Below are 57,671 nucleotides of genomic sequence, written 5' to 3' on the forward strand. Positions count from 1 at the left end.
AGGCGCGGGCGGCATCGAGGCGACCGATCGCGGCCTGGTCGGGACCACCCGGACCCCAGTTGCGGTGACTGGCAGTCGAACCGGTCAGCTCGTGATTGCGGACGAGGGCCACACGCGTGCCCTCCAGGGCGAAACAGCCCATGCCGTCGAACTGTCCGGGCACCACCAGGCCGTCGTCCATGACGTCGCCCCCCTGGGAGATGACGCGATAGGAAAAGCCCTCCGGCAGGTCCAGCATGCCGTTCGGATCGACCTTCAGGGGACCGTAGCCGGCCACCTCGTTGATGTAGGTCTCCGTCCCTCCGGACCGGGCGGCCACATTGCGAGCCAGGCCGCCGAAGGCGGTGGCAGCCGCGGCGGCGGACAGCAGGGTGCGGCGATCGAGACGCATGGGACGAGGCTCCGGACGGGGTTTCTCGATAACTCCCGGGGCAAACCGCGTCATCATGGTTCTGTGACCGCCGTGCGACAAACGATCCGGGGCGCCGGTCGGAAACCGGCGCCCCGTTCATCATCGTGTCTCCAGCCGACCGAGGTCGGCCGCGGATCAGCGCGCGTAGTTGTGCGCGATGGCCCAGTCGTACCAGCTGGGAACAACGGTGCCCGTCAGCAGGATGCCGATGCCGCCCGTCAGGGTGGTCAGGACGGCGAACCACCAAGCCCAGCGGTGGATGGATTCCATCGTGGCGTTGAAGCCCATGGTCCAGCGCCAGAACAGCGCGCCGCGTTCGGCACCCGTGCCGCGGTCGGTGATCTGTTCGACCTCGCGCTCGGACCCGTAGCGGCTGGTGGCCAGGATGGTCGCACCGTGCATGGCGAACAGCAGGGTGGAGCCATACAGGAACACGATCGAGAGGCAGTGGAACGGGTTGTAGAACAGGTTGCCGTAGGTGATCGAGAACGCCCCGGTCCAGTCGAGATGGGGAAAAATGCCGAACGGCACGGCTTCCGACCAGCTGCCCATCATGATCGGGCGGATGAAACCCAGGACCAGATACAGCCAGATCGCCGAGGCGAAGGCCCAGGTGGTGTGGGTGCCGAGGCCCAGCGCCTTGGCCCGCAGGTAGGAGCGGATGCACCAGCTGATCACCGAGACGGTGAGGAAGAAGCCGGCGATCAGCCACCAGCCGCCCTGGTTGAGCGGCGGCAGGATGTTCAACCCCTGCTCGGGCGGCGGCGGATAAAGCCCCAGCCAGGGCAGTTGCCGGACGAATTCGGCCGGGTTCCAGCCGACGCTGGCGAACATGTTGAGACCGATGATCTCGAACGCCAGGAAGCCGGTCAGCAGGGAGATGACCCCGGTCCAGCCCAGGTGCATCGGGCCGATCTGGGCATTGCCGATCCTTCCGATCAGGTGGACGAAGAAGGGCTGGCCGACGCGCCAGTCGTCCCCATCGTTGCCCGGCACGCCCGCTTCGGGGTGACCGTGGACCTGAACCTGGGTGAAGATGTTCTGATAGGCGGACATTGGTTCCCCCCTCCCCTATTGCCAGATCGGCAGGTTGCGCCAGCCGTCCCACCACTCGGGCCAGCCCGCCGACCAGACCGGTCCGCTGATGATGATGCAGACCGCGCTCCAGAACCCGGCCGAAAGCGCCAGGAACAGACCGACGCGGTGGATGCCCAGGGTGCCGACCGAATAGCCGATGAAGTCGCGGAAGAAGGTGTCCTCGTGCTCGGGCTGGCGCACCGGCTTGCCCGGGCCAGGGTTGGTCGCGGCCAGAACCAGCGAGCCGTGCAGCGCCAGCGCCATCGTCGTCGTGAAGAAGAAGCTCACGGCGATCATGTGGGCAGGATTGTAGTGGAAATTCAGATACTGGTAGCCGGTGTTCGACACCCAATCCAGATGGCTGAAGATGCCGTAGGGGAAGCCGGTGCTCCACGATCCCAGGAGCCAGGGACGGATCACGTTCAGCGTCACATAGGCCAGGATGGCCACGCCGAAGGCAGCCGGAACATGCAGGCCGATGCCCAGCTTGCGGCAGATTTCGACCTCTCGAAGCGCCCAGGAACAGAAGGCTCCGACGGCGCAAATGGTGACCAGCTGCCAGATTCCGCCCTCGCGGAGGGGGGCCAGCGACAGGCCATATTTGATATCGGGTGGATTGATGGTGATCAGCCACGGGTTCCAGGTGTCGCCCAGCGACGCCCCGTAGAAGATCAGCGCGGTGCCCAGAGCGGCGAAGAAGGCCGTCGTGACTCCGAAGAAGCCGACGTAGAATGGCCCGACCCAGAAATCGAACATGTCGCCGCCGATCAGGGTACCGCCCCTGATTCTATATTTTCGTTCAAAACTCAGTAAGGCCATGACCGTCTCCGTCCGTCTTCTCGCCCCGCGAGATGGACATCTGTTGCGATAGCGGTCGCGTCGGACGGAACCGGATCGCTCCGTTTCCGCCCGCGCGCCGCATCAGCGGATTGCCCGTCAGGGTGCGGCGGCAGAAGCCGCAGCGGGTGTGGCCTGAGCGCCGTCAATCCAGTTGTACCGAGGCGAGCTGAGCAGGATGAAGTGGATCAGCAGAGCCAGGGTGAACAGGAAAACGGCGAGCGCGACCAGCGCCCGACGGGGATCGAAAAGGAGCCAAATTCTCCACATAACTGTAGTCCTCCATAGCCAGCGAGTGGCTTTGTTGGCGACGGCAAGGAATTAATCCCTGCCGACTGGGTTGGGTGGAGACCTAGGCTGCGAACCAGGGCCGCCAGTACCAGACCAGAACATGCGCCACGATCGCGATGACCGTGAAAGCAATGAAGCTGGTCATGAAGAGGCCGTGGAATTCCTTGGCCGCTTCTGGCGTGAGTCCGGTGAGGGACCCAACTGGTCTTTCATCAGGTAGATGAGACATCTCTCCTCCTTTCGTTGGAGCGGGTCTTCGTCCACGAGGAGATCTCGTGGTCGTTTCCGAAATCCGGACAAGCCGGACGTCGGAACTTTGGGTCCGGGCGGATCGGGCGGCGCATCAGGCGGCCCTCCCGTCCAGGACAATGGCGTTGGCGACATGGAGGCGGTCCAGCGTGACCCGGTCCTCTCCGGCCTGACGGGCGGCGCGTTCGGCCGTGTCCCTCAGGCGCTTGGCCGCGGAAATTCTGACGATGATCGGATGGGAGGCGACGAGCTTCTCGAGTTCGTCGGCGGCCGCCTCTTCCCAGTGCAGTTCGGCATGCGGACGGGCCAGGGTCGGCTCGACCTTGTCCATCTGGGACGCCAGGGGAAGGATGTTGAACAGGGCGTCGAACAGGGCGTTGCAGACCTCCTGGACCAGGTAGGTGCAGCCGCCGTAGCCCATGAAGGGCGTGCCGGTATGCCGGCGGATCGCAGCGCCCGGGAAGGAGGCGGGCACCCAGACGCCGGACGGGCCGAACCCGCCGCCGCCCTGAGAGGCCTCGGCCAGATAAATGCGTTCGTTGATGCTGCCGAACAGGACCAGAGGCTTGGTCTCGCGGACCAGGCGGCTGATCTCGGCATTGTCGGTCTTGGTCCCGGCGCAGCGGGCGATGGCGAACTGGCAGGGCAGGCCGAGATCGTCCTCGAGGAATTTGCGGACGCCGCGCGTGTATGTCTCGTTGGCGACGATGGCGAAGCTGGCGGTGGCGAAGAAGTCCTGGGTGACCGAGCGCCACAGGTCCCACAGCGGCTTGATCGTCGTGTGCTTCTCGCGCTCGATGAAGGGCTCGGGATCGACACCGGTCATCTGGCCGAGCTGGCGCAGGAACAGGGTCGTGGACTCGAGGCCGATCGGGGCCTGGAGATAAGGTTTCTCGAGTGCCTCGCACAGCCCCCGTCCGAACTCGCGATACAGGCAGACGTTGACCTCCGCGTCGGCCAGATTGCGTACGTCGGCGAGGTGGCTGCCCAGCGGGAATGTCATGTTAACCTGACATCCGATGCCCTCGATGAGACGGCGGATCTCGGCGAGGTCGGACGGCATGTTGAACACGCCGTACATCGGACCGATCAGGTTCACGCGCGGCCGGTCGCCCTCGGCGAGCGGGCGCGGGCGCGGCATCTTCTTGGGTCCGAACTGGGTCCACAGCCAGGTCAGGGCGCGGTCGGCCGACTGCCACTGATCCTCGTCGATCGTGCGCGGCAGGAAGCGCTGGATGTTGGTGCCCTCGGGCGTCACGCCGCCGCCGATCATCTCGGCGATCGAGCCGGTGACGACGACGGAGGGCAGATCCTTGTCGAGGGTCTGCCAGGCCCGCTTCATCGCGCCTTCGGTGCCGTGGCGGCCCAGCTCGTCCTCGCCCAGACCGGTGACGACGATGGGCAGTTCGTGCGGCGGCAGGCCGTCGGTGTAGTGCAGGACGGAGGTGACCGGCAGGTTCTCGCAGCCGACCGGGCCGTCGATGATGACCTGCAGACCCTTGATGGCGGTGAAGGCGTAGACCGCGCCCCAGTAGCCCCCCGCCCGGTCGTGATCGAGGATCAGCGTCATGTGCCGACGTGCTCCTCGGCCTTGGCGGCGGCCGCCTGAAGCTTGGCGTAGCGGGCCTTGAACTCGGGGCGGGCCACCGGGGTCTCGGACCAGATGCCGGCGGTGTCGCCCTTGCCGACGCCCTCGAAGAAGGAGGTCATCCTGTCGAACCGGGCCTTGTTGCCGATCGCGGCATTGATGACCTGGGCCAGCGACCCGGCGCCTGCCGGGCCCATGAGCGGCCGCGCCGAGATCAGGTTGGTGAAGTACAGCGCCGGGATCGACAGCGACTTGGCGTGCTGGACCACCGGCGTCGTGCCGATGGCGAGGTCGGGCCGGATCGCATCGACCGCCGACAGATCCTGTTCCAGCGAGGCGCGGTAGTTGACGGTGACGCCCCGGGATTCCAGCCAGTCGCGGTCGGGGTCAGACCATTTCGTCTGCGGGCAGGCGGTGCCAACGTATTCGACCTCGGCACCACTCTCGATCAACAGGCGCGCGACCAGAAGCTCGGAGCCCTCATAACCCGAGACCGTGATCCGTCCCTTGATCGGCGAACCGGCCAGGGCACCCCCGATGGCACCCAGCATGGCGTTCTTGATGCCGTCGATCTGGCCCTGGGGCACGTCGCAGGCCTCGCCGATGGCCTGGAGCCAGGCGGCAGTGCCGTCGCGACCGACCGGCGCCGAGCCGACGACCTTCCGACCTGCCGCTTCGAACTCGCGGACGCTGGCGGTGTAGAAGGGGTGAATGGCGGCGACGACGGCGCAGTCCAGGGCAGCATAGAGTTCGCGCCATTCCCGGGTCGGGACCACGGGTCCGGCGGCCAGACCCATCGGCTCCAGCATCCGGCCGATGATCATGGGGTCGGCGGGGAACATCTCGCCCAGCAGGGTGACGGTCGGCTTGTCGGTTCGTTCGCGCGGCGCGGCGACAGGACCGGCCTCGGCCTCCTTGCGCGCATAGTTGAGCATGGCACCGGCCAGGACGTCCTTGGCCTCGGCGTGGGTCGGGATGCCGAAGCCCGGCACGTCGATGCCGACGATGCGGACGCCATTGATCTCTTTCGGCAGCAACTGCAGCGGGACGCCCGACGCCGTCGGGACGCACAGATTGGTCACGACGATGGAATCGTAGAGTTCCGGGTCCGCCATCTGGAACACCGCGTCGCGGATATCCTCGAACAGCTTGCCGGTGACCAGGCTCTCGGAGTTGAACGGCACATAGCCGACCGAGCGGCGGGCACCGTAAAAATGGCTGGTGAAGGTCAGGCCGTAGACGCAGCAGGCGGAGCCGGAGAGGATCGTCGCGGTCCGCCGCATGCGCAGGCCGACGCGAAGGCTTCCGAAGGCCGGGCACATGGATTGCGGCTGGTCGTGGGGGCCGACCGGATAGTCTTTGGCATAGCGGGCCAGGACTTCGGACTTGCCCGCCCTGGACGCAGCCGCCGTCAGCTCGGCCTTGCCGCCATGGCAGCCGCCATCGCGCGAGACGGGCTCTGCGGCGTGGTCGTTGGCGATGGGGGCGGGACCGTCGGCCATGGCGATCAGACGGCCTCGTCGTAGATGACTTCGAGCGAGGCCCGCGGCACGAAATCGACGCCGCGCATGTCGCTCTGGGTCGCAGGGATCAGGCTGACCGCGCCGCCCGTCTGTTCGGGGCTGAACAGACCCAGCAGGCCGTCCTGCGTCAGCGGTTTGGGATGCTGCGGCAGCGACCCGGCGACCGCCTGGGCCAGGCCGGCGAACAGGCTGCCCCATTCGCTGTCGGGGGTGCCGATGATCTGATAGTTCGCGGACTTCCGGCGGATGTCCTCGTTGGCAGGGATCGAGGCCAGGACCGGGATGCCCACGGCGTCGGCGAAAGCGGCGGCTTCACCGGTGCCGTCGTCCTTGTTGATGATCATGCCGGCCACGCCGACATTGCCGCCGAGGCGACGGAAGTATTCCACCGCCGAACAGACGTTGTTGGCGACATAGAGCGACTGCAGGTCGTTGGACCCGACGACGATGACCTTCTGGCACATGTCGCGGGCGATCGGCAGGCCGAAGCCGCCGCAGACCACGTCGCCGAGGAAGTCGAGCAGGACGTAGTCGAAGCCCCAGTCGTGGAAGCCCAGCTTCTCCAGCAGTTCGAAGCCGTGGATGATGCCGCGTCCGCCGCAGCCGCGACCGACTTCCGGCCCGCCCAGCTCCATGGCGAAGACCCCGTCGCGCTGGAAGCAGACATCCTCGATCCTGACCTCTTCCCCGGTCAGCTTCTTGGCGGCCGAGGTCTGGATGATGGTCGGGCAGGACTTGCCACCGAACAGCAGGGAGGTGGTGTCGGACTTGGGATCGCAGCCGATCAGCAGCACCCGCTTGCCCTGCTGGGCCATCATGTAGCTGAGGTTCGACAGGGCGAAGGACTTGCCCGAACCGCCCTTGCCGTAGATGGCGATGATCTGGGTTTCCTTGGTGACCTCGCCCGTGTGGACGGGATCCGGCTCCTGCTTCGCCTCTTCGCGGAGCGCCTTGTGGGAAATCAGGGTGATGGTCATGCGCAATTCCTCCAGTCGAGGATCATCTTCAGGCAGTCGGGTTCGCCGAACGCGACGGGATAGGCATCGTTCGCTTCGGTGGCCGCCATGCGGTGGGTAATCAGGCCATCCAGGCTGAGCGCGCCCGAAGTGATGAGGTCGGTGACGCCTGTGACGTCTTCCGGCCTGAACTCGGCAGCGATGCGGAACCGGGCTTCCTTCATGAAGGCCATGGGGAAGGCAAAGGACAGCCGCGCTTCATAGAAACCGGCCAGCACGATCTCGCCGCTGCGCGCCAGCCGCGCGACCAGGTAGTCCATCAGGTCCTCGGCCCCCGAGGCGTCGTAGATGCTGCGATAATCGCGGCGGTCATCAGCGTCGGGATGGATGGCCACGCCGTTGCGTCGAGACACATTTGTTTCCCAGACCGTCGGCCTGGCGTGGCCCATGGCCTCGGAGATGCGGAGCAGCAGACGGCCCAGGGTGCCGTAGCCGACGATGAGGTCGGGGGCCGTGCCGCCGACGATGGCGTGATAGGCGGTGGCCGCCAGAGACAGCAGGACGCCCCGGTCACCGAGGCCGTCGGGCAGGGTAACCGTGCGCGCCTGGGGCGTGATGAGCGTTTTGGCCGCGCCGCCAAACAGGCCGCGCGCGTCGATGAAATGGGACGATCCGGGGACGAAGACGCGCTGTCCAATGCGGGCCCGCGCGTTTTCTCCGGCATCGACGATCTGGCCGACAGACTCGTATCCGGGGACCAGAGGGTAACCGAGGCCGGGAAAATGGGGCATGCGCCCGTCCCACAGAAGGCGTTCGGTTCCGGTCGAGATTCCGCTCCAGTCCACATCGACGACGACGTCGTCGGGACCGGCAGGCTTCAGGTCGAGGCGGCGGAGCGCCAGCTGACGGGGCTCCTCCAGTACGACGGCCAAGGTGTTCATCGGATCGCCTTCGGGATGCGCACCCCCATAGGCACCCTTCCCGAGTGTCAGCTTAGATTGACAGTTTATGTTGTCAAATCCTGATTACACTTTTGAGCGTCAGGCGCGGGCGACAATCAGCCCTGCGATCATGGGCATGGCCGTGGAAACCCGACGGGCCGTCGAGAATCCGGCCTTGCGGCACATGCCGATCACTTCACGTACGGGACGGGGGCGGCCCGATCCCATGGCCAGCAGATACATGCCGAAATAGGCGTCCCCGACCCGCTCGGCCCCCGGCTCGGCGGCAAAGGGCTCGCCGATCAGCAGGGTCGCACCGGGGTCCAGCGCCTTGCGGACGGCACGCAGGATGTCGAGTGCGGGTCCATCGTCATGATCGTGCAGAATGCGGATCAGGCTGATGACATCGGCTCCCCGCGGCAGGGGATCGTCAAAGAAACTGCCGCCGGTGGCCTCCAGCGCGAGGCCGTCGGCGGCGAAGGCGGCGCGGGCGCGGGCGGCGACAGGCGGCAGGTCGAACAGCGACAGGGACAGTCGGGGCGCGCGGGCGGCGACGGCGCGCAGGAAGGTCCCATGCCCGCCTCCGACATCCATCAGGCGGCGGTGACGCGAGACGTCGTATGCGTCCAGCACCTGGGCCGAGACCATGGCCTGGGACGCCGACATCAGCTGCGAATAGGCAGCGGCCGCCTCGGGGTCCGGCGTTTCGCCGTCCGCATAGGGCCAGTAGCCGGCAAGCGCCCCCCCGCCACCGCCCCGCCGTAGCAGGGCCAGGGGATCGGCAAGATCGGCATAGAGAAGGGCGTGATGTTCGATCATGGCCGCGACGCCGGGGGCACCCAGCAGAGCTGCGCCTTCCACGCCGAGCGCATAGCGATCGGGACCCGCTGGCTCGGCCAGCTTCAGGGCCACGGCGGCGCGGACCAGCCGGCGCGTGGCGGCCTTGTCCAGCGCGACGAGCGCCGACAGATCGCCGACCGACGCGGGGCCTTTCGCCAGTCGCTCAAGCAGGCCGGAGCGGACGCAGGCCTGGGCGATCTGCGAATAGATGAAGCCCGCCGACAGATCGAACAGGGCCTGGGCGCGCCGGCGCGCCACGGGCCGGGTCAGCGGAAACCGCGACGCCCAGCGCTGGAATCCGGGATCGCCGATCAGGCCGTTTCGCCATGCACGCCAGCGGTCGCGGAAGGTCTCGGTCATTGATGCATCAATCCTCCCCCATCGGAGGAGGGGGACTGCGAAGCGGTGGAGGGGGCCAACCGCGCACGCCGGAGTCTGGTTCGGGCCCCTCCGCCATGTCGCGAGGCCGCGACATGCCTTGAGGATCACATCGTATACGATGTGACCGCAAGCCCCCGCCGGAGGAGGATTTCGCTTGTGTCAATCAAAGTGGACACCTTTAGTGTCGGGTCAACAGGACACGGGAATGCCGGGCGAGCGGGTCGTCATCATCGGGGCGGGAATCGGAGGCTTGAGCGCCGCCGTCGATCTGTGCGCGCGCGGCATGGACGTGACCGTGGTCGAGCGATGCGCCACGGCCGGTGGCAAGCTGTCGGAAATCCACACCGACGGCGTCGGTATCGATTCGGGACCGACGGTCTTCACCATGCGCTGGGTGTTCGACGCCCTGTTCGCGGCGGCGGGCGCTTCGCTGGACGATCACCTGAGCGTGCGCCGGTCCGGGACCCTGGCGCGGCACAGCTGGCCCGACGGCTCGACCTTCGACCTGTTCGCGGACCTGGAGCGCTCCGTGGAGGCCGTGGGCCATCTGGCGGGCGCGGCGGAGGCGAAGCGGTTCCGGGCCTTCTCGAAGCGGGCGGCCCTGATCTATCGCGTGCTGGAAGACCCCTTCATCAGAAAGGCCAAGCCCAGCATCCTGGGTCTGACGCTGGATATCGGCCTGCACCGGCCGGCCGATCAGTGGAGCATCATGCCGTATCGCTCCATGTGGTCGGAGCTCGGCAGCTATTTCAGGGACCCGCGCCTGCGACAGCTGTTCGGCCGCTATGCGACCTATTGCGGAGCGTCGCCGTTCAAGTCGCCCGCCACCCTGATGCTGATCGCCCATGTGGAACAGCAGGGCGTCTGGCTGGTGGACGGCGGAATGCAGCGGATCCCGGAGGCTCTGGCCGGGCTTGTCGGAAAACTGGGCGGGACGATCCGGTATGGAGAGACCTGCGCGCGGATCGTGCGTGACGGCGATCGGGCGGCGGCGATCGAGCTGGCGTCCGGCGAACGGATCGCGGCCGATGCCGTCATCGTCAATGCCGATCCGGCGGCGGTGGCGGCGGGCTGTTTCGGCGCCGATGTCTCCCTGGCCGTAAACCCGACGCCGCCGCGGACCCGGTCGCTGTCGGCCATGACCTTTTCCTTCACGGCCGAGGACGTGGCGGCGCCCCTCGTGCGACACAACCTGTTCTTCTCGCCCGACTATGTCGCCGAGTTCGACGCGCTCCATTCCGGGCGGATGCCCGAGATCCCGACCGTCTATGTCTGTGCCCAGGACCGGGCCGACGGCGACGGACCACCCCGGACGAACGGCCCCGAACGCCTGTTCGCCATCGTCAACGCGCCGCCCGACGGCGACGTCCACACCTATTCTTCCGAGGAAATCGAGACATGTCGCTCGCGCACCTTCCGCTCGATGGAGCGCTGCGGGGTCAGGCTGGACCCCCGCCCCGGGACGATGGCGGTCATGACGCCCGACGCCTTCGAGAAGCGCTTTCCGGCGACGGGTGGCGCGCTCTACGGGAGGGCGGGGCACGGCTGGGACGGAGCCTTTCGACGGCCCGGAGCCCGTACGCGGATGCCGGGACTCTATCTCTGCGGCGGTGCGACGCACCCTGGGGCCGGCGTGCCGATGGCGGCCCTGTCGGGACGCTCTGCGGCCTCGGCCGTCATGGCGGACCGCGTTTCGACGCCGGCGTAAATCCGGGCGGCTATGCCTGGTGGTACGTCGATGCGATGAGCGCCGACGGGCGCCATGGCCTGACCATCATCGCCTTTGTCGGCAGCGTGTTCTCGCCCTGGTATGCCTGGTCGGGGCGCGGTCGGCCTGAAAATCACTGCGCCCTGAATGTCGCCTTCTATGGCCCGGACTGCCAGCGCTGGACGATGACGGAGCGGCCCGCCGGCCAGGTGGAGCGCGAGGCGCGCCACATCCGGATCGGCCCCAGCAGCCTGTCGTGGGATGGCGACGATCTGGTCATCCGCATCGACGAACTCACCGCCCCCGTGCCGCCGATGCCGATGATCCCCAGGCCCCTGCGCGGCACGGTGCGGGTCACGCCCCATGCGATCAACGGCACGGCCTTTCCGCTTGATGCAGCGGGCAAGCACGTCTGGCGGCCCATCGCACCGCGCGCCCACGTCGCGGTGACGATGGACGAGCCGGGTCTGACCTGGACCGGCGAAGGCTACCTGGACACCAATGGCGGGACCGAACCGCTGGAGGATGCGTTCGAGGTCTGGGACTGGTCGCGCGCCCACCTGAAGACCGACAGCGCGGTGCTGTACGACCTGAAGCGCAAGGACGGATCGGCCCTGTCGCTGGCGCTGAAGTTCGACCGGCACGGCGTGCCCGAGACGGTCGAGCCACCGCCACACGCGGCCCTGCCGCCGACCGTCTGGCGAATGCCGCGCCACACCCGCGCCGATGCCGACCAGCCGGTATCGGTGGAGCGGACCTGGGAGGACACGCCCTTCTATTCACGCTCGACGATCCGCACCCATCTGCTGGGCGAAGCCTGCGAGGGCGTGCACGAAAGTCTGTCGCTGGGGCGGCTCAGGTCACCCCTGGTCCGGGCCATGCTGCCCTTCCGCATGCCGCGCTCGCTCCGCCGCCCGGGCCCGGTCTCTGGCCTGTGACCGGCGGAGCGACGTCAGCTCCCAGATCGCCCAGGCCAGCACCACCCCGTGGCCGAGCACCAGCTCGATGAAGAAGAAGCGTTCGCCGCTCATGCCGTCTCTCCCGACACCAGGCCATGGGCCGTGGCGACATCGTCGATGATCGCGGCCACCTGGTCGGGCCGTTCCTCATGCGCCAGATGGCCAAGGCCGGGCAGGGTCACGAGGGTGGCCCCCGGCAGGGATGCGCGGACCTCACCGGCCACCGAGGGCGGCACCGCCTGATCGCGCGAGCCGACGACCAGGGTCAGGTCAGCGCGGAGCTGTGGCAGGGCGCGCAGCATGTCGGAGATGTCCCAGCTTCCCATCATGCCAAGAGTCCCGGCGACATGGCCGGGCTTTCGCAACAGGCGGGCGTAGAGGTCGATGCCCCGGTCGTCGATCACCGAGCCCGTGCCCCGGATCAGGCGGGCGACGCGGTTCCGGTCCCGCGCGGCCGAGGCGAACAGATGCACCGCCAGCGGGTTGACGAACAGGCCCATGGCCAGGCCCCTGAACAGGGGGGCGACGGCCCCGGCGAAGGGTTGCAGCGCGCCGTTGATCGCGATGACCGGTGCCTCTCCGAACCGGCCGTCGAGCGACATCCTAAGAGCAATGGCCGCCCCGGCCGAATGGGCGACGACGATCGACGGCCGAACGTCCAGGGCTTCGATCAGGGCGGTCGTGCGCCGGGCCATGGCCCACAGGGACAGACCGTGGTCGGGCGGCATGGCCGTGAACCCCTGGCCGGGCAGATCCGGAGCGACCACGGTGAAGCGGTCGGTGAGCAGCGGCGTCAGATCCCGCCAGCTGTGGGTCGCGGCCCCGGCTCCGTGCAGCAGAAAGACCACCGGCCCCTGACCGGAGACCTGCACATGCCAGCGCAGGTCGCCGACGGTCACGAACCGGCTGGCCGCGCGATTGGGCCAGTCGCGGCCCTCGACATCCCAGTTCGGACGCTCGCTCACATCGTCACCTTACGGAGACGTCGCCCGACGGCGCCATCGCCGAGGTCCGCCCGCCCGAGGGTCGCTGAGGCCACGGTCAGTCCTCCAGAGACCGGACGACATCGCGGACCCGCCCGGCCTCGACATAGGGCAGGGCCGCGAAGGTCGCGCCCATCGCTTCGGCCAGTCTGGCCCCTTCGCCGCGCGGGCGGGCGGAAATGTCGATCAGCGCAGCCCGCAGACCGGCGGAGCGGATGCGGCGACAGGCGTTCAGAGCGTCCTGTTCGGCGCGGGTCCGGAAGGCCCCGCCATCGAGCGCAATATTGCCGCGCCCGTCGGTCATGAAGACCAGCAGCGGGGTGCGGCCCTTGGCCCTTTCGGCCACACCCAGCATGGCCGCCGTTTCCAGCCCGGCCGCCAGCGGCGTCGCCCCGCCTCCGGCCAGTTCAGCCAGCTGCCTGCGGGCGCGGGCCAGCGACCGGGTCGGTGGCAGCAGCAGGTCTGCCCCCTCTCCCCGGAAAGCGATCAGGGCCACCTGCGTCCGTCGCACATAGGCCTCGGCCAGCAGTAGCTCGACCGCGCCCTTGGTCTCGGCCAGTCTCTGCAGGGCAGCCGAGCCCGAGGCATCGACCACGAAGATCACCGTCGATTCCGAGCGCTGCTCGAAGCGGCGGATGCGGAAGTCGTCGCGGCGCACCCGGAGCGACCCGGCCGATCCGGTCTGCTTGCCGCGCAGCCGCTGCCAGGGCGCTGCGGCCTTCAGCGTTTCCACCAGATCCAGACCGGCCGATCCATCCGGCTGGCCGGGACGGGTGCCGATGCGACGACCCCGCCTGGCGGCAGGAAGACGCGCGCCCGAAGCGCCGGATCTGGCCGGCGCAGCGCGGGATACGGCACCGGTGGCCAGCCACAGATCCTCCAGGCTTTCGGGCAAGGCCGCGCGGGCCGCCTCCAGCACGATGTCGTCCAGAGCGCCCTGCCCCCGATCGGTGTCGTCCGGACCATCGTCCTCGCCCCCCGTCTCCGGGTCTTGCGGCGTGTCGGCATCGTCGGCTTCGGGTTGAGCCTCGGCCGTATCGGGTTCGGCCTCGGGCGGTGCAGGAATGCGGGTGGCGCGCGGGCTCAGGACCAGCCGGGCGGCGTTCGACAGGTCGTCCCGCTCGATGACATCGCGGCCCTCCAGCGCGGCGAGGGCCGCGGCGGTGCGCAAGGCCAGGCGAGGTGCCCGCAGCGACCAGACGCCCAGAGCCTCGGCGGCCGAGCAGATCGCATGGATGGCGTCTTCGCCGGGAGGGGCGACCTCGGCCAGGGCGGCGCGGGCCTCGGCAATGTCATCGGGGGTGGCACTGATCGGCAGGGCGTCGCGGTGGCCGACGGAGTCCAGTGCGATGCGGAAGGCCAGCCGCTCCATCAGGGCCTCGGGCGGGAGTTCGTCCTCGAGGCCCTCGTCCAGGGCCACCAGCACAAAACGGGTCGGCAGTCGCTCGGCCACCCCGTCGCGCTCGACACGGACGCCCCCGTCCTCGATCGCTGCGGCCAGCCGCGCGGCCGTGGCGGTCGCCATCCGCTCGGCCATGGGGGCGATGACCACCCCGCCATCCGCCTCGGCCAGCACGCCGCGCTGGAGCACGCGCTGGCCCGCTCCGAGCGCCGCCGCCAGGTCGAGCCCGCCCAGCAGACGGTCATCGCCGATTCCCGGCGGCATCCGCCGCCAGGGCGTGTCGACGGTGTGAAGGGCGCGAAATCCGCTGAGCCAGGCGTCCCGCGTCGGCCCCGGGCCGGCCCTGATCGCCACGCCCCCGAGACCGGGGTCCACCGCCAGCAGCGCAGCGGCCAGCATGGCGTCGGCCCACAGATCCTGGGCCGCCCCGGCCTGGGCGTCGGCCCCGGTCATGCCGCCAGCAGCTCGTCCATGGCGCGCTCGATCCGCACGGTGGAGGCCTGCTCGTCCAGCGGTCCGCGCCGCAACCGGTGACGCAGGGCCATCGGCGCGATCTGGCGCAGATCGGCTTCGGTGACGGCATCCCGCCCATCCAGCGCAGCCCTGGCCCGGGAGGCGCGCAGCAGGGTCAGTTCCCCTCGCAGACCGTCGGCCCCAACGGCCATGCACAGGCGCGAGCCCATCTCCAGAACCGCATCGGGCACCACGATGGCATCCAGCCGGTTCTGGGCGGCAGCGACCTTCCTGCGGATGGTGGCGTCCTTGCTCTTCCAGGCTTTGGAGAAACCTTCGGGATCGCGGTCGAAGGCGTCGCGGCGCTTCACGACCTCCACGCGCTCGGCCAGGGTGTCGGGCGTACGCACCTCGACCGACAGGCCGAACCGGTCCAGCAACTGGGGCCGCAGCTCGCCCTCCTCCGGGTTGCCGGAACCGACCAGAACGAACCGGGCCGGATGGCGGACGCTGAGGCCCTCGCGCTCGACCACATTCTCGCCCGACTGGGCGACGTCGAGCAGCAGGTCGACCAGATGGTCTTCCAGCAGGTTGATCTCGTCGATGTAGAGGAAACCGCGGTTGGCCCGGGCCAGCAGTCCGGGTTCGAACGCCTTCTCCCCCAGTGTCAGGGCGCGTTCCAGGTCCAGCGCGCCGACCACCCGGTCCTCCGTGGCACCCAGCGGCATGTCCACGACCGGCGAAGGCGTGGTTCCGACCCCGGCATGTTTGCACACGCCGTCGCAGGCCGGGCTGGGCCGGTCCGGCTCGCAGTTGAAGCGACAGCCGGCGATGACCGGAAGGGCAGGCAACAGCGCGGCCAAACCGCGCACCGCCGTCGTTTTTCCTGATCCCCGGTCGCCGAACACCATGACCCCGCCCAGGGTCCTGTCCACGGCCGCCAGCAGGAGGGCCTGTTTCATGTCCGACTGGCCGACGATGGCCGAGAAGGGGAAGACGACGCGCATCAGTGTCCAATCCGTTTGACAGTTACGGTTTCATGCATGACCGTTCGGGTCAACGCGTCGCGGTAGGGCGAGGGATGCGATGGGGGACGAAATGGCCAGTGCGTCCGGGTCCGCCAGAAGCTGGCGCTATCATCCGCAGCGCGACGCCCTGCTGGCCGAAGCCCATGCCCGGCCCTTCACCCCTCTGGTCGGACCGGCCCTCGTCACCCGGATCGCCACCCTGGCCGGTCAGGACGGAGAGGCGCGCGACCGCGAGCACATGACCGCCCTCTGCCGCCGCCTGGGTCAGTCCGAGCCCGGCCCCGGCGCCCGATGGTGCGCGCTGGATGCCGGCATGTGGCGGCTGCGCTGGGAGCGCCATACGGAGCTGTCGACCTGGACGTTTTTCCGCACGCCGACGGGGACGACGCCGTTCGCGGAGACGGCGATGGACCTCGCGCCCGAGGACTGGCTGGCGCAGATACCAGGCGACGTTCTGGTCGCGACGCGGCTGGAGGTCTGGCCCGCTGTCGACGAGAAGGCCACCGCCGCCCTGTTCGGCGTAGAGGCCGTCGGCGCCAGCCTGGCGGATGGCGCGGCGATCGCCCTGACCGATTTCCGGCCCGACGCCGGGGGCATGACCCGGTTCCTGATGCTGGCCCACGCGGGCGACGCGGCCCTGACCGGGCGGCTGGTGCAGGGGCTGCTGGAAATCGAGACCTATCGTCTGATGGCCCTGCTGGCCTTTCCGGTGGCCGGTCAGGCCAGCGGCGAACTGGCCGCGATCGAGCGCCGGGCGGCCGAACTGGCGCATCGACTGTCAGAGGATTCGGACCCGGAAGCCGACCGGCAGTTGCTGGATCAGTTGTCGGGCCTGGCCGGAGAGACCGAGGCCCTGATCGGGCGCACCGGCTTCCGGTTCGGCGCGGCGGCCGCCTATCACGGCATCGTCCGGGAACGGATCGAGATGCTGCGGGAGCATCATATCGAGGGCCTGTTGACGCTGGGCGAATTCATGCAGCGGCGGCTGGACCCGGCCATGCGGACCTGCGACGCGGTGGCCGAGCGCCAGCGCGCCACGATCGACCGGATCGCCCGCATGGCGCAGATGCTGAACACCCGCGTCGAGGTAGCGGCCGAGGCGACCAGCGCGGCCCTTCTGGCCTCCATGGACCGGCGGGCGGGAACCTCCCTGAAGCTGCAGCAGGCGGTCGAGGGATTCTCGACCGTGGCCATCGCCTACTATGCCATCGGCCTGCTGGGCTTTCCGCTGAAGGCGGTCGAGCATGTCTGGTCCCGGTTCGATGCAACGGTGGCCCAGGGCATCATCGCACCCATACTGGCGCTGGGCGTCTGGATCGGCCTGACGGCCTGGCGGCACAGGCTGGAGAAGGAGCATTGACCCTGCGGCGGTTCGGCGGTGCGATTCCGGAACGGGACCGTATGCGCCGCAGTTGACACCGGGTGGCGCGGGTCTAATCTCGCGCCAAATAAACCCAGGGAGCTGTATCTATGCGTCGTTTTGGTATCGTGAGCATGGTGGCCGCAAGTGCCTTGCTTGGACTGACTGCCTGCTCGGGCGGCGGTGAAGACAAGGCCGCCGCGCCCGCCGAACAGGCCGCCGCGCCCGCGACCGCTCCGGTCGAGGCTCCGGCCCCTGCGCCCGCCACGACGCCCGCAGCCGCGACGGCCCCTGCCGCCGCGCCCGGCGCGACCCTGCAGTTCGCCAGCTTCACCGGCGACGCCGCCGCGGGTCAGCGCACCTTCGCCCAATGCCGCACCTGCCACGCGATCGAAGCCGGCGTGAACCGCGTCGGTCCGTCGCTGCATGGCGTCGTCGGCCGTCACTCGGGCAGCATCGAGGGCTACAACTACTCCGTCGCCAACAAGAACAGCGGCAAGGTGTGGGATGAGCAGACCCTGTTCGAGTATCTGGAAAACCCGCGCGCCTACATTCCGGGCACGAAGATGAGCTTCGTCGGCCTGAAGAACCCGCAGGACCGCGCCAACGTCATCGCCTATCTGAAGACGCAGGCCTGATCGTTTCGATTGGTTGAAGACCAGAGGCCCCGGCGGAAACGCCGGGGCCTTTTTTGTTGTGCGGTCAGCGGGACAGGCGGCGACGCAGGTCCAGCAGGTGCAGCGGGAAGGACGCCGCCAGCGCCAGCGCGATCCACCCCCAGTCCGCCCCGACCAGGGCCGCGCGCGCGGCCAGCAGGATGCAGACGCCGGGTCCGAACACGAGCAGCATTCCGTAAGGCGTCATGCGTCTGGTCGCCAGCAGCACGGCGGCCTCGATCGCCATGATGGCGAGGATCAGATCGACGGCATGAGCGCTGGCAAAGAAGTCGCTCATCGGCCGGGCGCGACGCCGATCATGCCGGACGCAGGCCCAGCAGGTGACCCATGTCCTTGAAGAAGATGCGGGCGTGGGCGGCGGGTTTCGCCTTGACCAGCTCCTTGTTCATATAGGCTTGCCAGGTCAGTTCCTGGATATCGGGATCGTCGCACAGGCTGACGAAGCGCTCGCGCCGCTTGTCGGAGCGGTACCAGAAATGCTGCATGACGCCGAGCACCAGGAAGACCTTGCCGTGGGCCTTCATGAATCGCTTGCGGGCGCTCCCGAGGGCTGACGCCTTGCCGGTGGCCAGGGTCGCCTCGACGGCTTCCGCCGCCAGCCTGCCGCCCTCCATGGCGTAGTAGATGCCTTCGCCGGATGCCGGCGCGACGACGCCTGCCGCATCGCCGGCGAGCACGACATCCCTGCCGTTGTCCCAGCGTTTCATCGGCTTCAGCGGGATCGGCGCGCCCTCGGTACGCACGGTCTCGCAGTCGGTCAGGCCGGCGACCTTGCGCAGCGCGGTGACGGCCGTCCGCAGGGAGAAGCCCTTCTGCATCGAGCCCACGCCGATCGAGGCGGTGTCGCCGTGCGGGAAGATCCAGGCGTAGAAGTCCGGCGACAGCTTGCCCTGATACCAGACGTCGCAACGGCTGGCCTCGAAGTCGGCGGTGCCGGCGGCGGGGGCCTTGATGATCTCGTGATAGGCGAAGACGTAGCGTTGCCGGTCCGCCCCCTTCACGGCCTGGGCCGCGACGTTGGAGCGGGCGCCGTCGGCTCCGATGATGGTGCGGGCGCGGACCGTGATGGCCGGATCGTCCTTGGCGGCACCCGCCGGACGGTACAGGACGAGGGCCGATCCGTCGGCCTCGCGCTCGATGCGGTCGAAGGTGCCGGTGCGGCGCTGGGCCCCGGCGCTCTCGGCCCGGGCGCGCAGCCATTCGTCGAACGCCTCGCGGTTGACCATGCCGACGTAGCCGCCCTCGATCGGCATGTGCACGCGCCGGTCGGAGGGGGCGATCATCCGGGCCTCGTTGGCCCTGGCGCAGATCAGGCTGTCGGGGATGTCGAAGTCCCTGATCAGCCGGGGCGGGATGGCCCCGCCGCAGGGCTTGATGCGCCCCTGGCGATCCAGCAGCAGGACCGTGCGACCCTGTGAGGCCAGGTGGCGGGCGGCGGTCGATCCGGACGGTCCGCCGCCGACGACGACGCAATCGAAGGTCTCGGCGACGATACCGGGTTCAGGCCTGGACATGACGCGCTCCGATGGATGGGGTTTGAGGGGCTGCGGCCGGTGCGCCGATACGGGCGGCAATCACGGCCGAGACGATGAACAGGCTGGCCTCGACCGCGAAGACGAGGCCAAAGGCGGAGGCGTCCTGTGCGAACAGGCGACGGCCGATGTCGACAGCAACGGCGCCGAAGAAGCCGCCCGCGCCGAAGCCGACGGCCTGGGCCGCGCCCCAGACACCCATCCGAATGCCTTCGCGCCGACCCTTGCCCTCACCGGCCAGCGCCATCATCGAACCGATGGCGGCGACGGCGAAGACACCGTTGAACACGCCGAGGGCAAAGACGGTCGGCGCGATCGGCCAGCCCGGGCCGACCCGCGCGGCGATCGCCAAAGCTGCCAGGGCCAGGGCGGAGCCGCCGCAGCCGGCCAGGGTCCAGCCCCGCATCCAGCCCTGCCCTCGCCCGCCGACGAAGCCGCCCGCTGCCCCGACCAGGATCATGCCCAGAAGCACGCCGCCGTGCTGCATGCCCGACATCTGGGTCGACTGGCCCGGCGTCATGCCGAACACCAGTCCGGCGAAAGGCTCAAGAATCAGGTCCTGGGCGCTGTAGGCGATCATGGAGATCAGCACGAAGATCGTGAAGCGCCGGGCCTGACCGTCGGCCAGGGTCTCCTTCAGGGCGACCATGAAGTCGACCTTTGGCTCGGACGGTTCGGCAACCACCGCCGGCGTCTTCTCGACCCCGGCCACGGCGGCGAGCGTCAACAGAAAGGCGCCCAGCGAGACGACGCCCGATATCATCGCCAGGCGCTGCATGGAGAACGGATCCAGCATGCCACCCGCGATGCCCGCGGTGGCGGCAATGCCCATGACCATCATGATCCAGGTGATGGCGGCGGCGGCGGGCCGACGCGTCGGCGCGACACGGGTGGCGAGCAGAGCCAGCAGCGAGGTGCCCGCTGCACCGACGCCCGCCCCGATCAGGCTGAAGGCGAGAATGGCCAGCAGGATGCCCGGGACCGGCGAGGCGCTCATCAGGGCCGTGGCGTTGGCGGCCAGCAGCCCGCCCATGGCCAGGACGCCCATACCGCCGACGATCCAGGGCGTGCGGCGGGCTCCGCCGTCCGACCCGTGGCCCCAGCGCGGGCGCGACAGCTGCACCGCATAATGCCAGGCGACCAGAGCGGCAGGCAGGACGGCGGGCAGGGCCAGCTCGACCATCATGATGCGGTTCAGGGTCGAGGTGGTCAGGACGACGATCGAGCCCAGTGCGGTCTGGACCAGACCCAGCCGGACTATCCCGAGCCAACCCAGAGGCCTGTCGTTCATGCGCCCGCTCCGATGATGCCGCGCACGGCAAAGGCCGAGACCAGCATGCCGATGACGTAGAGGGTGGTGCCCGTGGCGTTGTACCAGGGGGTGAATTTCTTCGGGTCGCCAAGCAGCCGCGCCATCAGGACGAACTGGATCGCCAGCAGGACGCCGACGGCCAGGCCATGCCACGGGCGGTCCCAGGCGACCAGCAGCAGGGTCACGACGATGACCTGGGGCGCGGCCATGACGGCGCAGGCGATGCGGGCGGCGGACTCGACGCCCAGCTCTGCGGGCAGGGATTTCAGACCCAGCAGCCGGTCACCCTCGACCGCCTTGAAGTCGTTCAGGACCATGATGCCATAGGCCCCGAAGCTGTAGAGGGCGGCCAGGATGAGGACCGGAGCATGCGGCAGGGCCCCTGCCATGACGGCCGCGCCCGTGAACCAGGTCAGACCTTCATAGGACAGGGCCACCGCGAACGGCCCGGCCACGCCGTCCCGCTTCAGCCGCAGGGGCGGGGCGCTGTAGGCCCAGGCCAGGGCCAGACCCAGAAGGGTGGCGCCCAGCACCCAGGGTCCGGTCAGGGCCGCGACGACCACCGACAGGACCGTCCAGATGATGGCGATGTAAAGGCCCCAGCGCCCGGGAATGCGGCCCGACGGGATCGGGCGGTTCGGCTCGTTGATCGCATCGACATGGCGGTCGAACCAGTCGTTGACGGCCTGGCTGGTGGCGCAGACCAGGGGTCCGGTCAGGGCGATACCGGCGATCAGGAACAGCCAGCGCCCCTGGAACGGCATGCCCGAGGAGACGACGCCGCACATGAAGGCCCACATCGGCGGGAACCAGGTGACAGGCTTGAACAGCTCCAGCACGGCGGCCGGAGAGGGCACGGAAATCGAGGGCGCGTCGAGCGTGCTGGCCATTTCGCACCGTCGCACTGGACAGCCGAAAGTGTCAACTTGGATTGACAGTTTCGGGTGGTGCTGGAGTCAGGAAAAGTGACTCCTGCTTCTCCAGCGCATCGACCGCACCGGCAGTCTGGATCAGAGGTGCGACAGGATCGGTCGCCCGGACGGCCGGGCGCGCCGATGATCGCGGATCAGTCGTCCAGATCGCCCAGGCCGTAGCGACGAAGCTTGGAATACAGGCTCTGGCGGCTGAGGCCCAGGACATCGGCGGCCGAGGCGCGGTTGTCCGAGGTCAGGGTCAGCGCCGCCTCGATGCAAAGCTTTTCGATCAGGTCGGTCGAATCGCGCACGATGTCCTTCATCGGCACGCGGCCGATCAGGTGGGTCAGCTGCTCGACCGACTGCGACACCGCCCCGCCGATGGCGGGCGCGACGGGGGCCTCGGCCATGCGACGCGCCACGTTGCGGATGCTGAAGCCATAGGTCGGCTGGGTGTCGTCAGGCACCACCACGGCGGTGACCTCCACGTCCTCCTGATCGCCGAACTGGCTGCGGATGACAGTGGCGAAGTTGCGCAGGGCACCGTGGTCGCGCAACTGGGCCAGCATGATCTTCAGGTCGATCTGCGGGCGGCCCAGGAACCGGTCCAGCGGGAGGTTCGTAGCCTCCTCGCGGCTGGCCAGATGGGTCAGGTCCAGGAAGGCCGGGTTGGCCGTCAGGATGCGCAGGTCGGTGTCGGTGACGACGAAGGCGTCGGAGATGCGCGACAGCACGGCCGTCAGGGTCGCATTGGGATCGATTCCCTGGGCGATGGCATCGGGCGTCAGCCGCACCAGCAGCGACGAGGTCCGGTCGTGACGGAACATCGAAGCGGACAACAGGCAGGTCTCGCCATTGGCCAGCTTGACCTTGATCGCCTCACTGCCTGTGCTGCTTGTTGCGCCATCCAGCAGATCGGTGGCGGCGCTCACGCTCGCGGGGTCGAGCAGGGTGGCGAACCCCTGACCGACGACGCTGCCCTCTTCGCGGCCGGCGATCCGCGCCACGGCGGGATTGGCCTCCCTGACCTTGCGGGTCGGCGCATCGAGGATCAGCACGGCCTCGGCCGCGCTCTGGAACAGGAGCCGGTATCGGGCTTCGGCCTGACGCAGCCTCAGGTAGTCCCGCTCGACCGATTGCTGCACCTGAATCAGCCGCTGTTGCAACATGGCCGAGCCCTGCAAATCGCGCCCAAGCACGATCACGCGGCCTTCGGAACCTGCGCTGAAGGCGAAATAACGAATCGGCACTTCGCCGTCATCCGCAGGATGATTGACCTCGCGCCAGCGGGCGGGCTTGCCCGAAGCGACGTCGGCCAGCATCTCGGAAATCTTGTGGCGGCTCTCGTCGGTGACCGTGTCGATCCATGACCGGTTCATCCAGTCACCGATGCCATTTCGGGCCAGGTCGTTGGAAGATACGGATAAATCCCGGACGATCCCATCGCTGTCCAGCAACAGGGCGACATCGCTGGCGGCAGCCACCACCCCGGCGGTCGCCTCCGCCGTCAGTCCCTCAAGCGCCGTCTTCGGCTGCCGAAACGGTATGGTGACCGACGGGGACGAAAGCATGGTCATCCAGCGCCATTACGGGTCGGGTGGCGCTTGTTCAAGCGGCGGAGTGCTGCGGGGCGAATAGCCGCGCTGCTGCCAGAACGGCCTCTCGGGCATCGCCAGCGGTCTGATCGGCCCCGACCATTGCAACCCGGTCGGGATTTCCGGCGAAGGCGCGCCCCCCCACCATGACCCGGACCGACGCATTCCTGGACACGGCGCGAAGGCGCGAGATCAGGGGGGTCAGGGGCTCCAGCCAGCGTTCATTGGCCATGGAGAAGCCGATCAGGTCGAAGCGTTCCGTCTGGACGATGTCTTCCAGATCCAGTGCCGTCGCGTCGGGCATGCAGATGGTCCGCCAGCCGGCCTGACGGAAATACTCGACCACCATGATGAGGCCCAGCGAATGCTGGTCGCCCGGCGTCAGGGCGAACAGGGCCGTACGGCCGTCGCCGCCGCCGCCCTCGACGTGGACGCGATCGGCATATTCATAGACGAGCTGCTGCAGGCGACACAGACCCACGGTCACGTCGGCGAACGTGCAGATATCCTGTTCCCACCACTCGCCCAGCAATTTGGCGGCCGGCGACAACAGTTCGAAATAGATGCCTTCGACCGATACGCCGCGCCGGACCAGCATTTCGACCTGATCGACCAGCGCAGACAGGTCCAGCGTCATCGTCTGGTGCGCAAAGCTTTCAAGCTCGGCCGACACCACAACGCCCAGATTCATCGGAATGACTTCGCTGCGACCGTTCTGGTGCGCGGCCAGAAGACGGGGAATGATCTCGCCCTCGATCAGCTGGGCCAGGTCGATCGGCGACGGGACGCCCGACAGGCCGGACTCGGATCGACGGAACCGGACGACGTTGTCGCCATCACCCGACGATGTGGGAGATCGATCGCGTGCGCCCCCGGCGCGATTAACGTAGGCCATCGACCCTCCTCCCCGGAGCGTGATCTCTTACGTCAGGCGAGATCCCCATCCACCCGGCGAAGTGTTTCCTCATCCAACCGGCGACCTTTTGGGAGAAGGTTGTCGGGCCGTCTCGCGCTTTGGTCCGGATCCGTCGCCCGAGAGGCGATCTCGAAGGATCTTCGGCAATCCACGCACGCACGTCACTTCCACTTACAGGCGACATTGGGTCCATCATTCCGGCAGCGAGTCAACCCCGGAGGTCGGTCCGGAAGTGTCAATCTGGATTTACGTCCAATCTATTTGACACATGCGTGGCGACCGACCTAGGTTTCGATATCGCCTCTATCGGGGGGCGACCGGAGTCGGTCGATGTCATCGAGCGCGATCCATCATTCAGGCGGCCACAGCGATGCTTCCCAAGGGGGTGTTCGGGGTCTGCTCAGCCGGCGGTTCAGCGGTCTGATCGATCGCCTGGCCCCATGTCCTTGGACGGCTCATACAGGCCAGCACAGCGTCAGCGACGTGGGTGCGGGCATCAGCATGATGACCCGGCCGCTCTACACACCCGAGGAACGCCTCCGCCGGGACCAGACGGTCTGGACCCTGGTCCAGGGCATCCTGGCACCGGTCCAGTTCCTGGCGTTCGGCGTCAGCGTTTTCTTCGTCATCCGCTATCTGGCGACGGGTGAAGGCGCGATGGCCGCGACGATCTCGGTTCTGGTCAAGACGGCCCTGCTCTATACGATCATGGTCACCGGCGCGATCTGGGAGAAGGTCGTGTTCGGCCGTTACCTGTTCGCCCCGTCCTTCTTCTGGGAGGACGTCTTCTCCATGCTCGTGCTGGCCCTGCACACCGCCTATCTGGGCGCGGTCCTGCTGCATGTCGGCACCCCGCGCGAGCAGCTGATCCTGGCTCTGGCGGCCTATGCGACCTATGTCATCAACGCGGCCCAGTTCATCTGGAAACTGCGGATGGCGCGGCTGGAAGCGCCCGCGAAAAACACGATGGTCGCCGCATGAGCGAGGCCTTCGTCCTCGACCGGCCCGCGCCGACCGGCGGCTGCGCCGAGACGCCGGTTCTGCGCGAGCGGGGACAACGCGAAGTCTTCTGTGGACTAACCGGAATCGTCTGGCTGCACCGCAAGATGCAGGACGCCTTCTTTCTGGTCGTCGGTTCGCGGACCTGCGCTCATCTGATCCAGTCGGCGGCGGGCGTGATGATCTTCGCCGAGCCGCGCTTCGCCACCGCCATCATGGAGGAGAAGGATCTCGCGGGTCTGACGGACACCAATGACGAGCTGGACCGGGTCGTCGACCGCCTTCTGGCGCGCCGCCCCGACATCAAGCTGCTGTTCCTGGTCGGCTCCTGCCCGTCGGAGGTCATCAAGCTGGACCTGTCGCGCGCCGCCGGTCGCCTGTCCGAAAAACACAGCCCCGCCGTCCGCGTGCTCAACTATTCCGGCAGCGGCATCGAGACGACCTTCACCCAGGGCGAGGACGCCTGTCTGGCCGCCCTCGTGCCGCAGATGGCCGAGGCACCGGCCAATGCGCCGCAGAGTCTGCTGATCGTCGGGGCCCTGCCCGACGTGGTCGAGGACCAGTTCCGCCGCCTGTTCGCCGCCATGGGCATCGAGCGCGTCGATTCCCTGCCCGCCCGCAAGATCGCCGACCTGCCCGCCGTCGGGCCCAACACCCGCTTCCTGGTGGCCCAGCCCTTCCTGGGCGACACGGCCCGGGCGCTGGAGGATCGCGGCGCGGTCCGTCTGGACGCCCTGTTCCCGTTCGGGGCCGAGGGCACGACCGACTGGCTGCACGCCGCCGCCGTGGCCTTCGGGGTCGACGAACTGAAGTTTCGCGCTGTCGTCGCGCCTGGCCGCGAACGCGCCGCCCGCGCGCTGGAAAAGGTCCGGCCCGCGCTGGAGGGCAAGTCGATCTTCTTCTTCCCGGACTCGCAGCTGGAGGTGCCGCTGGCGCGGTTCCTGTCCCGCGAACTGGGCATGATCCCCCTGGAAGTCGGCACCCCCTATCTGCACCGCACGCATCTGGCCCGGGAACTGCCGCTGCTGCCGTCGGCGACCCGCCTCAGCGAAGGCCAGGACGTGGATCGCCAGCTGGACCGCTGCCGCGAGGCCCGCCCCGACCTGTCGGTCTGCGGCCTGGGTCTGGCCAACCCGCTGGAGATGGAAGGCCTGACGACCAAATGGTCCATCGAGCTGGTCTTCTCGCCGGTGCACGGCTTCGACCAGGCCGCCGATCTGGCCGAGCTGTTCGCCCGCCCGCTGAACCGCCGCGACCGTCTGTCGGACGCCATCGTCCCGGCCCGGGCGGCACGACGTGAGGCTGCGTCATGCAACTGACCGTCTGGACCTATGAAGGCCCACCCCACGTCGGCGCGATGCGGATCGCCACGGCGATGGAGGGGCTGCACTACGTCCTGCACGCGCCCCAGGGCGACACCTATGCCGACCTGCTGTTCACGATGATCGAGCGGCGCGGCGCGCGGCCGCCGGTCACCTACACCACCTTCCAGGCGCGCGACCTGGGCACCGACACGGCCGAACTGTTCAAGACCGCCGTCATTGACGCCCATGCCCGTTTCCAGCCCCAGGCCATGATCGTCGGGGCCTCCTGCACGGCCGAACTGATCCAGGACGATCCGGCCGGCATGGCCTTGGCCATCGGCCTGCCGATCCCGGTCATTCCGCTCGAACTGCCCAGCTATCAGAAGAAGGAAAACTGGGGGGCGGCCGAGACCTTCCGCCAACTGGTCCGTCACCTGACCCAGGTCGTCGAACGCAGCCCGATGCCGGGTCGCCGTCCGTCCTGCAACATCCTGGGCCCCACGGCCCTGGGGTTCCGCCACCGCGACGATGTGGTCGAGATCACCCGGCTGCTGCAGCGGATGGGCGTCGACATCCATGTGACCGCGCCGCTGGGGGCCACGCCCGCCGACATCGCCCGCCTGGGCGCGGCCGACTTCAACGTCGTCCTCTATCCCGAGATCGCCGGAGAAGCCGCCAGACAGCTCGAGAAGATGTGCGGCCAGCCCTCGGTCAGGACCGTGCCGCTGGGCTATGGCGCGACGATCGACTTCATCAACGAGGTCTGCGCCCTGACCGGGCTGGACCCCGCGCCCGTGCTGGACGGCGTCCCCTCGCGGATGCCCTGGTGGTCGCGTTCGGTCGATTCGACCTATCTGACCGGCAAGCGCGTCTTCGTGTTCGGCGACGCCACCCACGTCATCGCCGCCGCCCGCGTGGCGACCGAGGAACTCGGCTTCGAGGTCGTCGGCATGGGCTGCTACAATCGCGAATTTGCCCGCGAGGTCCGCGCCGCCGCCGCCGACCTGGGCCTGACCGCCCTGATCACCGACGACTATCTGGAGGTCGAGGACGCCATCGCCGCCCTGCAGCCCGAACTGGTGCTGGGCTCGCAGATGGAGCGTCACATCGCCAAGCGGCTGCGCATCCCCTGCGCCGTCATCTCGGCCCCCTTCCACGTCCAGGACCACCCGGCACGGTTCTCGCCCCAGATGGGGTTCGAGGGGGCAAACGTCCTGTTCGACACCTGGGTGCATCCGCTGGTCATGGGACTGGAAGAGCACCTGCTGCACATGTTCCGCGACGACTTCGAGTTTTCCGACGAAGCCGGTGCCTCCCACCTGGGCGGCCATTCCGCCGCTCCGCAAACCGGCGTGCAGACGCCGGCCCCTGCCCCGGTCGCGGCCGAGGGCCAATCCCTCGCATCGACAGAGGTCGCGGCCGTCGTGTCCGAGATCGTCTGGGCCCCCGATGCCGAGGCCGAACTGAGGAAGATCCCCTTTTTCGTGCGCGGCAAGGCCCGTCGCAACACGGAACGCTTCGCCGTCGAGCAGGGACTTGCGACGATCGGTGTCGAGACGTTGTACGATGCGAAATCACATTACAGCCGCTGATCGCGCACAGACGGGCCAGACCGCGCCACAGGTGCGAGTCGTCATCGTCACCCTCGATAACCACCTGGCCGGCGCCATCGCCCAGGCCGAACAGGAATTGCGCAAGACCGCGCCCGGCCTGACCGTCGCCCTGCACGCCGCCTCCGAATGGGGCAGCGACCCGCACGCGCTCGACGCCTGCCTGAAGGATATCGCCACCGGCGACATCGTCATCGCCTCCATGCTGTTCGTCGACGACCACGTCCAGATGGTCCTGCCGGCGCTGAAGGCACGCAACGAAGCCTGCGACGCCATGGTCTGCATGATGTCGGCGGCCGAGGTCGTGAAACTGACCAGGATGGGCCCGTACCGCATGGACGGCTCGACCAAGGGTCCGCTGGCGATGCTGAAGAAGCTGCGCGGAAACACCAAGGCGACCGGCGGCGTCCCGGGCGAGAAGCAGATGGCCATGCTGCGCCGCCTGCCCAAGATCCTGGCCTTCGTGCCCGGCACGGCCCAGGACGTCCGCGCCTATTTCCTGACCCTGCAATACTGGTTCGCCGGCTCGACCGAAAACATGGTGTCGATGGTCCGCTATCTGGTGGACCGTTACGCCGACGGCGAGCGCCGGTTCCTGCGCGGCAACATGAAGGCGGCGGCACCGGTCGAATATCCCGAGATCGGCGTCTATCACCCGCGCATGGGCGGCACCGCCGCGGCCCGGATGTCGGAAACGCCCGCCACCCTGCCCGCGGTCGAGGGCGGCAACGGCACGGTCGGCCTGATCGTCCTGCGCTCCTATGTGCTGGCCGGTGACGCGGCGCATTACGACGGCGTGATCGAGGCCTTCGAGGCGCGGGGCATGAAGGTCATTCCGGCCTTCGCCAACGGCCTGGATGCACGCCCGGCCATGGACAAGCTGTTCATGAAGGACGGCCGCCCGACGGTTGACGCCCTGATCAACCTGACCGGTTTCTCGCTGGTCGGCGGACCCGCCTACAACGACTCCTCGGCCGCCGCCGTGACGCTCGGCAGGTTCGACGTGCCCTATGTCTCGGCGCATCCGCTGGAGTTCCAGTCCTTCCAGCAGTGGAGCGCGGGCGACCAGGGCCTGCTGCCGCTGGAGGCCACGATGATGGTCTCCATCCCCGAACTGGACGGCGGCATCGCGCCGATGATGTTCGGCGGACGCACCGATGGATCGGATACGCCCTGCACGGGCTGCACCCGTCGCTGCACCTTCCCCGGCATGGATGCCAAGGCCATGGTCGCCTGCCCCGAGCGCGCCGGGACCCTGGCCGATCGCGTCGGCAAGATGATCCGCCTGCGCCGTTCGGAACGGGCCGGGCGAAAGATCGCCGCGGTCCTGTTCAACTTCCCGCCCAATGCCGGGGCCGCCGGAACGGCCGCCCAGATGTCGGTCTGGGCCAGCCTGCACAAGACCCTGATCCGCCTGGCGGCCGAGGGCTATACCGTCGAGGTGCCCGAGACGATCGATGCGCTGCGCGAGGCGCTGCTGGAGGGCAACGCCGCCCGTTACGGCACCGACGGCAACGTCCACGCCCGCATTCCGGCCAATGAGCATGTGGCGCGCGAGCGCTGGCTGTCCGACATCGAGGCCGTCTGGGGCCCCGCGCCCGGCAAGTCGCTGGCCAACGGGTCGTCGATCTTCGTGCTGGGGGCCCAATTCGGCAACGTCTTCGTCGGCCTGCAGCCGCCCTTCGGCATCGAGGGCGATCCGATGCGGCTGATGTTCGAGGGCGGGTTCGCGCCGACCCACGCCTTCAGCGCCTTCTATCGCTGGATCCGCGAGGACTTCGGGGCGCACGCCGTGCTGCATTTCGGCACCCACGGCGCGCTGGAGTTCATGCCCGGCAAGCAGACCGGCCTGTCGGAGGCCTGCTGGCCCGACCGTCTGATCGGCGACCTGCCGAACCTGTACCTCTATGCCGCCAACAATCCGTCCGAGGGCATGATCGCCAAGCGCCGCTCGAACGCGACCCTGATCAGCTACATCACGCCGCCGATCAACGATGCGGGCCTCTACAAGGGTCTGCTGGACCTCAAGGCCCTGGTCGATCGCTGGCGCGCCACCGAGATCGAGGCCTCGGCCGAACGCGCCGCCCTGAACCCGATGATCTTCGAGGCGGCCGAACTGCTGCACATCGACCTGATCGACGGATCGGACGACGCCCGCGTCAACGCCCTGATCGCAACGCTGCAGGAGCTGGAACAGACGCTGATCCCCAACGGCCTGCACGTCCTCGGCGAGGCCTTCAGCCGCGACGAACGCATCGACCTGCTGATGGCCGTGGCCGAGGCCCGCGAGGGACCCAGGCCCGGCCGCGAGGCGGTCCAGGCCCTGGTCGACGGGGCCGATGCCCGCACGGCCCTGGGCATCAGCGGCCTGAACTCCGACACCGCCGGGGTCGAGCTGTTCCGCCATCTGCAGGCGACCAACGTCGCCCTGTCGTCCAATCCGGAGATGGAGGCGCTGATCGCGGCGCTGGACGGCGGATACGTCATGCCGTCGCCGGGCGGCGATCTGCTTCGCACGCCCGAGATGCTGCCCACGGGGCGCAACATCCACGGCTTCGACCCCTTCCGGATCCCTTCGGCCTACGCCGTCGCCGACGGCATGCGCCAGGCGGACCGGCTGCTGGCCAAACACCGCGAAGAGACCGGTGCGCTGCCGGAATCCATGGCCATCGTTCTGTGGGGGACCGACAATCTGAAGTCCGAAGGCGGTCCGATCGCCCAGGCCATGGCCCTGATGGGCGCGCGCCCCCGCTTCGACGGATACGGCCGTCTGTGCGGCGCGGAGCTGGTGTCGCTGGAAGAGCTGGTCCGTCCGCGCATCGATGTGGTGGCCACGGTTTCCGGCATCTTCCGCGACCTGCTGCCGCTGCAGACCAGAATGCTGGCCGACGCCGCCTGGCTGGCCGCCACGGCCGACGAGCCGGTCGAGATGAACTTCGTGCGCAAACGCGCCCTGGAGCATCAGCTGAAGCTGGGCTGCGACATGGAAACGGCCTCGCTTCGCGTCTTCTCCAATGCCGAGGGTGCCTACGGAGCCTCGGTCAACTCCCTGATCGACTCGGGGGCCTGGACCGATGAGGGCGAGCTCGCCGACGCCTTCGAGAGCCGCAAGGGTTTCGCCTATGGCCGCAACGGCCGGCCGATGAAGCAGCCGGCCTTGCTGACCAGCGCCCTGGCCGGCATCGACCTGGCCTATCAGAACCTCGACTCGGTCGATCTGGGCGTCACGACCATCGACCATTACGTCGACACCCTGGGCGGCGTGGCCAAGTCGGCCGAGCGCGCCAGAGGCAAGGCCGCGCCCGTCTATATCGGCGACCAGACGCAGGGCGAGGGCAAGGTTCGCACCCTGGCCGAACAGGTCACGCTTGAAAGCCGCACCCGCGTGCTGAACCCGCGCTGGTTCGAGGGCCAGCTGAAGCATGGCTCCGAAGGCGTCCGTGCCATCGAGGCCCAGGTCACCAATACGCTGGGCTGGTCCGCCACGACCGGTGACGTCCAGCCCTGGGTCTACAAGGAAATCTCCGAAACCTTCGTGCTGGATCCCGAGATGCGGGACCGCATGGCCAAATTGAATCCGAAAGCCTCCGCGCGGATGGCCAACCGCCTGCTGGAAGCGTCCGACCGCAACTACTGGGCTCCGGATGCCGCCATGCTGCAGGCGCTGCGCGATGCCGCCGACGAACTCGAAGACCGCCTCGAGGGGCTCAGCCCCGCTGTTGCGGCTTAAGGACAGACCATGAGCATCACCCTCGAAATGCCCCAGACCCTGAAGCGCCGTCCGCCGGACGGTGCCGGATCGGTCCAGGTCGAGATGGACGCCACGCTGAACATCGGCACGGCCAAGGTCTTCGCCGTCTATGGCAAGGGCGGGATCGGCAAGTCGACGACGTCGTCCAACCTGTCGGCCGCCTTCAGCCTGCTGGGCAAGCGGGTGCTGCAGATCGGTTGCGACCCCAAGCACGATTCGACTTTCACCCTGACCAAGCGCCTGGTCCCCACCGTCATCGACGTGCTGGAGACGGTGAATTTCCACTCCGAGGAACTGCGCCCCGAGGACTATGTCTATGAGGGCTTCAACGGGGTGCGCTGCGTCGAGGCGGGCGGACCGCCGGCCGGCACCGGCTGCGGCGGCTATGTCGTCGGCCAGACCGTCAAGCTGCTGAAGGAACACCACCTGCTGGAAGACACCGATGTGGTGATCTTCGACGTCCTGGGCGACGTGGTCTGCGGCGGCTTCGCAGCCCCTCTGCAACACGCCGAGCGGGCGCTGGTGGTCACGGCCAACGACTTCGACAGCATCTTCGCGATGAACCGCATCGTCGCGGCCATCAAGGCCAAGTCCAAGAACTATCAGGTCCGTCTGGGTGGCATCATCGCCAACCGCAGCTCGGGCACCGACGAGATCGACCGCTTCAACGCCGCCATCGGCCTGAAGCGCATCGCCCACTTCCGCGACCTCGATGAAATCCGCCGCAGCCGGCTCAAGAAGTCCGTCGTGTTCGAGATGGATGGCTCGGACGAGCTGGAAGCCGCCAAGGCCGAGTACATCCGTCTGGCCCAGTCACTGTGGGACGGGATGGAGGCCATCGAGGCCGAACCGATGCGCGATCGCGACATCTTCGAATTCCTGGGGTTCGATCAATGACCGCGACGCTCGAGACCCGCACCACCCCGACCTGGGACCAGTATCGGGGCCGGCTGGAAGAGTATTTCGACCGCACGGCGCTGGACGCCTGGGCGCAGCTGACCTCGGACGCGCCGGTCTCGAAGATCCGCGCCACGGTGCGGGCCGGGCGCGACGAGATGCGCAACGTCCTGCTGTCGTGGATGGCGGACGATCTGACGGGCGTCCGGATCCTGGACGCCGGTTGCGGCACGGGTGCCCTGGCGGTCGAGGCCGCACGGCGCGGCGCGGACGTCGTGGCCATCGACGTCTCGGCCAGCCTGGTCAATATCGCCCGCGAGCGGACACCGTCGGGCCTGAAGGGCTCGATCGACTGGCGTGCGGGCGACATGATGTCCCCGGAGCTGGGCGATTTCGACCACGTCGTGGCCATGGACAGCCTGATCCACTATCCGACCGACGACATCGTCAGCGTGCTTCAGGCCCTGGGTCAGCGCACGCGCAAGTCGGTGATCTTCACCGTCACCCCGCGCACCCCGGCCCTGATGCTGATGCTGGGCATGGGCAAGCTGTTCCCGCGCGCCGACCGTGCGCCGGCCATCGCGCCCGCCGACATCGACGCCCTGGCGCGTCGCCTCGCCGCCCTGCCCGGGCGGCGCGTCGGCCGCAGCCGCCGCGTCCAGGGTGGATTCTACACCTCCCAGGCCCTGGAGATGCTTTCGTGCTGAACGACCTGCTTCTGCAAAGGGTGGCCGAGAAGGCCGCGCAGAAAGCCGGACTGGGCGACAGCCGGGCCCAGTGGGCGCGGCTGATAAACGCCTGCCTGCCCTTCGCCGACGCTGCGACCACCGAACTGCCGCTGAGCCGCCTGCTGCGCCTGTCGCTGTTCCAGATCTCGGTCGGGATGACGACCGTGCTGCTGACCGGCACCCTGAACCGGGTGCTGATCGTCGAACTGAACGTGCCGGCCGTGCTGGTCGCGGCCATGGTCGCCATCCCCTTCCTGTTCGCCCCGTTCCGCGCCCTGATCGGCTTCAAGTCCGATACCCACCGGTCGCACCTGGGCTGGCGCCGCGGTCCCTACATCTGGTTCGGATCGCTGATGCAGTTCGGCGGCCTGGCCATCATGCCCTTCTCGCTGCTGATCTCGGGCGGTCACGGCACCGGTGCCGAATGGATCGGCCATATCGCCGCCATGGTCGCCTTCCTGCTGGTCGGCGCGGGTATTCACACGACGCAGACGGCCGGTCTGGCGCTCGCCAACGATCTGGCCCCGGAGCATGCGCGGCCCCGGGTCGTGGCGCTGCTTTACGTCATGCTGCTGGTCGGCATGCTGATCTCGGGCGTGCTGATGGGTCTGGTCCTGGCCGACTTTCAGGAAGTGAAGCTGGTCGGCGTGGTCCAGGGCGCGGCCGTCCTGGCCATCGTGCTGAACATGACGGCCCTGTGGAAACAGGAAGCCCAGAACCTGGCCCTGACGGCCAAGGACAAACCCCGCCCGCCGTTCCGCGAGGCCTGGGCCGAGTTCTCCGCCGGGGGTCGCGCCAGCCGCCTGCTGGTCGCCGTCGGCCTGGGCGCCGCAGCCTTCTCGATGCAGGATGTTCTGCTGGAACCCTATGGCGGCAGGATTCTGGGCCTGTCGGTCGGACAGACGACGTCGCTGACCGCGCTCTGGTCGGCCGGCACCCTGGCCGGTCTGGCCTTCGCCGCCCGTCAGCTGGGCAAGGGCGGAGAGCCGCACCGCCTGGCCGGCCACGGCATGGTTCTGGGCATCCTGGCCTTCGTGTTCGTGATCTGCGGCGGTGCCCTGTCGCTGATCCCGGTCTTCTGTGCCGGCGTCTTCATGATCGGCATGGGCGGCGGCCTGTTCTCGGTCGGCACCCTCACCTCCGCCATGGCCCTGGCCAGAGACGGCAAGTCGGGCATCGCCCTGGGGGCCTGGGGCGCGGTCCAGGCCACGGCCGTGGGCCTGGCCATCCTGGTCGGCGGCGGTCTGCGCGACCTCGTCGCCCATCTGTCGGAATCCGGCGCGCTGGGCGCGGCCATGAGCTCGCCTGCCACCTCCTACGCCGTCGTCTACCACCTCGAGATCGGCCTGTTGTTCGCCGCCCTGATCGCGATCGGACCCCTGGCCCGCTACGCGCCCATCACCACCAAGACTGCATCTGAAACCTCCAGGTTCGGCCTCGCCGACCTGCCCGCCTGACCCGGTTCATAAGGAAACCCTGACATGGACAGTCCCTACCTCTTTGGTGATTTCGATGCGGCAGAGTTCTGCCTCATCGCCTTTTTCCTCTTCTTCGCCGGCCTGGTCTTCTATCTGCGCCGCGAGGACCGTCGCGAGGGCTATCCGCTCGAGGACGACGTGACCGGACGCAAGGAGCCTCTGGGCGGCCTGTTCTTCACGGCCCGGCCCAAGACCTTCATCCTGCCCCACGGCCACGGGACCCGCACCCTGCCGCGCGACGACAACCGCGACACCCGCCAGCTGGCCGCGCGCCGCAGCGCCATGACCGACGGATCGCCGATCGAGCCGACCGGCAACCCGCTGATCGACGGCATCGGGCCGGGCGGCTATGCCGACCGTCCGAAATATCCCGACCTGACGATCGACGGCGCGCCGCGCATCGTGCCGCTGCGCGTGGCCGCAGGCTTCCTGGTCTCGAGCCACGACACCGACCCGCGCGGTCTGGCGGTCCTGGGCTGCGACGGTCTGAAGGCCGGCGAGGTCTCCGACATCTGGGTCGACCGCTCCGAGCAGCTGATCCGCTACCTTGAGGTCGCGGTTGGAGCCCGCAAGGTGCTTCTGCCGATGACCATGGCGATCGTCGACGGCGGCGCGCGCGCGGTGAAGGTCCGCGCCATCACGGCGGCTCAGTTCGCCGACGTCCCCGGCACCGCAAGTGCCGATCAGGTCACGCTGTACGAAGAGGAACGCGTCATCGCCTACTACGGCGGCGGCCACCTGTATGCGACGCGCGACCGTCAGGAGCCCTGGCTGTGAGCGAACTCGGACCCAATGAACACGCGGGCGAACCCGTCCGCGGCCTGCCCGGTCAACTGCCGGCCGGCGAACACATCCTGTGGCAGGGGGCGCCTGACTGGCGCACCCTGGCGCGGACCGCCCTGCACACCCACCTGGTCGGCGGCTATTTCGGCATCCTGGCCGTGTGGAACATCGGCAACGGCCTCGCGACGGGCGTTCCGCTCGCCCAGGCGGTCGGTTCCGGCGTCATGACCCTGGTGGCAGGAGCCCTGGCGATCGGCCTGCTGACGCTTTACGCCTGGCTGGCGGCCCGCACGACGGTCTACACCCTGACCAACAAGCGGTTCGTGCTGCGCCACGGCGTGGCCCTGTCGAAATGCTTCAACATCCCCTATTCGGCGGTCGCCACGGCGGGACTGAAGCTGGACAGCAAGGGCGTGGGCGACATCCCCATGGGCCTCGCGGGCGATGCCAAGATCGCCTATCCGCACCTGTGGCCGCACGTCCGTCCCTGGTCCTTCGTCAACCCGCAACCGATGATGCGCGCCCTGCCGGACGCCGCCGCCGTCGCCGAACGCCTGAGCCTGCAGCTGCAGCTCGCCGCCTCGGCCGCCGACCGGCCCTTCGTCGCCGAAGCCCCGCGTCAGCCCGCCACCCGCCCCGTCGCCAGTCCGGCGTCGGGTGGTCAGCCCGCCGCCGCCTGAGACTGAAAAGAAAGCCACGCCCATGTCCGCCCTCGACGACAAACCCTTCCCCAAGGCCCCGCTGATCGCGGCGTTCCTGCTGGTCGGGTCTTCCCTGCTCGTCGTGGGCGGCTCGCGGCTGGGGCTGATCGGCTCCCCGGCCATGGTCGAGGCCCCGCGCGTGGCCGAGGTCACGCGGTCCGAGGACCTGAGTTTCTATGACGTGCCCGGCGGCGCGGTGCGCGTGGTCGCACCCGGCGTGCCGGACCGGATGATCCCCACCGCCTCGGGCGGTTTCGTGCGCGGTGTGCTGCGCAGCCTGGTCCGCGACCGGCGCGCCCGGGGCCTGGGCTCCGAACAGCCTTTCCGCGTCAGCCAGTGGTCGGACGGCGCCGTGACCATCCAGGATCTGGCCACGGGCCGGACCCTGACCCTGAACGCCTTTGGCCCCACCAACCGCGATGATTTCGTCAAGCTGATCGCGCCCGCTCCCGCCACCGGCACCGGCACCGGCACCGGCACCGGCACCGGATCGGTCGCATGAGCCGGACGATCGAGCTTCCCTGCACGGTCGAGGTCGAGCATTCCGACCAGAGCCTGCACGCCCATGTCGCCCTGGACGGCGATCCGGAAATCCGCCCCGGCGACGAGGTGCAGGTGCATGGCGACCCCATCCACGTCGCCTTCGGCGAACGCCGGACCTTCCGTCGCATGGCGACCCTGCGCCGGGCCTCCTTCCTCGAACGCGCCTGGACGCGCACCTGCGCCGGCTTCTTTGAAATGAACGAGCTGTACGAAGTCAGCTTCACGCCCCGGAGAACCCTGTGACCGCCGTATCCTTCGACACCTACGAGGAAACACCCGACCTGACGGCCCTGCGCCGCGAGGCCGCGCGCCAGAAGGTGAACGCCGAGTCGTCGTTCAAGCTGGCGACCGCGGACACGGTTCTGTCGCCCCGCTTCTACACCACCGACTTCGCCGCCATGGACCGCATCGACGTGTCCCCGGTCCGGGCCCAGTGGGACGCCCTGATGGCCGAGTTCGAAGCCGACGTGAACAAGGATCACTTCAAGCGCGACGCCGCCTTCGATGGCATCATCGAGAACCTGCCGGACGACCTTCGGAAAGAGTTCACCGACTTCCTGGTGTCGTCGCTGACCTCCGAGTTCTCGGGCTGCGTCCTGTACGCCGAGATCGCCAAGCGGGTTCAGAACCCCGACATCCGCGCCCTGTTCAAATACATGAGCCGCGACGAAAGCCGCCACGCCGGCTTCATCAACGACACGCTGAAAGACGCGAAGATCGGCGTGGATCTGAGCTTCCTGACCAAGGTCAAGAAATACACCCACTTCAAGCCCAAGTTCATCTTCTATGCCGTCTATCTGTCGGAGAAGATCGGCTATGCGCGCTACATCGCGATCCATCGCCATCTGGAGAAGAACCCGGACAAGCGGTTCCACCCGATCTTCCAGTGGTTCGAACGGTGGTGCAACGACGAGTTCAAGCACGGCGAGGCCTTCGCCCTCATCATGCGGAACGATCCAAAGCTGCTGAGCGGCGGCAACGTCTGGTGGATCCGGTTCTTCCTGCTCAGCGTCTATGCGACCATGTATGTTCGCGACCACATGCGCCCGGCCTTCCACAAGGCCCTGGGCGTCGACATCACCACCTATGACTACGAGGTCTTCCGCATCTGCTCGGAGATCTCGAAACAGGTCTATCCGGTCACCCTGCGCACCGACGACCCTCGTTTCCGCGCCGGAATGGAACGGCTGCGCCTGACCTCGGATGCCATCGCCGACGCCAGGGCGAAGGGCGGACTGTTCGGCGGGCTGAAGCGGTTCGGCCTCGTCCTCAAGGCCGGCGCGACGCTGGCGGGCCTGTATCTGCTGCCGGTCGACAAGAACACGCTGCCGGCCGACGTCCGGATGGAACCGACCTGGTAATCAATGTCCGTCTTCGTCCAGCCCCTGGTGATCGCGGCCCTCGTCTGGTGGTTCTCCACCGGGGCGATCCTTTGGCTCGTCCGGCTTCCGCGTCGGACCTTCGGCTGGAGCCTCGGCCTCTATGCCGTGGTCGCGGCCGCCGCCACGCTGGGGGTCATGGTCGCCGCCCGGGACGCCTCGGTCACCGGTGCCTATGTCGCCTTCGGCTGCGCCCTGGTCGTCTGGGGCTGGCACGAGATGGGCTTTCTGATGGGCAAGCTGACCGGCCCGCGCCGCACCGCCTGCCCGTTCGGGGCCCAGGGCTGGAAGCGGTTCACCCTGTCGGCCGAGACGGTGATCCATCACGAGATCGCCCTGGCCCTGACCGCTGTCCTGTTCGTCGCCCTGACCTGGGGCCAGCCGAACCAGACCGGCACCCTGACCTTCGTCCTGTTGCTCGGCATGCGGCTGTCGACCAAGCTGAACATCTTCCTCGGCGTGCCCAATCCGCCGATCACCTTCCTGCCGAGCGGCCTGAAATATCTGCAGAGCTATTTCCGGCGCGCGCGGTTCAACGCCCTGTTCCCGCTGTCGCTGGGCCTGTCGATCGTCGTCACCCTGCTGCTGGGCGACGCCGCCCTGTCGACCACGGGCGGGGCCCAGGTCGGCTATGCGCTGATGTTCATGCTGGCGGCGCTGGGCCTTCTCGAACACGGCTTCCTGATGCTGCCTTCGCCCGACCGTGCCCTGTGGGGCTGGGCGCTGGGTCATCGCCCGAAACCCGCCGTCCAGGTCGCGCTCGCGACCCCCGGCGAACCGATCAACGAACGTCCATAAGAAAATGACCTGGGGGAAATCCGCCATGAACTACGAAACCTTCTTCCAGACCGAACTCGAGTCGCTTCGCGAAACCGGTAACTACCGGGTCTTCGCCGAGCTGGAGCGCAAGCGCGGGTCGTTCCCCAAGGCCAGAAAGCACGGCGATGGACCCGACGAGGTCACCGTCTGGTGCTCCAACGACTATCTCGGCATGGGCCAGAGCGCCCATGTGCTGCGCGCCATGCACGAGGCGCTGGACAGCTGCGGGGCCGGGGCCGGCGGCACCCGCAACATCTCGGGCACCAACCACCATCACGTCCTGCTGGAACGCGAGCTGGCCGATCTGCACGGCAAGGAAGCGGCCCTGCTGTTCACCTCGGGCTATGTCTCGAACTGGGCGGCGCTGGGCACCCTGGCGGCCAGGCTGCCGAACTGCGTCGTGCTGTCGGACGCCTGCAACCACGCCTCAATGATCGAGGGCATTCGTCACAGCCGCGCGGAATACAAGGTCTTCCGCCACAACGACCCGGCGCATCTGGACGAACTGCTGTCGCAGATCGAGCCCGGTCGGCCGAAACTGGTCGCCTTCGAGAGCGTCTATTCGATGGACGGCGACATCGGCCCGATCCGCGAGATCGTCGAGGTGGCCGAAAAGCACGGCGCCATGACCTATCTGGACGAGGTCCACGGCGTGGGCCTGTACGGTCCGCGCGGCGGCGGCGTCGCCGAGCGCGAGGGCCTGATGGACCGGATCACGGTCATCGAGGGGACGCTGGGCAAGGCATTCGGCGTGATGGGTGGATACATCGCCGCCTCGACCGCCCTGTGCGACTACGTCCGCAGCTTCGCCTCGGGCTTCATCTTCACCACCGCCCTGCCCCCCGCCGTCGCCGCCGGGGCCGCGGCCAGCGTCCGGCACCTGAAGGCGTCCGAGATGGAGCGCGCCCGGCATCAGGACCGCGTGGCCCGCGTTCGCGATCGCCTGACCGCCGCCGGCATCCCGCATATGCCGAACGACAGCCACATCATCCCCGTGATGGTCGGCGACCCGCACAAGTGCAAGATGGTGTCGGACTGGCTGATGGCGCACCACGGAATCTATGTGCAGCCGATCAACTATCCGACCGTGCCCCTGGGCACCGAGCGGCTGCGGATCACGCCCTCGCCGGTGCATGACGACGGCGACATCGACCGGCTGATCGACGCCCTCTCCGAAATCTGGGGTCACTGTGCCCTGGCCCGCACCGCCGCAGCCGCCTGATCGCATGACACCGCCATCCGGGACCGCATGAAGACGGTCCTCCGGGTGGCCTTGATCCTGCTCGTCCTGGCCCTGTCGGGTCTGGGCGCGTGGCTTTATGCACCGGACAAGACGCGGGCCGACCTCGAACCGCAGTATCTCGCCCGCCCCGGCGACATGATCGAGGTGGCCGGCACCCGGCTGCACGTCCGCGACACCGGCCCGCGCACGGCCCCCGCGGTGATCCTGATCCACGGTTTCGGCTCCAGCCTGCACACCTGGGAGCCGTGGGCGGAGGGGCTGGACGACGCGCTGCGGGTCATCCGGCTGGACCTGCCCGGATCCGGTCTGTCGCCGCCCGATCCGGCCGGTGACTATTCCGACGACCATGTCATCGCCCTGCTGCTGGCCATGATGGACCGGCTGGGCGTTCAGAGGGCGTCGTTCGTCGGCAACTCGGTCGGCGGGCGACTGGCCTGGACCATGGCGGCCAGTCATCCGGAGCGGGTGGAGCGGCTGGTCCTGGTCTCGCCCGACGGATTCGCCAGCCCGGGGTTCGCGTACGGCAAGGCGCCGGACGTGCCCTTCATCATGCAGGCGATGCGCTATGTGCTGCCGCGCGGGATGCTGAAATCCAACATCGCCGTGGGCTATGCCGACCCGGCCGCCCTGACCGGGCCGACCGTTACCCGCTATCGCGACCTGTTGCTGGCCCCCGGTGCCCGGCAGGCCATGCTGGACCGGATGGAGCAGACGGTGCTGCGCGATCCCGTGCCGATGCTGCGCCGGATCAAGGCCCCGGTCCTGCTGGTCTGGGGCCAGGAGGACCGGATGATCCCGTTCGCCAATGCGGCCGATTACCAGCGCGAGCTGGTCGATGTCCGCCTGGTGTCCTTCGCGGATCTGGGTCATCTGCCGCAGGAGGAGGCCCCGGCGCGGTCGTTGCCGCCGGTGCGCGCGTTCCTGCTGGATCCGCGGACCGCGACGGAGACGATCACCAGGCCGTGAGGACGGCACGGTGGCGGGCGTGAATCGCACGGACTGGCGTCGGTAACCCGTCGCCGTCCCTTTCGTAGCCAGGCCCGAGCGTTCGCCTGCCTCCCACCGCCCTGCCCGTGCCACGGGGCCTGCCATGTCCAGCATCCCCCCTTGCCCCTCGCCCGACCGCCGCGCCCGGCGTGCGGCGAATATCGGAAGCCGACATCAACCGGGCGCTGCCGGTGCTCGGCTATGGCACCTGGCACCTGTACACGCGGATAGTGGAACGCTGAGGCGTCAGGCGGTCGCGGCGGCCGCCTGGGCCTTCTTGTCCCGTCCGCGGCCGAACCGGTAGACGGCAAAGGCGATCGCGCCGCCGACAGCCAGGATGAGGATGGTCGTCACCGGGCGGAAGGCCAGCCAGGCCAGGGCGATGGTCACCGTGCCGACGATCAGCCCCAGCACGAAGCCGATCAGCCCGGTGCCCATGCGCACGATCGTCCCCGCCAGCGGCAGCACGTCGGCCAGAACGCCCAGCGGGGCCAGGATCAGGCCGAATCCGGCCATCAGCAGGATCATGCCGACGACCCGGATGATCCAGGCGATCAGATCATTCGCTTCCTGGGCGCTCTGGAACATATCGCCGGCCGGCACGTCGCCATCGGCCACCAGCAGGATCTCTGAGCCGTTCCGTGTACGGTACGGCAGGAAATCATCGCCGTTCTGGCGCGCCACGACGCTGATCTCGGCCGCCGGGGTCAGGTCATAGGAGACGCGGATATCGCCGATCGCCGGTGCGGAAGGGTTCTCGCCGATATAGATCCGGTTCTGGCTCACACTGAGCGTCTGGCCCTGTCCGGCGGCGGCCTGGATGGCCTCCTCGTTGTCACCGTTCAGCGGCAGCGGCTGTTCGCCGCCGACCTGGCTCAGCACGCTGTCGCCCAGGCTGTAGGCCCCGAGCGTCGCGTCCCGGGCATAGATCTCAGTCGCCTCGATCGACATCTCCGGGTTCTCGTGACCGGCAGGCTCGGCGAAGGCGCTGGAGTCGACCGCGCTCGACGACCACGTCTTTGAATAGGTGTAGGTGGTCACCGTCTCTTCGGAGCCGCCCAGCTTCGTGCGGGTCTCGCTTTTCGACTCTTCGGTCCATTGATACATTTCGACGTTCCGGGCCAGTTTCACCCCGGTGCCCGTGACGCCGAATCCGGTGTCCTCCAGCGGTGCGGTGACGGAGATCTCGCCGGTCACATGCACCAGCTTCTGATCGTTGCCGGGCTGGATCGGGCTGGCGGGAGCCTCGACCACCAGACCCGCACCCTCGGTCAGGCCGCGCGCGGTCTTGACCGCATTGCCCTCGTTCCAGGCCAGACCGATGACGCAGCCGACGATCAGCACGATTCCGACCAGAATGCCGGTGAAGGCCGAGCCGACGCGACTGAACCAGGACGTGGTCGTGGTCCTGGTGATCTGATCCGGCATGGTGCCCCCCCGAGCGCAGTGCGATACCGGCGAGGCCGGCAAGCGGCTGCTATAGCAGCTGGACCGTATCCGCACAGCGGCCATCGTCTGACCGAAGCTGACCGTCAGACGGGGTTAAGCCTGTCCGGTTACCCGCCCTTGAGGATGTTCGGGCCAGGATGGCACATGGTCGATCTGTCGCCCGAAGCCATGGACACTGCCCGGTTGTCCGATCGGCGCAATGCCGGACGACGCCCGATCCGCGCGGCACGGCGAGCGCGCGAACGGGTGAACCTTCTGGGACAGCCGATGGATCTGGTCCGTCCCGAAGAGGTCCTGCACCACGTCGACACCTGGGTGAGCGAGGGACGCAAGGCGGTCGTCGCCAACCACAATCTGAACAGTCTGAACCTGATCCGGCGCAATCCGGCGATGGCGGCCTTCTATGACCGGGCCGATCTGGTCGAGGTCGACTCCGCCCCTCTGATCGCCTTCGCGCGAATGCTGGGTGTACACGGCCGGACCTTTCACCGCTGCACCTATCTGGATTGGCGCGACCATTTCTGGAGCCTGGCCGACCGCAGGGGATGGCGGATCCTGTATCTGGGCGGGGCACCTGGCGTGGCCGAGACAGCCCGCCAGCGTCTGACGACCCTGTATCCCTCCACGATCATCGCCGTGCGCGACGGCTATTTCGACGCCACGCCCGGATCGGCCGAGAACGCGTCCTTGCTGGCCGGGATCGCGGCGTTCAGGCCGCACATCCTGTTCGTCGGCATGGGCATGCCGCGTCAGGAGGTCTGGATCGGTCAGAACCTGGACGCCCTGCCCGACAGCGTGATCTTCTCCGTCGGCGCCGCCTTCGACTATGAGGCCGGGGTCCAGGACGCGGCCCCACGCTGGATGGGGCCATTGGGGATCGAGTGGCTGTATCGTCTGGTCAGGGACCCGCAGCGGCTGGCGAGACGCTATCTGATCGAGCCCTGGGGTCTGGCCGACCTGATCGTGGCCGATGTCGTGACCGCGATCAGGGCACGATTCAGACGCGGGTGAGCGTCAGCACCGCCGGTTCACCCGTCTGGGCCGACGGGGCTGCCCAGATGTGGAACTGTCCCGGTTCGACGGTCAGCCTGCTGTCGCCCCCGATGAACATCAGCTGGCTGCGATCCAGGGTGAACCGGGCCGTCGCGGTCTCGCCCGCATCGATCCGCAGCTTCCGGATATTGCGCAGGCGACGGACCGGCTGGGTCAGACTGGCGACCCGGTCATGGATGTACAGCTGCACCGTCTCTTCCACCGCGCGGTCGCCGGTATTGGTGACCGCGACCGAGACCTCGACAGAGCCATCCCAGGCCAGGACGGGGTTCGACAGGGCCACGGCCCCATAGGTCAGAGCGCCATAGGTCAGCCCATGTCCGAACGGATAGCGGGCGACATTGGCGACATCGCGATAGCGCGCCGTGTATTCCTGGGTTGCCAGGGTCGGGTCGGCGGGTCGGCCGGTCGACTTGTGGTCATAGCTGAAGGGCTGCTGACCGCCGCGCATCGGAAAGCTGACCGGCAGACGACCCGACGGCGAGACCTTGCCGAAGACCACATCGGCCACGGCATGACCCATCTCACCGCCCAGAAACCAGGTGACGACGATGGCCTCGGCGTCCGCGACCGGGCCTGTCAGGTCCAGCGCCCGGCCGTTCCGCAGCAGGACAACGACGGGCTTTCCGGTCGCACGGACGGCCTCGGCCAGGGCGCGCTGGGGTGCAGGAATGTCGATCTCGGTGCGGGACTGGGCCTCGCCCGACATGCGGCTGCTCTCGCCGAGGGCAAGGACGACGACGTCGGCCTCCGACGCAGCCCGCACGGCGGCATCGATCCCCCCGGTCAGCGCGGTCTCGACGTTCGACCCCTGCACGACCGTCAAGGCTTCCGCGTCGTCCATGACGGCGAGGAACCCCTCGGCCAGCGACACCCGGCGGCTCTCGTCGCCCCAGATCGTCCAGGGGCCGAACACGTCCCGGTCCTCGGCGAACGGCCCGATCAGGGCGATCTTCTGACCCGCAGCCTTCAGCGGCAGCAGGTCGCCGTCATTGTTCAGCAGGACGATGGATTTCACCGCCGCTTCCCGCGCGAGATCGCGATGCGCCGATGCCCCCACGACGATGCGCTCTCGCTCCGGATCGCAGCCGCGATAGGGGTCGTCGAACAGGCCCAGCGCCGCCTTGGTCATCAGCACGCGCCGGACGGCCTGATCGACGCGCGCCATGGGCACCTCGCCGGACGCCACAAGACCCGGGATATGCTCGAGGAACAGGCCGGACACGAGGGAGGCATCGACCCCGGCCATCAGGGCGATCCGCGTAGCGTCGCGACCGTCGGCCGCGAAGCCGTGGGCGATCAGTTCCTGATCCGCCGTGTAATCGGTGACGACGTAGCCGGCAAAGCCCCACTCCTCGCGCAGGATCTCTGTCAGCAGATAGGGATTGCCGCTGGCCGGAACGCCGTTGATGTCGTTGAAGGCCGTCATGACCGACAGGGCGCCCGCGTCGAATGCCGCCTTGAACGGGGGCAGGAAGATGCCCCGCAGCGTCGCGTCCGACATGTCGGTGGTGTTGTAGTCCATCCCGCCCAGCGCGGCGGAATAGGCGGCGAAATGCTTGGGCGTGGCCAGCAGGGCATCGCGATCGGCCAGGCCCCGGTCGCCCTGAAATCCCTTGACGCGCGCGACGGCCAGAACCTCGTTCAGCCAGACGTCCTCGCCCGCGCCCTCGACCACACGTCCCCAGCGCTGGTCCCGGGCCACGTCGACCATGGGGGCATAGGTCTGGTGAATGCCGGACGCCGCGCCCTCGACCGCTGCGGCCCGCGCGGTGCGCAGGGCCAGGTCGGGATCGAAGGCCGCCGCTTCCGCCAGGGGCACGGGGAACACGGTCTTCAGGCCGTGGATGATGTCGGCGGCGAACAGCAGGGGAATGCCCAGCCGCGACTGCTCGACCGCGAGGGTCTGGATCCGACGCCCGGCCTCGGCACCCACGCCATTGAACAGGCAGCCGACCTGACCGTCGCGGATCATCCGCGTCACGCGAGCCGGGTCGCCCTGTCCGTCCAGCGGATTGACGTTCTGAGGCCGGAACCGGAAGGGATCGGCGAGCACGTTCAGCTGCCCGGCCTTCTCCCCGATCGTCATGCGCGCGATCAGCGCATCGACGCGGTCCCGGTTGGCCGCGACCTGGGCCGCAGCGCGACGCGGAGCCGCCATCAGTCCTCCGACGATGGCCATTCCGAGCGCACCGGTCAGCATGGCGCGACGGGACGTCCGACTCCGGTGGTCGGCCATTTGTCGGGCTCCGTCATGGCTGCAACCGCTCACAGGAGGCGCTCCGCACGGCCGTCAGGGATGCACCCCTTCTGTGAAGCCACGTGTGATCAGTGACCGCCGGTGACCGGGGTTATGGTCTCGCTGAGCGGTGTTTTTCGAGCGGCGGCGATGGCGAAGACGGTCAGGGCGAGGTAGCCGATCAGGGGCACGACGAAGGCCGGATTCAGCACGCCGCCGGAGGCGTCGGCGATGCGGCCCGAGATCAGCGGCAGGATGGCCCCGCCGATGATGCCGAACACCAGCAGGCCCGAGGTCGCCGAGGCCGGGGCCGACGACCGCTCCAGGGTCAGGGTGAAGATGGTCGGGAACATGATAGAGTTGAAGAAGCCGATGGCCAGGGCCGCATAGGCCGCCATGCTGCCGCCCGTCTGCATGACCACGACGCACAGGATGGCGGCGACCACGGTGCAGATCGCCAGCAGCACGCCGGCCGGTACCACCCTCAGCACCAGGCTGCCGACAAAGCGGCCGACCATGGCACCGCCCCAGTAGAGGACCAGCATCTTGCCCGCCGCCTCGAGCGGCAGGCCCAGCACGCTGTCACTGGCGAGGAAGTTGGTCAGCATCGAGCCGATCGCAACCTCGGCCCCGACATAGAGGAAGATGGCCAGGCAGCCGAACAGGGCCCAGGGCGAACCCAGGGCGGAGACCAGGGAGGCGTCTCCCCCGGTCCGGGCCGGGGCAGCGGCATTGATCTGCTTGCGGGCCGAGAAGATGAAGGCGGCAACCACGGCGAAGAAGGCACCCAGCGCCAGAAAGGCCAGGTCGATGCTGCGCATGGACTGGCCCCGGGTGGCGACCGTCACGACCGCACCGGCCGCGAACACCCCGCCGGTCAGCAGCAAGTGCGACCCCAGCCACGGCCCGACCGTGGCCCCGAACGAGTTGAACGCCTGGGAGAACACCAGCCGGAAATGCGAGCTCTTCCTGGAGCCGAGTTCGGCCACCAGCGGATTGGCCGCGACCTGCAGCAGCGTCACCCCCGACGCGATCACGAACAGGGCCACCAGGATGCCCGGATAGAAGTCCGCCATCGTCGATAGCGGCACGATCAGACACCCCAGCACCATGGTCGCCAGTGCCGCGATGATCGCCCGGCTGTAGCCCAGCCGCGCCAGCACGGCCGCCGCCGGCAGGGACGCCACGCCATAGGCGATGAACCAGGCGAAGGTGGTCAGGAAGGCCTCGGTATAGCTGAGCTCGAAAACCTTCTTCACCGCCGCAATCAGCGGATCGATCAGCGACGTCGCAAACCCCCAGGCAAAGAACAGCGTCGTCACATAACCAAAGGCCAGACCCGTGCCTTTACGCGGGGCTGTTTCGACGGTTTCGAGGGTGCTCATGGCGGCCTGACCTTCACGCTTCCTGGCGGGCGTTGATCGCCCGTGACAAATTACACCGACCATGCGTCACCCAGATTGGCGCGCGCGTAAAGCAAGTTCTGCCGGTTCGAAATCAAAAGTGGTCGCCAAAGCGTGACCGGGCCGGAGATGGCTCGACGCGTGGCGAGCGGTTTGCCACTGTATCCCATGACCCGGACCTCCCCCTCCCCGGCCTCCGTCGCCTCGCCCGACTGGTGGCGGGGTGCGGTCCTGTATCAGATCTATCCGCGCAGCTTCGCCGACAGCAACGGCGACGGGATCGGCGATCTGCCCGGTATCACCGCCCATCTGGATCACGTGGCATCGCTGGGCGTGGACGGCATCTGGCTGTCGCCCTTCTTCACCTCGCCGATGAAGGACTTCGGCTACGACGTATCCGACTACGTCGGCATCGACCCGATCTTCGGCACGATGGCGGATTTCGACAGGCTGGTCGCCCGGGCCCACGAACTGGGCCTGAAGGTCATCATCGACCAGGTCTATTCCCACACCTCCGACCAGCACGCCTGGTTTCTGGAAAGCCGTCAGGACCGGACCAATCCCAGGGCCGACTGGTATGTCTGGGCCGATGCGAAGCCCGATGGCTCCCCGCCGTCGAACTGGCAGTCGGTGTTCGGCGGCCCGGCCTGGACCTGGGACGCCCGCCGGCACCAGTACTACATGCACAACTTCCTCAAGGAGCAGCCGCAGCTGAACGTGAGGAACCCGCAGGTGCAGGAGGCCCTGCTGGCCGTCGCCCGGTTCTGGCTGGACAGGGGTGTGGACGGATTTCGCTGCGATGCGCTCAACTTCGCCATGCATGACCCGGCGCTGACCGACAATCCGCCGGTTCTCGCTCCCGGCAAGCGAAAGCGGCCCTTCGACTTCCAGCAGCACATCCACAACCAGTCGCAGCCGGGGATTCTGGACTTCCTGAAACGGCTGCGGGTCCTGACCGACAGCTATGCCGACCGGTTCATGGTCGCCGAGGTCGCGGGCGAGCGCGCCAATGAGGAGATGCACGAATATACCGAAGGGACCGAGCGACTGCATTCCGCCTACGGATTTCTGTATCTTTATGCGCCCGAACTGACACCCATGCTGGTCGAGCAGGGCCCCGCGATGTGGCCGGGGACGCCGGGCGAGGGCTGGCCGTCGTGGGCGTTCTCAAACCACGATGCGCCGCGCGCGGTGTCGCGCTGGGCCCAGGGTCGCGATCCGAAGGCCTATGCGGAGATGGCCCTGCTGCTGCTGATGTGTCTGCGGGGGAACGTCTTCGTCTATCAGGGCGAGGAGCTGGGCCTGCCGCAGGCGGACGTTCCCTTCGAACGACTCGTTGATCCCGAAGCCATCGCCAACTGGCCCGAGACCCTGGGTCGCGACGGAGCACGCACACCGATGCCATGGCGCTCGGATGACGCTTTCGCCGGGTTTTCAACCGTTGAGCCATGGCTGCCGGTCGATCCGCGGCACCGCGCGCTGGCCGTGGGGGAGCAGGAGCGGGATCCGGTCTCGACCCTGCATCTGTCACGCCGGGTCATCGCCCTGCGCAGATCGCATCCCGCCTTGCGCCGGGGCGGGATGACGATGATCTCGGCCCCCGATGGCCTTCTGGTCTTTGCCCGGAAGACCTCTGCCGACGTCCTCGTTTGCGCCTTCAATCTGGGGCACGACCCGATCGACTGGCCGATGCCAGAAGGGGCATTGGTGCTGGAGTCCCTGAACGGTGCCGGGGTGGCCGGGAAGCCTTTTCCTGCCTTGGGGGCCCTGGTGCTGCGCCTGTGAAAAAGGCCCCTGTCCTGTCGACAGGGGCCCTTCCATCGAAGCGAGCCCGTCACCTTGACGGGCAGTATCTTCAGAACAGGACCTTGATCGTCCCCACAATGCGATCATCGGCCAGCGGTGCATTGTCCACGTCGGTGCCGTGATAGCGGACATCGGCCACCAGATTTTCGGTGATCGCGTAGGAGGCCCCGACGTTCCAGGTGACGTAGTCATCGGTGACGTCCAGCATCTGCTTGCCGACCGCGCCAGTGACCGTCCACTTGTCTGAAGGCGTGAAGGCCACATTTCCCTCGACATAGGTCGCTTCCTCATCCACGCCGAAGAAGTCGGGCGAATAATAGAGGGCCACGCCAGCAGTCACCGGGCCGACGGCTCGCGACACGGCGGCCTTGTACTCCAGATAGCCATAGTCGGCACCGGACGGTGCATCCGTGTAGCCATAGCCGACCACGCCGACATCAAAAGCGAAGCCCTGAGCCTCGCCGCGATAGCCGCCATAGAGATCGATCTCCGCGTCCGTGGAGTCACCGAAATCGACGTTCGAGGCCCAGACGCCGGCATAGAAACTGCCTGCCGTGAGGTCGACACCCGCCTGAAGGGCAGGGTCTTCGCCGGTCTGGCTGAAGCCGCGGAAGACGTAGTCGCGCGTGACGGCCGCATTGAAGGCCACGTTGACGTCCTGGGCGGACGCCGAACCGGCGATTGCGAGTGCGGCAAACGCAGCCGCCATGGCGGCGGAAGTGGTGTGAAGTCTCATCTCGATATCCCCTTTTAGATTGTTTTTGAGTGGGAGGTGTGCCGGGACGGCCCGGTGAGAACCGCCCCGGTCGTTCGTGTGGTCTCAGACGTTTTCCAGGCCTTCGCCATGCAGCGTCGTGTCCAGACCTTCCGCTTCCTGCGCATCCGTGACCCTGAGGCCCGTCGTGAACTTGCAGATCACCAGGATGATGAAGGTCACGACGGCAGACCAGGCGATGGTCCAGGCCAGGCCGAGCGCCTGGGTAGCGATGTTCGCGCCTTCGGACAGGCCGTTCACCGCCGTGGTGGCGAACACGCCGGTCAGGAGCGCGCCCAGCAGGCCGCCGGCACCGTGGATGCCGAAGGCGTCCAGGCTGTCGTCGTAGCGCAGCAGCTTCTTCAGCCACACCGACGAGGCGTAGCAGACCGGTCCGGCGATCAGACCGATGAGGACGGCCCCCTTCGGATCGACGAAGCCGGCCGCCGGCGTGATGGCAACCAGACCGGCGACCATGCCGGACAGGACCCCGATCAGGGACGGCTTACGCTTCTCGATGACCTCGACGATCTTCCAGGTCAGGGACGCGGCCATGGCGGCAAGGATGGTGTTGAGCAGGGCGACCGATGCGATGCCGTCCGCCGCCCAGGCCGATCCGGCGTTGAAGCCGATCCAGCCGACCAGCAGCAGGGAGGCACCGATCATGGTCAGGACCGGATTGTGGGCGTTCATCGCATCCTTGCCGTAACCCTTGCGCGGTCCGAGGAACAGCGCGCAGACGAGGCCCGCGATACCCGAGTTGACGTGCACCACCGCGCCGCCGGCGAAGTCCAGCACGCCGGCCGCGCCGAGGAAGCCGCCGCCCCAGACCCAGTGCGCGATGGGGGCATAGACGAAGATCGACCACAGGGCCGTGAACAGCAAAAGCGCCGAATATTTGATCCGCTCGGCGAAGGCGCCGGTGACCAGGGCGGGTGTGATGATGGCGAAGGTCAGCTGATAGGCGATCCAGAGATACTCCGGCAGGCCCTTGGCCAGGCTATGGGCCGTATCGATTCCGACGCCGTTCAGGAAGGCCGCCTGGGTCGAGCCGATATAGGCGTTCACGGTCTCCGCGTCGAAGCCGAACACGGGCTGACCCGATCCGAACGAAAGACTGTAGCCGATGGCGAACCAGGCCAGGCTGACCACGGCGGAAACGCCGACTGACTGGGTGATGGTGGCGATCACGTTCTTGCGTCGCACCATGCCGCCATAGAACAGCGCCAGACCGGGGAGGGTCATCAGCAGTACCAGGGCGGTGGAGGTCAGGATCCAGGATGTTCCGGCTCCATCAAGCTCCAGAGGCACCTGGTGAGCCAGCAAGGCCGGTGCAGGCGTGGCCGCAGCCGCATCCTGGGCGAAGGCTCCGCCCGCGTAGAACAGCGCGGCGGTCAGAAGCAGGAGGCCAAGGACCCCCGGTAGTCGATTCCAAAACTGCGACATGAATGCACCCCCTGTGTGATCTCGCAGTTGCGAACTGTTTACCGCAACGTTGACTGACGCAAGGGCTTCAGCGGTGTTCGGCGCAATTTTCGTGTGCGTGTCGTAGTTTACACACTGGCAAAAAGCAGGATCGTGCGCATAGAGTTTGCGCGATGCACCATAATTTCGCCTGACGCCGTTATCGGGATATCATTAACCCCAGTGCATCTGGACACGATGCGCCGCGGCCCAGTGGATGGCGCGGATGGCGTCGATGATGGCCTCGCCGGCAGCGCGCGTGCCCAGGGCGCCACCCAGGTCCGCCGTCGTGGCCCCGGCCGCCAGCACCGCCGCGACCGCCGCCTCGATCGACGCGGCTTCGTCCTCCAGATTGAGGCTGTGACGCAGCATCATCGCTGCCGACAGGATGGTGCCGACCGGATTGGCCAGATCCTGGCCCGCGATGTCGGGGGCGGAACCATGGATTGGCTCGAACAGGCCCGGGCCTGATTCGCCGAGCGATGCCGAGGGCAACAGGCCGATCGATCCCCCCAGGACGCTGATCTCGTCCGACAGGATGTCTCCGAACATGTTCTCCGTCAGGATGACGTCATAGTCGCGCGGCTTTCGGATCAGATGCATCGCCATGGAGTCGACCAGGGCGTGCTCCAACTGGACCTGGGGAAACTCTTCGGCGTGGATGCGGGTGACGACCTCGCGCCAGAGCTTGGACGTCGCCATGACATTGGCCTTGTCGACCGAGGTCACCTTGCCACGCCGTTGCAGGGCGGTCTTGAAGGCCGCGCGGGTGATCCGCTCGATCTCCGGCACGGTATAGATGCACAGGTCAGAGGCCATGGTGTCGGTGCGGGTCTTCTCGCCGAAATAGACCCCGCCGGTCAGTTCGCGGAAGACGATCAGGTCGACGCCCTCGACGATCTCCTTTTTCAGGGGCGAGCGGTGGGCCAGGACAGGCGAGACCTGCAGCGGGCGCAGATTGGCGAACAGGCCCATGGCCTTGCGGATGCCCAGCAGGCCTTCTTCCGGACGGCGCGTACCGCCGTCCCATCTGGGCCCGCCGACCGCTCCCAGCAGTACGCCGTCGGCCGCGAGGCAGGCAGAGGTGGTCTCCGGCGGCAGGGGATCGCCGGTCGCGTCGATGCCGGCGCCACCGATCAGGTGCTCGGAGAATTCGAACCGGTGGCCATAGAAGTCGGCGATGACCCGCAGCACATCCCGCGCCGCCGCGATGACTTCCGGCCCCACGCCGTCGCCGGGCAGCAGGACGATGGTATAGGTCTGGGGGCTGGACATCACGCGGGCTCCGGCAAGTGGGCTTGTTCGTAGTGTTCGATGGCGGGCAGGGCCTTCTGCAGCCAGCCGAGCGTGTCGACGCCGTCCAGCAGGCACTGGCGCGCGAAGGGCTCGACCGCGAAGGCGACCGGCGCATGGTTGCCGCGACGGACCTCTCCGGCCTCCAGGTCGATGGTCACCACCTGTTCGGGATTGGCGACCAGGTCTTCCCACGTCGCCTGATCGACGACGACGGGCAGAAAGCCGTTCTTCAGCGCGTTGGAGGTGAAAATGTCGGCGATCGAGGTCGAGATCACCGCCCGGAACCCGTAGTCGTAGAGCGCCCAGGGTGCGTGCTCGCGCGACGAGCCGCAGCCGAAATTGTCGCCCGCCACCAGGATGCGATGCTCGGCCGGATCGATCCGATTCAGCACCGCTTCCGGCCGGGCCGAGCCGTCGGCCTCATAGCGCCAGTCGTAGAAGGCCTTCTGGCCCAGACCCGTTGTTTCGGTCGTGGTCAGGAACCGCGCCGGGATGATCTGGTCAGTATCGATGTTGGCCTGGGTCAGGACCAGGGTCCGCGAGGTCAGGACCTTGAGGGGTTCAGGCATCGACCGGCTCCCCCAGATACACGCGCGGATCGGTCAGCACCCCGGCGATGGCCGAGGCCGCTGCCGTCGCCGGACTGGCCAGGATGGTGCGGGCCCCCTTGCCCTGACGGCCTTCGAAGTTGCGATTGGAGGTCGAGACGGCCAGTTGGCCCGGCGCGACGAAATCTCCGTTCATGGCGATGCACATCGAACACCCCGGGATGCGCCACTCGGCACCCGCCTCGGTGAAAACGGTATGCAGCCCTTCTGCCTCGGCATCGCGACGCACGGCCTCCGAGCCCGGCACGACCAGCATGCGCACGCCGGACTTCACCTTGCGCCCGCGCAACACTTCCGCCGCCGCTCTCAGATCGGGCAACCGCCCGTTGGTGCACGAACCGATGAAGACGACGTCCACGGCCTGGGTCGTCGTCGTCTGGCCGGCCTCGAAGCCCATATAGGCCAGGGCCTTGCGGTCGCTGTCGGACCTCGGCTCCGGCACCGGGGACCCGACAGGAGACCCCGCGTCCGGCGTCGTCCCCCAGGTCGCCATGGGGCGGATCGCAGCGCCGTCGATGACGACCTCGGCATCGAACACGGCATCCGGATCGGATTCCAGGGTCAACCATTCGGCCGCCCTGGCGCCATAGGCATGGCCCTGCGGCACGTGCTTGCGCCCGCGCAGCCAGTCGATGGTCTTGGCATCCGGGGCGATCATCCCCGCCCGCGCACCGGCCTCGATCGACATATTGCACAGGGTCATCCGCCCTTCCATGTCCAGCGACCGCACGGCGTCGCCCGCATATTCGATGACGAAACCGGTGCCGCCGCCGAAGCCCAGTTCAGCGATCACGGCCAGCGCCACGTCCTTGCCCGACACGCCCGGCACCAGATGACCGGTGACGGTCACGCGCATCGCCTTCGACTTCCTTTGCAACAGGCACTGGGTCGCCAGCACATGGCCGACCTCCGAGGTGCCGATACCGAAGGCCAGGGCTCCGAAGGCCCCGTGGGTGGCCGTATGGCTGTCGCCGCAGACGACGGTCATGCCCGGCTGGGTCAGACCCAGTTCGGGACCCATCACATGCACCACGCCTCGATCCGGCGACGCCCAGCCGGCCAGGTCGATGCCATGTCGGGCACAGTTCTCTTCCAGCCGATGCACCTGTGCCTCGGCCTCGGCCGTGACATAGGGCTTGAGGCCGTTCAGCCCCGCCGGCAGGGTCGGGGTCGAATGGTCGAGCGTCGCAAAGGTCTTGTCCGGACGACGAACCTTCAGGCCCCGCGCCTGGATCTCGGTAAAGGCCTGGGGGCTGGTGACCTCGTGGACCAGATGCAGGTCGATGTAGAGGACGCCCGGCGTCTCCGCCGTTTCCGGGACGACGACGTGGCGGTCCCAGACCTTGTCGAACAAGGTCCTAGGCGGCGACATGGGCCGCATCTCTCTGCGTCGCCACGCAGATGGCGATCAACTCCTTGTCGTCGATCTCTCCGATCTCGTCCGCACGGGTCTTGAAGGCGGCGAAAGCGTCGGTCAGGTGATCGCCGACCAGTGGATAGCCCAGAACCTCGGCCCGCTTCTGAACCGCCGTTCGGCCCGAGTGTTTGCCCAGCACGAAGAAACTGCCGGAAAAGCCCACGTCCTCGGGCCGCATGATCTCGTAGGTGCGGGCGTCGGCATACATGCCATGCTGGTGGATGCCCGCCTCGTGGGCGAAGGCGTTGATGCCGACGATGGCCTTGTTGCGCACGATCGGGGATTCGGTGATTTCGCTCAGCAGGCGGCTGGTCTCCAGCAGCCGGGTCGCGTCCACGCCGGTCGTGACGCCATAGCGTTCGGCGCGGGTCCGCAGGGCCATGACGACCTCTTCCAGCGCCGCGTTTCCGGCCCGTTCGCCGATTCCGTTGATGGTCGATTCGACCTGGCGTACCCCGCCCTCGATCGCCGCCAGACTGTTGGCGACGGCCAGACCCAGGTCGTTGTGGCAGTGGGTCGAGAACACGACGTGCGGGAAGCGCGGCCTGATCCGCGCGATCAGGAACCGGAACAGCGAACCGATCTCGTCCGGTGTCGCATAGCCGACCGTATCGGGCACGTTCAGGGTCGAGGCCCCCGCCGCCGAGACCGCCTCCAGCACCTCGGCCAGGAACTCGGGCTCGGTACGGATCGCGTCCTCGGCACTGAACTCGACATCGTGAAAATGCGTGCGGGCGTATTCGACCGAACGCACCGCCTGGGCCAGGACCTGATCCGGCGTCATCCGCAGCTTGGCCGCGCGATGGATCGGGCTGGTGCCGATGAAGACATGGCAACGTCGACGCCGGGTCCCCCGCAGGGCGCGATATGAGGCGTCGATGTCCGCCTCGTTGGAGCGGGACAGGGAGCAGAAGACCGGGCCTGAATCGTCCTCGGCCATCTCGCCGACGACGGCGCGAATGCAGTCCTCGTCACCCGGAGAGGCGGCGGCGAAACCGGCCTCCATGATGTCGACGCCCAGCGCCTTCAGCTGGCGGCCCATCCTGACCTTGTCGGCGGGCGACATGGAAAAGCCGGGGGCCTGTTCGCCGTCGCGCATGGTGGTGTCGAAGACGACCACGCGGTCGGGATCGTTCGGTACTCGAGGTTCGGAGGTCATGCGGCCACACTGTCCCGATAGGCGAAAGGCGCGGGGGCACAACCGACCCGGGTCGCCCCGATCAGCTTGTCGATCTGGCGGCCCAGGTTTTCGGTGCAGCGCCCTGCGTCGCGCCCGCGGACCTGCAGCTGGACGCGGCGCATCGCGCCCTCGTCCGACAGGGACATGGCGTCGATGTGGAAGCCGCGACGCTCCACGAGACCGATGAGGCGCTGGAGAGAGCCGTCGGCCCGATCGATATGGATCTGGAGGGTGTCGGTCATCACATGTCTCCTTCAAAGCGCGTGTCGTGCATCATCTCGGCGTTGGACTTGCCCGGGGGCACCAGCGGCCAGACGTTTTCCCTGGGGTCGATCAGGACGTGCATCAGGCACGGTCCGGGCGCGGCCAGCAGACGGGCGATGCCGTCGGTGACCTGATCGCGGCGGTCGATCATGAAGGCCTCGATGCCGAAGGCCTGGGCCACGGCGACGAAGTCCGGATTGTCCGACAGATCGACCTCTGAATAGTTCTCGGCGAAGAACAGCTCCTGCCACTGGCGCACCAGCCCCAGGCTGGAGTTGTCCAGCAGGACGATCTTCAGCGCGACGCCATAGCGGCGCAGGGTCGCCAGCTCCTGGATGTTCATCATGAAGCTGCCATCGCCGGAGACGGTAACGACGTGGGCCTCGGGGTCGGCCATCTTGGCCCCCAGACCGGCGGGCAGGCCGTAGCCCATCGCCCCCAGACCGCCGGACGTCAGATGAGCCTCGGGCCGCGAGAACTCGCAGTGCTGGGCGACCCACATCTGGTGCTGGCCGACGTCGCAGGCGGCGACGAAGCTGTCTCCGGCCGTCCTCGACAGTTCGTTCAGCAGGGCCGGCGCATAGACCCCCTCGCCCGGCGCGTCATAGCGGAAGGCGTTGCGACGGGCGTTCGAGGTCGAGCGGACGATCCAGGGCTCGATCGACAGTGGTGCCCCGGCGACACGCGCGTTCAGGGCCTCGATACCGGCCGTCAGGTCGCCGATGACCGGGACGTGGACGGCGCGCAGCTTGCCGATCTCGGCCGGGTCGATGTCGAAATGGACGACCTTCGCATGGGGGGCGAATTCGTTCAGCTTGCCGGTCGCGCGGTCGTCGAACCGGGCCCCGAAGACGATCAGCAGATCGCTTTCCTGTACCGCCTCATTGGCGGCCTTGGTCCCGTGCATTCCCAGCATGCCCAGGAAGCCGGGGGCATCCGTACGAACCGACCCCAGGGCGTTCAGGGTCGAGACCGAGGGGATGCCGGTCTGCCCTGCGAAGTCGCGCAACGCCTGGACGGCCCCGGCGATCTTGACCCCGCCGCCGATGTAGATCAGCGGGCGCTCTGCGGCGCGGATCAGCTGCTCGGCCTCGGCGATGGCCGCGTGATCCACAGGGGTCGTCTCGTTCGGATAGTGGAAACCGAAATCCTCGGAGGTCAGGCCGACCTGCACGTCCTTCGGGAGGTCGACCAGGACCGGACCGGGGCGGCCTGAGCGCGCGACGTGGAAGGCTTCCTCGATCACGGCGGGAACGTCGGCCGGGTCGCGGACGACCCAGCTGTGCTTCACGATCGGCAGGGTGACGCCCAGGATGTCGATTTCCTGAAAGGCGTCGGTCCCCATCAGATGGGTGGCGACATTGCCGGTGATGCAGACCATCGGCACCGAATCCATCATCGCATTGGCGATCCCGGTGATCAGGTTGGTGGCGCCCGGACCCGAGGTCGCCATGCAGACCCCGACCTTGCCGGTCGCCCGGGCCCAGGCGTCGGCCGCGAAGGCCGCGCCCTGCTCGTGACGGACCAGGATGTGCTTCAGGCCCGACCCGGTCAGGGCATCATAGACCGGCATGATGGCGCC

At 67.9% G+C, this 57,671-nt stretch carries 51 protein-coding genes (2 of these 51 running past the window's edge); 21 read left to right on the plus strand and 30 right to left on the minus strand.

Annotated features, from left to right (window positions below):
• The 10 genes from O3139_RS13930 to O3139_RS13975 all read right to left on the minus strand — a co-directional run.
• Positions 1-391 carry the 5' portion of an alkaline phosphatase PhoX gene (locus O3139_RS13930; RefSeq protein ID WP_269514701.1) on the minus strand. 1,019 nt of this gene lie to the left of the window's left edge, so only the first 391 of its 1,410 coding nucleotides appear in the window; its start codon is at positions 389-391; its stop codon lies beyond the left edge, outside the window.
• Positions 392-547: 156 nt separating this feature from the next.
• Positions 548-1,468 carry a photosynthetic reaction center subunit M gene (pufM, locus tag O3139_RS13935; RefSeq protein WP_269514702.1) on the minus strand — a complete coding sequence of 307 codons (921 nt, stop codon included), beginning with the start codon at positions 1,466-1,468 and terminating at the stop codon, positions 548-550.
• 15 nt (positions 1,469-1,483) lie between these two features.
• A complete protein-coding gene (pufL, locus tag O3139_RS13940; protein WP_269514703.1) occupies positions 1,484-2,308 on the minus strand; it encodes a photosynthetic reaction center subunit L in 825 nt (274 codons plus the stop codon).
• A 117-nt stretch (positions 2,309-2,425) separates the two neighbouring features.
• Positions 2,426-2,596 carry a light-harvesting antenna LH1, alpha subunit gene (gene pufA / locus O3139_RS13945; protein ID WP_013270447.1) on the minus strand — a complete coding sequence of 57 codons (171 nt, stop codon included), beginning with the start codon at positions 2,594-2,596 and terminating at the stop codon, positions 2,426-2,428.
• An 82-nt stretch (positions 2,597-2,678) separates the two neighbouring features.
• Positions 2,679-2,846: a light-harvesting antenna LH1, beta subunit gene (pufB, locus tag O3139_RS13950; protein WP_269514704.1), complete on the minus strand. Its 168-nt coding sequence runs from the start codon at positions 2,844-2,846 to the stop codon at positions 2,679-2,681.
• A 114-nt stretch (positions 2,847-2,960) separates the two neighbouring features.
• Entirely contained in the window at positions 2,961-4,436 is a 1,476-nt protein-coding gene (bchZ, locus tag O3139_RS13955; RefSeq protein WP_269514705.1) for a chlorophyllide a reductase subunit Z, read from the minus strand.
• Entirely contained in the window at positions 4,433-5,956 is a 1,524-nt protein-coding gene (bchY, locus tag O3139_RS13960) for a chlorophyllide a reductase subunit Y (RefSeq protein ID WP_269514706.1), read from the minus strand. Before bchY ends, bchZ begins: the two co-directional genes overlap by 4 nt.
• 5 nt (positions 5,957-5,961) lie before the next feature.
• On the minus strand, positions 5,962-6,954 hold the full coding sequence (locus O3139_RS13965; RefSeq protein ID WP_209322457.1) for a chlorophyllide a reductase iron protein subunit X: 993 nt from the start codon (positions 6,952-6,954) through the stop codon (positions 5,962-5,964).
• A complete protein-coding gene (gene bchC / locus O3139_RS13970) occupies positions 6,951-7,874 on the minus strand; it encodes a chlorophyll synthesis pathway protein BchC (protein WP_269514707.1) in 924 nt (307 codons plus the stop codon). Before bchC ends, O3139_RS13965 begins: the two co-directional genes overlap by 4 nt.
• A 99-nt stretch (positions 7,875-7,973) precedes the next feature.
• Positions 7,974-9,074, minus strand: a complete 1,101-nt coding sequence (locus tag O3139_RS13975; RefSeq protein ID WP_269514708.1) for a methyltransferase — start codon at positions 9,072-9,074, stop codon at positions 7,974-7,976.
• Between the two features lie 202 nt (positions 9,075-9,276).
• Here O3139_RS13975 and crtD point away from each other — a divergent pair, with 202 nt between their 5' ends.
• The gene (gene crtD / locus O3139_RS13980; protein ID WP_269514709.1) at positions 9,277-10,803 is read left to right on the plus strand and encodes a 1-hydroxycarotenoid 3,4-desaturase CrtD; all 1,527 of its coding nucleotides are present in this window, start codon (positions 9,277-9,279) and stop codon (positions 10,801-10,803) included.
• Between the two features lie 35 nt (positions 10,804-10,838).
• Positions 10,839-11,741 (plus strand): hydratase, encoded by a 903-nt coding sequence (locus O3139_RS13985; protein ID WP_269514710.1) that lies wholly within the window; start codon positions 10,839-10,841, stop codon positions 11,739-11,741.
• 89 nt (positions 11,742-11,830) lie between these two features.
• On the opposite strand, the gene bchO is transcribed toward O3139_RS13985, so the two are convergent.
• The 3 genes from bchO to bchI form a co-directional block, all read right to left on the minus strand.
• Positions 11,831-12,727 (minus strand): alpha/beta fold hydrolase BchO, encoded by an 897-nt coding sequence (gene bchO, locus O3139_RS13990; protein WP_269514711.1) that lies wholly within the window; start codon positions 12,725-12,727, stop codon positions 11,831-11,833.
• A 76-nt stretch (positions 12,728-12,803) separates the two neighbouring features.
• On the minus strand, positions 12,804-14,600 hold the full coding sequence (locus tag O3139_RS13995; RefSeq protein ID WP_269514712.1) for a magnesium chelatase subunit D: 1,797 nt from the start codon (positions 14,598-14,600) through the stop codon (positions 12,804-12,806).
• A complete protein-coding gene (bchI, locus tag O3139_RS14000; protein ID WP_269514713.1) occupies positions 14,597-15,607 on the minus strand; it encodes a magnesium chelatase ATPase subunit I in 1,011 nt (336 codons plus the stop codon). Before bchI ends, O3139_RS13995 begins: the two co-directional genes overlap by 4 nt.
• Before the next feature lie 91 nt (positions 15,608-15,698).
• On the opposite strand from bchI, the gene O3139_RS14005 reads away from it, so the two are divergent.
• Both O3139_RS14005 and O3139_RS14010 read left to right on the plus strand, forming a co-directional pair.
• The gene (locus tag O3139_RS14005; RefSeq protein WP_269514714.1) at positions 15,699-16,988 is read left to right on the plus strand and encodes a DUF3422 family protein; all 1,290 of its coding nucleotides are present in this window, start codon (positions 15,699-15,701) and stop codon (positions 16,986-16,988) included.
• Between the two features lie 152 nt (positions 16,989-17,140).
• Complete coding sequence (locus O3139_RS14010; protein ID WP_269514715.1) at positions 17,141-17,626, plus strand: c-type cytochrome; 486 nt, start codon at positions 17,141-17,143, stop codon at positions 17,624-17,626.
• A 64-nt stretch (positions 17,627-17,690) separates the two neighbouring features.
• Here the strand turns inward: O3139_RS14010 and O3139_RS14015 are convergent, their stop codons facing one another.
• The 6 genes from O3139_RS14015 to O3139_RS14040 all read right to left on the minus strand — a co-directional run bounded on the left by O3139_RS14015 (position 17,691) and on the right by O3139_RS14040 (position 23,913).
• A complete protein-coding gene (locus O3139_RS14015) occupies positions 17,691-17,942 on the minus strand; it encodes a hypothetical protein (protein WP_269514716.1) in 252 nt (83 codons plus the stop codon).
• 19 nt (positions 17,943-17,961) lie between these two features.
• Complete coding sequence (locus O3139_RS14020) at positions 17,962-19,179, minus strand: geranylgeranyl diphosphate reductase (RefSeq protein WP_269514717.1); 1,218 nt, start codon at positions 19,177-19,179, stop codon at positions 17,962-17,964.
• Positions 19,166-20,488: a BCD family MFS transporter gene (locus tag O3139_RS14025; protein ID WP_269514718.1), complete on the minus strand. Its 1,323-nt coding sequence runs from the start codon at positions 20,486-20,488 to the stop codon at positions 19,166-19,168. Before O3139_RS14025 ends, O3139_RS14020 begins: the two co-directional genes overlap by 14 nt.
• Positions 20,485-21,399 (minus strand): chlorophyll synthase ChlG, encoded by a 915-nt coding sequence (chlG, locus tag O3139_RS14030; RefSeq protein WP_269514719.1) that lies wholly within the window; start codon positions 21,397-21,399, stop codon positions 20,485-20,487. Before chlG ends, O3139_RS14025 begins: the two co-directional genes overlap by 4 nt.
• Before the next feature lie 176 nt (positions 21,400-21,575).
• Positions 21,576-22,994: a transcriptional regulator PpsR gene (gene ppsR / locus O3139_RS14035; protein ID WP_269514720.1), complete on the minus strand. Its 1,419-nt coding sequence runs from the start codon at positions 22,992-22,994 to the stop codon at positions 21,576-21,578.
• 37 nt (positions 22,995-23,031) lie between these two features.
• Positions 23,032-23,913, minus strand: a complete 882-nt coding sequence (locus tag O3139_RS14040) for a cobalamin B12-binding domain-containing protein (RefSeq protein ID WP_269514721.1) — start codon at positions 23,911-23,913, stop codon at positions 23,032-23,034.
• Positions 23,914-24,435: 522 nt separating this feature from the next.
• Between O3139_RS14040 and bchF the strand changes: the two genes are divergently transcribed.
• From bchF to O3139_RS14115, 15 genes are read left to right on the plus strand one after another with little or no spacing between them, the layout of a single operon-like run.
• Positions 24,436-24,915 carry a 2-vinyl bacteriochlorophyllide hydratase gene (gene bchF, locus O3139_RS14045; protein WP_269514722.1) on the plus strand — a complete coding sequence of 160 codons (480 nt, stop codon included), beginning with the start codon at positions 24,436-24,438 and terminating at the stop codon, positions 24,913-24,915.
• The gene (locus O3139_RS14050) at positions 24,912-26,252 is read left to right on the plus strand and encodes a ferredoxin:protochlorophyllide reductase (ATP-dependent) subunit N (protein WP_269514723.1); all 1,341 of its coding nucleotides are present in this window, start codon (positions 24,912-24,914) and stop codon (positions 26,250-26,252) included. The genes bchF and O3139_RS14050 overlap by 4 nt, the downstream gene beginning before the upstream one ends.
• Positions 26,243-27,829 (plus strand): ferredoxin:protochlorophyllide reductase (ATP-dependent) subunit B, encoded by a 1,587-nt coding sequence (gene bchB, locus O3139_RS14055; RefSeq protein WP_269514724.1) that lies wholly within the window; start codon positions 26,243-26,245, stop codon positions 27,827-27,829. Before O3139_RS14050 ends, bchB begins: the two co-directional genes overlap by 10 nt.
• The gene (locus tag O3139_RS14060) at positions 27,804-31,577 is read left to right on the plus strand and encodes a magnesium chelatase subunit H (protein ID WP_269514725.1); all 3,774 of its coding nucleotides are present in this window, start codon (positions 27,804-27,806) and stop codon (positions 31,575-31,577) included. The genes bchB and O3139_RS14060 overlap by 26 nt, the downstream gene beginning before the upstream one ends.
• A gap of 27 nt (positions 31,578-31,604) precedes the next feature.
• Entirely contained in the window at positions 31,605-32,495 is an 891-nt protein-coding gene (gene bchL / locus O3139_RS14065) for a ferredoxin:protochlorophyllide reductase (ATP-dependent) iron-sulfur ATP-binding protein (protein WP_269516496.1), read from the plus strand.
• Positions 32,492-33,202, plus strand: a complete 711-nt coding sequence (gene bchM / locus O3139_RS14070; protein WP_269514726.1) for a magnesium protoporphyrin IX methyltransferase — start codon at positions 32,492-32,494, stop codon at positions 33,200-33,202. Before bchL ends, bchM begins: the two co-directional genes overlap by 4 nt.
• Positions 33,196-34,680, plus strand: a complete 1,485-nt coding sequence (locus O3139_RS14075; RefSeq protein WP_269514727.1) for a BCD family MFS transporter — start codon at positions 33,196-33,198, stop codon at positions 34,678-34,680. Before bchM ends, O3139_RS14075 begins: the two co-directional genes overlap by 7 nt.
• Before the next feature lie 24 nt (positions 34,681-34,704).
• The gene (gene puhA / locus O3139_RS14080; RefSeq protein WP_269514728.1) at positions 34,705-35,478 is read left to right on the plus strand and encodes a photosynthetic reaction center subunit H; all 774 of its coding nucleotides are present in this window, start codon (positions 34,705-34,707) and stop codon (positions 35,476-35,478) included.
• Positions 35,475-36,164: a photosynthetic complex putative assembly protein PuhB gene (gene puhB / locus O3139_RS14085; RefSeq protein ID WP_269514729.1), complete on the plus strand. Its 690-nt coding sequence runs from the start codon at positions 35,475-35,477 to the stop codon at positions 36,162-36,164. Before puhA ends, puhB begins: the two co-directional genes overlap by 4 nt.
• A gap of 22 nt (positions 36,165-36,186) precedes the next feature.
• A complete protein-coding gene (puhC, locus tag O3139_RS14090; RefSeq protein ID WP_269514730.1) occupies positions 36,187-36,687 on the plus strand; it encodes a photosynthetic complex assembly protein PuhC in 501 nt (166 codons plus the stop codon).
• Complete coding sequence (locus tag O3139_RS14095) at positions 36,684-36,971, plus strand: hypothetical protein (protein ID WP_269514731.1); 288 nt, start codon at positions 36,684-36,686, stop codon at positions 36,969-36,971. Before puhC ends, O3139_RS14095 begins: the two co-directional genes overlap by 4 nt.
• Positions 36,968-38,089, plus strand: coding sequence for a magnesium-protoporphyrin IX monomethyl ester (oxidative) cyclase (gene acsF / locus O3139_RS14100; protein ID WP_269514732.1), 1,122 nt, complete (start codon positions 36,968-36,970; stop codon positions 38,087-38,089). Before O3139_RS14095 ends, acsF begins: the two co-directional genes overlap by 4 nt.
• Before the next feature lie 3 nt (positions 38,090-38,092).
• Entirely contained in the window at positions 38,093-38,905 is an 813-nt protein-coding gene (gene puhE, locus O3139_RS14105) for a putative photosynthetic complex assembly protein PuhE (RefSeq protein WP_269514733.1), read from the plus strand.
• 25 nt (positions 38,906-38,930) lie between these two features.
• Positions 38,931-40,148, plus strand: coding sequence for a 5-aminolevulinate synthase (gene hemA / locus O3139_RS14110; protein ID WP_269514734.1), 1,218 nt, complete (start codon positions 38,931-38,933; stop codon positions 40,146-40,148).
• 27 nt (positions 40,149-40,175) lie between these two features.
• On the plus strand, positions 40,176-41,135 hold the full coding sequence (locus O3139_RS14115) for an alpha/beta fold hydrolase (RefSeq protein WP_269514735.1): 960 nt from the start codon (positions 40,176-40,178) through the stop codon (positions 41,133-41,135).
• 267 nt (positions 41,136-41,402) lie between these two features.
• Here O3139_RS14115 and O3139_RS14120 read toward each other — a convergent pair whose 3' ends face one another.
• Positions 41,403-42,584 (minus strand): TMEM43 family protein, encoded by a 1,182-nt coding sequence (locus O3139_RS14120; protein WP_269514736.1) that lies wholly within the window; start codon positions 42,582-42,584, stop codon positions 41,403-41,405.
• Between the two features lie 165 nt (positions 42,585-42,749).
• On the opposite strand from O3139_RS14120, the gene O3139_RS14125 reads away from it, so the two are divergent.
• Positions 42,750-43,616 carry a WecB/TagA/CpsF family glycosyltransferase gene (locus O3139_RS14125; protein WP_269514737.1) on the plus strand — a complete coding sequence of 289 codons (867 nt, stop codon included), beginning with the start codon at positions 42,750-42,752 and terminating at the stop codon, positions 43,614-43,616.
• Here the strand turns inward: O3139_RS14125 and O3139_RS14130 are convergent.
• Both O3139_RS14130 and O3139_RS14135 read right to left on the minus strand, forming a co-directional pair.
• Positions 43,603-45,897, minus strand: a complete 2,295-nt coding sequence (locus O3139_RS14130) for a glycoside hydrolase family 3 N-terminal domain-containing protein (RefSeq protein WP_269514738.1) — start codon at positions 45,895-45,897, stop codon at positions 43,603-43,605. The genes O3139_RS14125 and O3139_RS14130 overlap by 14 nt on opposite strands.
• A gap of 89 nt (positions 45,898-45,986) precedes the next feature.
• A complete protein-coding gene (locus O3139_RS14135) occupies positions 45,987-47,282 on the minus strand; it encodes a sugar MFS transporter (RefSeq protein ID WP_269514739.1) in 1,296 nt (431 codons plus the stop codon).
• Positions 47,283-47,468: 186 nt separating this feature from the next.
• Here O3139_RS14135 and O3139_RS14140 point away from each other — a divergent pair, with 186 nt between their 5' ends.
• Positions 47,469-49,085, plus strand: coding sequence for an alpha-amylase family glycosyl hydrolase (locus tag O3139_RS14140; protein ID WP_269514740.1), 1,617 nt, complete (start codon positions 47,469-47,471; stop codon positions 49,083-49,085).
• Positions 49,086-49,155: 70 nt separating this feature from the next.
• Here O3139_RS14140 and O3139_RS14145 read toward each other — a convergent pair whose 3' ends face one another.
• From O3139_RS14145 to ilvG, 8 genes are all read right to left on the minus strand, one after another.
• The gene (locus tag O3139_RS14145; protein ID WP_269514741.1) at positions 49,156-49,842 is read right to left on the minus strand and encodes a TorF family putative porin; all 687 of its coding nucleotides are present in this window, start codon (positions 49,840-49,842) and stop codon (positions 49,156-49,158) included.
• A gap of 84 nt (positions 49,843-49,926) precedes the next feature.
• Positions 49,927-51,306, minus strand: coding sequence for an ammonium transporter (locus O3139_RS14150; RefSeq protein WP_269514742.1), 1,380 nt, complete (start codon positions 51,304-51,306; stop codon positions 49,927-49,929).
• Between the two features lie 192 nt (positions 51,307-51,498).
• The gene (gene leuB / locus O3139_RS14155; RefSeq protein WP_269514743.1) at positions 51,499-52,599 is read right to left on the minus strand and encodes a 3-isopropylmalate dehydrogenase; all 1,101 of its coding nucleotides are present in this window, start codon (positions 52,597-52,599) and stop codon (positions 51,499-51,501) included.
• Entirely contained in the window at positions 52,599-53,189 is a 591-nt protein-coding gene (gene leuD / locus O3139_RS14160; protein WP_269514744.1) for a 3-isopropylmalate dehydratase small subunit, read from the minus strand. The genes leuB and leuD overlap by 1 nt, the downstream gene beginning before the upstream one ends.
• The gene (gene leuC / locus O3139_RS14165) at positions 53,182-54,600 is read right to left on the minus strand and encodes a 3-isopropylmalate dehydratase large subunit (RefSeq protein WP_269514745.1); all 1,419 of its coding nucleotides are present in this window, start codon (positions 54,598-54,600) and stop codon (positions 53,182-53,184) included. Before leuC ends, leuD begins: the two co-directional genes overlap by 8 nt.
• A complete protein-coding gene (locus O3139_RS14170; RefSeq protein WP_269514746.1) occupies positions 54,587-55,804 on the minus strand; it encodes a 2-isopropylmalate synthase in 1,218 nt (405 codons plus the stop codon). The genes leuC and O3139_RS14170 overlap by 14 nt, the downstream gene beginning before the upstream one ends.
• Entirely contained in the window at positions 55,801-56,067 is a 267-nt protein-coding gene (locus O3139_RS14175) for an ACT domain-containing protein (protein ID WP_269514747.1), read from the minus strand. The genes O3139_RS14170 and O3139_RS14175 overlap by 4 nt, the downstream gene beginning before the upstream one ends.
• Positions 56,067-57,671: the 3' portion of an acetolactate synthase 2 catalytic subunit gene (gene ilvG, locus O3139_RS14180; protein WP_269514748.1), read on the minus strand. Its footprint extends 117 nt past the window's final position; 1,605 of the gene's 1,722 nt are visible here — the last part of the coding sequence; the start codon falls outside the window, past its right edge; it ends in the stop codon at positions 56,067-56,069. The genes O3139_RS14175 and ilvG overlap by 1 nt, the downstream gene beginning before the upstream one ends.

This window comes from Brevundimonas subvibrioides (assembly GCF_027271155.1).
Classification (GTDB): Bacteria; Pseudomonadota; Alphaproteobacteria; order Caulobacterales; family Caulobacteraceae; genus Brevundimonas; species Brevundimonas subvibrioides_D.

Excerpts from the sequence above, each read along its gene's own strand:
- pufM (WP_269514702.1), bottom strand. The coding sequence starts at position 1,468 with ATGTCCGCCTATCAGAACATCTTCACCCAGGTTCAGGTCCACGGTCAC.
- pufL (WP_269514703.1), bottom strand. The coding sequence starts at position 2,308 with ATGGCCTTACTGAGTTTTGAACGAAAATATAGAATCAGGGGCGGTACC.
- pufA (WP_013270447.1), bottom strand. The coding sequence starts at position 2,596 with ATGTGGAGAATTTGGCTCCTTTTCGATCCCCGTCGGGCGCTGGTCGCG.
- pufB (WP_269514704.1), bottom strand. The coding sequence starts at position 2,846 with ATGTCTCATCTACCTGATGAAAGACCAGTTGGGTCCCTCACCGGACTC.
- bchZ (WP_269514705.1), bottom strand. The coding sequence starts at position 4,436 with ATGACGCTGATCCTCGATCACGACCGGGCGGGGGGCTACTGGGGCGCG.
- bchY (WP_269514706.1), bottom strand. The coding sequence starts at position 5,956 with ATGGCCGACGGTCCCGCCCCCATCGCCAACGACCACGCCGCAGAGCCC.
- O3139_RS13965 (WP_209322457.1), bottom strand. The coding sequence starts at position 6,954 with ATGACCATCACCCTGATTTCCCACAAGGCGCTCCGCGAAGAGGCGAAG.
- bchC (WP_269514707.1), bottom strand. The coding sequence starts at position 7,874 with ATGAACACCTTGGCCGTCGTACTGGAGGAGCCCCGTCAGCTGGCGCTC.
- O3139_RS13975 (WP_269514708.1), bottom strand. The coding sequence starts at position 9,074 with ATGACCGAGACCTTCCGCGACCGCTGGCGTGCATGGCGAAACGGCCTG.
- O3139_RS13985 (WP_269514710.1), top strand. The coding sequence starts at position 10,839 with ATGAGCGCCGACGGGCGCCATGGCCTGACCATCATCGCCTTTGTCGGC.
- O3139_RS13995 (WP_269514712.1), bottom strand. The coding sequence starts at position 14,600 with ATGACCGGGGCCGACGCCCAGGCCGGGGCGGCCCAGGATCTGTGGGCC.
- bchI (WP_269514713.1), bottom strand. The coding sequence starts at position 15,607 with ATGCGCGTCGTCTTCCCCTTCTCGGCCATCGTCGGCCAGTCGGACATG.
- O3139_RS14005 (WP_269514714.1), top strand. The coding sequence starts at position 15,699 with ATGGCCAGTGCGTCCGGGTCCGCCAGAAGCTGGCGCTATCATCCGCAG.
- O3139_RS14015 (WP_269514716.1), bottom strand. The coding sequence starts at position 17,942 with ATGAGCGACTTCTTTGCCAGCGCTCATGCCGTCGATCTGATCCTCGCC.
- O3139_RS14020 (WP_269514717.1), bottom strand. The coding sequence starts at position 19,179 with ATGTCCAGGCCTGAACCCGGTATCGTCGCCGAGACCTTCGATTGCGTC.
- O3139_RS14025 (WP_269514718.1), bottom strand. The coding sequence starts at position 20,488 with ATGAACGACAGGCCTCTGGGTTGGCTCGGGATAGTCCGGCTGGGTCTG.
- chlG (WP_269514719.1), bottom strand. The coding sequence starts at position 21,399 with ATGGCCAGCACGCTCGACGCGCCCTCGATTTCCGTGCCCTCTCCGGCC.
- ppsR (WP_269514720.1), bottom strand. The coding sequence starts at position 22,994 with ATGCTTTCGTCCCCGTCGGTCACCATACCGTTTCGGCAGCCGAAGACG.
- O3139_RS14040 (WP_269514721.1), bottom strand. The coding sequence starts at position 23,913 with ATGGCCTACGTTAATCGCGCCGGGGGCGCACGCGATCGATCTCCCACA.
- bchF (WP_269514722.1), top strand. The coding sequence starts at position 24,436 with ATGATGACCCGGCCGCTCTACACACCCGAGGAACGCCTCCGCCGGGAC.
- O3139_RS14050 (WP_269514723.1), top strand. The coding sequence starts at position 24,912 with ATGAGCGAGGCCTTCGTCCTCGACCGGCCCGCGCCGACCGGCGGCTGC.
- bchB (WP_269514724.1), top strand. The coding sequence starts at position 26,243 with ATGCAACTGACCGTCTGGACCTATGAAGGCCCACCCCACGTCGGCGCG.
- O3139_RS14060 (WP_269514725.1), top strand. The coding sequence starts at position 27,804 with ATGCGAAATCACATTACAGCCGCTGATCGCGCACAGACGGGCCAGACC.
- bchL (WP_269516496.1), top strand. The coding sequence starts at position 31,605 with ATGCCCCAGACCCTGAAGCGCCGTCCGCCGGACGGTGCCGGATCGGTC.
- bchM (WP_269514726.1), top strand. The coding sequence starts at position 32,492 with ATGACCGCGACGCTCGAGACCCGCACCACCCCGACCTGGGACCAGTAT.
- puhA (WP_269514728.1), top strand. The coding sequence starts at position 34,705 with ATGGACAGTCCCTACCTCTTTGGTGATTTCGATGCGGCAGAGTTCTGC.
- puhC (WP_269514730.1), top strand. The coding sequence starts at position 36,187 with ATGTCCGCCCTCGACGACAAACCCTTCCCCAAGGCCCCGCTGATCGCG.
- O3139_RS14095 (WP_269514731.1), top strand. The coding sequence starts at position 36,684 with ATGAGCCGGACGATCGAGCTTCCCTGCACGGTCGAGGTCGAGCATTCC.
- puhE (WP_269514733.1), top strand. The coding sequence starts at position 38,093 with ATGTCCGTCTTCGTCCAGCCCCTGGTGATCGCGGCCCTCGTCTGGTGG.
- hemA (WP_269514734.1), top strand. The coding sequence starts at position 38,931 with ATGAACTACGAAACCTTCTTCCAGACCGAACTCGAGTCGCTTCGCGAA.
- O3139_RS14115 (WP_269514735.1), top strand. The coding sequence starts at position 40,176 with ATGAAGACGGTCCTCCGGGTGGCCTTGATCCTGCTCGTCCTGGCCCTG.
- O3139_RS14120 (WP_269514736.1), bottom strand. The coding sequence starts at position 42,584 with ATGCCGGATCAGATCACCAGGACCACGACCACGTCCTGGTTCAGTCGC.
- O3139_RS14125 (WP_269514737.1), top strand. The coding sequence starts at position 42,750 with ATGGTCGATCTGTCGCCCGAAGCCATGGACACTGCCCGGTTGTCCGAT.
- O3139_RS14130 (WP_269514738.1), bottom strand. The coding sequence starts at position 45,897 with ATGGCCGACCACCGGAGTCGGACGTCCCGTCGCGCCATGCTGACCGGT.
- O3139_RS14135 (WP_269514739.1), bottom strand. The coding sequence starts at position 47,282 with ATGAGCACCCTCGAAACCGTCGAAACAGCCCCGCGTAAAGGCACGGGT.
- O3139_RS14140 (WP_269514740.1), top strand. The coding sequence starts at position 47,469 with ATGACCCGGACCTCCCCCTCCCCGGCCTCCGTCGCCTCGCCCGACTGG.
- O3139_RS14145 (WP_269514741.1), bottom strand. The coding sequence starts at position 49,842 with ATGAGACTTCACACCACTTCCGCCGCCATGGCGGCTGCGTTTGCCGCA.
- O3139_RS14150 (WP_269514742.1), bottom strand. The coding sequence starts at position 51,306 with ATGTCGCAGTTTTGGAATCGACTACCGGGGGTCCTTGGCCTCCTGCTT.
- leuB (WP_269514743.1), bottom strand. The coding sequence starts at position 52,599 with ATGTCCAGCCCCCAGACCTATACCATCGTCCTGCTGCCCGGCGACGGC.
- leuD (WP_269514744.1), bottom strand. The coding sequence starts at position 53,189 with ATGCCTGAACCCCTCAAGGTCCTGACCTCGCGGACCCTGGTCCTGACC.
- leuC (WP_269514745.1), bottom strand. The coding sequence starts at position 54,600 with ATGTCGCCGCCTAGGACCTTGTTCGACAAGGTCTGGGACCGCCACGTC.
- O3139_RS14170 (WP_269514746.1), bottom strand. The coding sequence starts at position 55,804 with ATGACCTCCGAACCTCGAGTACCGAACGATCCCGACCGCGTGGTCGTC.
- O3139_RS14175 (WP_269514747.1), bottom strand. The coding sequence starts at position 56,067 with ATGACCGACACCCTCCAGATCCATATCGATCGGGCCGACGGCTCTCTC.